Source organism: Actinomadura sp. 6N118 (genome assembly GCF_044326415.1).
GTDB lineage: Bacteria > Actinomycetota > Actinomycetes > Streptosporangiales > Streptosporangiaceae > Spirillospora.
Genome location: NZ_JBIRAZ010000027.1, coordinates 113,063 through 155,711 on the forward strand (window position 1 = coordinate 113,063; position 42,649 = coordinate 155,711).

Genomic DNA, 42,649 nt, shown 5'->3' on the forward strand with positions numbered 1-42,649 from the left:
GCTGTTCGGCGGCGGGCTGTCCACGTCCGCCGGGACGCTGCTCAGCCGCCGCCCGGTGCTGGAGCTGGACGCCGAGGGCGTGCGCCGCCCGGCCCGCTGGCCGCTGCCGCGCCGTGCCGACAAGGTGCTGCCGTGGTCGGAGATCCACGCGATGTGCGCCGTCCGCCGCGGCCTGGCGAACGCCAAGCGTGGCGAGCAGGACTACCTGGTCTTCCTGCCGTCCGCCGACCTGCTCGAAACCGCCCGTACGGCCGAACGGCCCCAGCTGGTCGCGCTGACCCTGCCGGACGTGCCGGCGACCGCGGAGGCCGTCCGGTGGTCCTTCGCCGTCGACGCGAGCTGGACCGCCTCGCTCAAGGAGATCGTCGCCGAGGCGCGCCGCCGCCACACGATCCCGGTCGTCGACCGCCGCAAGCAGTGATCAGCATCACCTGAGAGCAGCATCACCTGTGAGCTGCGTCATCACCGTGAGCAGGGTCACGCCGGGAGCGCGGCGGCGAAGACGGGATCGGTCGTCGGCTGCGGCGACCCGCCCTCCGGCTCGACGGTGATCCCGATACCGGCGGCCGCGCCGATGCCGTCCACGACGATCGGGCCGGACCCCGTGGCCGTCAGCCCGGCGGGGCGTGGCGCTCCGGCCCCGAGCAGCCAGAGCTCGTAGGTCCGCGACGGCGGCGCCGCCGGCAGTCCCGTCATGATCACGACGGCCCGGTCCGCCCGCCGGGAGATCACGACCGTGCCCCTGCCGCCGGTCCGGACAGCCGCGGTGACCGTACGCGCGTCGGATGCCGTCAGGACCGACTCCACCTGGCGCTGCCGGGCCTCAGCCCGGTCAAGGCGGTCCTCGGCGCGGACGGTGACCACGCCTAGGGCCACCGCTACCAGCAGGCATGCGGCGGCCGCCACCGCGAGAAGCCGCGGCGGGAGCGCAGGGCCGCCGCGCCACCGGGCCGCGCGGGGCCGCTCCTGGCGCGTCCGGGAGATCGCGGTGAGCACCCGATCTCGCAACTCGGGCGGCGCGGTCCGGGCGGCGGCGGTGCCCAGGCGGGCGGCCGTCGCACGCAGGCCGCGCATCTCCCGGTCGCATGCGTCGCATTCACCGAGGTGCGCTTCGAACCGCCGCCTCTCGATTTCCGAAAGGGCGTCGAGCGCGTAGGCACCGGCAAGGGCGTGGATCGTTTCGGAAGCCTGTGTCACCGATTCACCCCCAAGTAGTCGTACCTGCCGCCCGTTGACCACTATTCGGCGCCGGAGGCGTCACGGATCGGTCGGCGGCGGATACTTTGTGTTCTTGGTTTCGGTCGGCTCTTGATTTCGGTCGGCTCAGCCCTTGCCGGTGACGCGGCCGTGCAGGACCAGCGCCCAGGCGAGGCAGCCCAGCGCGCCGGTGGAGGTCAGTGCCCGGACGATGTTCCACGTGACCCAGCGGCCCTCGAACGCGGTGCGGACGGCGGCCAGGTCCCCGATCTCGGCCGGGTCGCCCGCGGCCGCGAGCCTGTCGTTCAGCGGCACATTGATCGCGAAGGTGATGATCAACACGATCAGGTAGAGCACGAACCCGGCGATGATCCACGGCAGGGCCGGGCGGTCGTCGCCCTTCAGGTGCAACGCCGCCGCCAGTCCGGCGAACGCCAGCGCGCCCATGAAACAGATCATGAACCAGCCGTTGACGATCGCCACGTTCATCCGCTGCATCGAGTCGATGAACGTACGGTCGTTGACCTTGGCCAGCCCCGGCATGACCGCGTAGGAGAACGATGCGAAGAGCCCCGCCATGAGCCCCATCGTGACCACCGCGGCGACGAGCGAGCCGGTCTGCAGCACCTTGAACATGAGTTGGCTTCCTCTCAGAGACCCGACGGTTTCCTGTCGTGTCTCAAGCCAACAACCAGGCGGAACGCGGCGACATGTCTCAGAGGCGACCCCACATACGCAAGCGTCCAGCACGCTCAGCCCGGCAGGTGCGTCCAGCCCGGCAGGCGCCCCCAGGCCGGCAGGCGCCGTCAGGAGGTGGTGGGGGCCAGCCAGTTGAGGAGGAGGCGGGCACCGAAGCCGGTGGCGCCCTTGGTGAGCTCGGCGTCGTCACCCGTGGCGCGGCCGGGGCCCGCGACGTCCAGGTGCGCCCAGGTGCGGTCACCCACGAACTCGCGCAGGAAGAGCGCCGCCATGATCGCACCGCCGCCGAAGCCGCGCCGCTCGATGTTGGCCACGTCGGCCACGTCCGACTTGATCCCCTCGCGGTAGTCCTCGACCAGTGGCAGCCGCCACAGCGGCTCACCGGCGGCCGCACCGGCGGCGTCCAGCGCGGAGGCGAGCGCGTCGTCGTTCGCGAAGAGCGCCCCTGTCCGCAGGCCGAGCGCGACCTTGGCGGCCCCGGTGAGCGTGGCCACGTCGACGACCACGTCCGGGGCGAGCTCGGCGTCGGCGTACGCCAGGGCGTCGGCGAGGACCAGGCGCCCCTCGGCGTCGGTGTTGAGCACCTCGGAGGTCGTGCCGCCGAAGTGGGTGATCACGTCGCCGGGACGCATCGAGGAGCCGGAGGGCATGTTCTCCGCGGCCGCGATCAGTCCGGTGACCCTGGCGCGCACGCCCAGCGCGCGGAGGGCGCCCATGACCGCGATGACCACGCCACCGCCGGCCATGTCGGTCTTCATCGTCTTCATGTTGTCGTTGGGCTTGAGCGAGAGGCCGCCGCTGTCGAACGTGATCCCCTTGCCCACCAGCACGACGTGCCGTTCCGCACTTTCAGTACTGCCCTCGGTACCGCCCTCAGGACGGTGGCTCAACTCGATCAGGCGCGGCGGGCGGGGCGACCCCGCGCCGACCGCGATCAGCCCGCCGAAGCCGCCCTCGGCGAGCTCCTTCTCGCCGCGCAGGCGCACGGCGAGCCCGGCCTCGGCGGCGATCTCCGTGGCGCGTTCGGCGAGCCAGGAGGGGCCCTTGTCGGTCGCCGGGGTGTTGGCCAGGTCGCGGGCCAGCGCCGCCGCCCGGGCGACCACCGTGCCGCGTTCGACGGCCGCCGCGCCGGCCTCCGGGCCCGCCTCGGTCAAGATCGCGAGAGTGCCCAGCGGCGCCTTCTTCGGCGGCTGACCGATCTTGAACGTGTACGAGGCGAGCAGGGCGCCCTCGACGAAGGCCGCGAGATCACCCGAGGGGACTCCAGCGGCCAACGTCGCCCGGCCCCTGCCGCGGCGTGCGAGCGCGGCCCCCGCCTTGCGCAGGTCCGCGGGAGCGGCTTCGCCCACCCCGTACAGCAGCAGCTCCAGCACCCGGCCGCCCACCCGCACGGGGGCGGAGATGACCTCGCCAGGCTCGCCCTTAGCGCCGTTCAACGTCAGCAGCTCGTCCAAGGTGAACGGCAGGAAAGACGCGATTTCGGCGTCCGGCGCCGTCGGCCCCGAGCGCACCGGAACGGCCACCACCTCGGCCCCAAGACGCTCAGCCGCCCCGGACAAAGTGCCGCCGACGCTGCTGACTTTGGTCTCGATGGGCATGACCGGAGGCTCCCTTGTCTGTCTGACTGACGTTGTCTGTCTGACTGGCGTTTGTCTGACCGGCGCTATTTGACGGGCGCTATCTGATGGGCGCTGCCTGCCTGGCGCTGACTTTCGCGGGCTGTCGGATGCTGGTGAACACGGCGAGAGTCCCGGCGTCGCCGCCGGGACCTTCACCACAACTTGGGGCAGAGGCCCTAGCCCACGACTTCCTTGAGAGCGTCGCCGAGCTCCTTGGCCTCGTCTGCGGAGAGCTCCACGACAAGGCGTCCGCCGCCTTCCAGCGGGACCCGCATGACGATTCCGCGCCCCTCCTTGGTCACTTCGAGCGGACCGTCTCCTGTCCGCGGCTTCATCGCCGCCATGCGTGCATCCCCTTCCTGCCTAGGGCCGCGTGGGGCCTCCGGGCACCGTTGGCCGCGTGGCCGCCTGTCGCATCCGCGTCATCAGTAGTGGTCCATTATCTCGTCTTCCGGGCGCGAAGTGGTAACGATCAGCCTCCAGATCGAGAGACTGCAGCTATGAATGCTCGTTCGGCGCTGTTCGATCTCTATGGCGACCACCTTCGGGAGCGAGGTGGGCAGGCCCCGATAGCCGCACTCGTCCGGCTGCTGGCGGCTTTGGGGATCGCCGCTCCGGCTGTGCGCACCGCGGTGTCCCGGATGGTCCGCCAGGAGTGGCTGGAGCCGGTCCGGCTGCCGCCCGGCCCGGGGTACGCGCTGACCCCGCGCGCGGTGCGGCGGCTCGACGAGGCCGCGCACCGGATCTACCGCGACCTGGGCCCCTGGGACGGCCGCTGGCACCTGCTGGTGGTCGAACGGGTGCGCGAGCGGGCGCGGCGGGACCGGCTCGTGGCGGGGCTCGGCTACCTCGGCTATGCCCGGCTGTCCGAGACCACCTGGATCAGCCCGCGCGCGTCGAGCGAGCTGGATCCGCTCTTGAACGCCGAGTCCGTCCGGGCCGAACGATTCCTTTCCGCGTACGAGGGTGACGCGCACGGCCTGGTGGCCCGGGCCTGGGACCTGGACGGCCTGGCCCGCGCGTACGAACGGTGGCTGACCGACGCCCATGCCCTCCTGGCCCGTGACCAGGCGTTCTCCGACGAGCAGGCCTTCGCGATGCGGAGCCGGCTGGTCCACGAGTGGCGCAAGTTCCTCTTCCGGGATCCGGGGCTGCCGCCCGACGTCCTGCCCGAGGGCTGGCCCGGCACCCGAGCGGCGCGGTTCTTCGACGCCGAGGCCGCGCGCCTCTTGCCCGCGGCCTCCCGGTTCGTCGAAAGTTGCCTGAAGGACCCCATCCCGCGGGGCAACGAGGAGGACGACGATGTCTGAGACCGTGCTGTACGACCTCACCGAGGGTGTGGCAACAATCACACTCAACCGGCCGGACGCGATGAACTCGCTGACGGACGAGACGAAGTCGGCACTGCTCGCCGCCCTGGAACGCGCCGCCGCCGACACGGCCGTGCGCGCGGTGATCCTCACGGGGGCCGGCCGCGCCTTCTGTGCCGGTCAGGACCTGCGCGAGCACGGTGACAACCTGGCCTCCGGAAAGGGCCTGAACGACACCGTGCGCCGCCACTACAACCCGATCGTGCAGGCCATCGCGGAGATGCCCAAGCCTGTGGTGGCCGCCGTCAACGGCGTGGCGGCCGGTGCGGGCGCGTCCCTCGCATTGGCCTGCGACTTGGTGGTCTCCTCCGACAAGGCCTCGTTCACCACCGCGTTCACCGCGATCGGCCTGGCGCCCGACAGCGGCATGTCCTGGACCCTGCAGCGCCGCGTGGGCTGGACGAAGGCCGCCGAGCTGCTGCTCCTCGGGGACCGCGTGAAGGCCCCCGAAGCCCTCGAACTCGGCCTGGTCAACCGGGTGGTCCCGGCCGACGAGCTGGCCCCGGCCGCCGTCGAGCTCGCGCGCCGCCTCGCCGCAGGCCCGACCGTGTCGTACGGCGCCGTCAAGCAGGCCCTGCACCACGCGTCCACCAGCGACCTGGCCTCCTCCCTGGAGAAGGAGGCGGAGCTGCAGGACCTCTGCGAGAAGACCAAGGACCACCACGCCGCCACCGAGGCGTTCCTGTCCAAGCAGCAGCCGACCTTCGAAGGCAGCTAAGCCCGCAAACCCGGCCAAGCCCGCGCACCCGGCTGTGCCCGCGCACCCGGCTGTGCCCGCGAACCGGGGCTATGCCCGCGCACCCGCAGACCCGGCTATCCGGCTGCCCGGCTACCCGGCGCCCGCCATTGCCCCTCCCGGATGGTCGCCACGCAGGTAGAGCAACACGGCACGGACGCGGCGGTGGTCGTCGGGAGCGGGCGGGAGATCGAGTTTGGCCAGGATCGAGCCCACGTGCTTGATCACAGCCGCCTCGGAGACGACGAGGCGCCGGGCGATCGCGCCGTTCGACCGGCCCTCGGCCATCAGCTCCAGCACCTCGCGTTCGCGCTCGGTGAGGCGTTCGAGCGGCGAGTGCTCGCGGCGCCGGGAGAGCAGGCGCCGGACCACCTCGGGGTCGATGACGGTGCCTCCGGCGGCGACGCGGTCGAGGGCGTCGATGAACTCGGTCACCTCGCCCACCCGGTCCTTGAGCAGGTAGCCCACGCCGCCACCGGTCTGGAGGAGTTCGGAGGCGTACGACTGCTCCACGTACTGCGACAGGACGAGGATCGGCAGCTCCGGCCGTTCGGCCCGCAGCGCGAGCGCCGCCCGCAGCCCCTCGTCGCGGAACCCGGGCGGCATGCGCACGTCGGTGACCACGATGTCGGGCAGTTGCTCGGCCACCGCCGCCGCCAGCCCGGGCGCGTCGCCCACGGCGGCGACGACCTCGTGGTCGAACCGGCCGAGGATCTGGCTCAGGCCCTCGCGCAGCAGCACCGAGTCCTCGGCGATCACAACTCGCATGGGATCTCCACCCGCAGGATCGTAGGGCCGCCGGCCGGGCTGGACAGCCGCAGCGTGCCGTCGTAGACGGCCACCCGGTCGGCCAGCCCCTGGAGCCCGCTGCCCTCGCCGGGCCGGGCGCCGCCCTTGCCGTCGTCCCGTACCTCCACCACCAGCAGCCGGTTCTGGTGCCTGGCCAGCACGCGGGCCCGCTCCGCCCCGCTGTGCTTGACCACGTTAGCCAGGGCCTCGGCGATCACGAAGTAGGCGGCGGACTCCACCCCCTCGTCCGGCCGTCCGGGCAGCTCGACGTCCACGTCCACCGGCACCGGCGCCCCCTCCGCCAGCGACTCCACGGCCGCCCTCAGCCCCCGGTCCGTGAGCACCGACGGATGGATGCCCCGGACCAGGTCGCGCAGCTCGGCCAGCGCGGCCCGCGCGTCCTGCTGGGCCTTGTCGATCAGCTCCGAGGGCGTCTCCAGCCGGGCCAGGCCCAGCGTCATGATCAGCCCGGTGAGGCGCTGCTGCGCGCCGTCGTGCAGATCCCGCTCGATCCGGCGCCGTTCGGCCTCGAACGCGTCCGCCATCCGGGCCCGGGACGCCCGTACCGCGACCAGTTCGTCCTCGACCGGCCGCACGAGCAGCACCCGCGCCAGTGCTGCCCTGGCCCCGGCCAGAGCCGCCATCACGTACAACCCGACCACGAACATCGCCACGCCGGCGGCGACGGTCACCCACGCCTCCTCAGGCCGGTCGACGGTCCCGTACGGCCCGTACTGCAGCTGATCACTATGGGCCACCAGATAGGCCGACCCGGCCTGCACCGTCGACCCCACGATGATCACGAACGGCACCACCACGTCCACCACGCCGAGCAGCGCGAACAACAGCGCGAACCCGAACTCCCGCCACGTCGCGGCCTCCCGCAGCCGGAGCCGCAGCCACGGCCGCCATCCCGGCGTGGCCGGTTCGCGGTGCGGGGACGGCGCGGGCCGCGCGTCCAGCAAGCGCAGCCTCCGCCGTTCGACCGCCGCCAGCCCGATTGCCGTCAGCGGTACGAACAGCAACAACCCGAGGCCGACCACCAGCGGCGCCAGCAGCACGCCCGCGGCCCCGAGGACCAGCACCACCGTCAGCCACCCGACCGCGATCACCGGCCCGGTCGCCAGGTAGGCGATCGAACGCCACGGCCACGACGACAGCAGGAACCGCAGCGGGTTCCGTGCCATGGCGCGCCAGACGGTCATGCCCTGACCGTAGGCGACGCGCGGGAAAGCAGGCCGCGGAGCCTGTCGTACGAGCGGTCCCAGCTCCATTCGGCCTCCGCCCAGGCCCGCCCGCGCTCGCCCATCCGGCGGCCCTCGCCCGTCCGGCCGCGCTCGCCCATCCGGCCGTCCTCGGCCGTGAGCAGCTCAATCAGCCGGGCGGCGATCTCGGTGACCGACCCGCCGTCCACCACGTAGCCGGTCTCACCGTCCCGTACCGCCTCCGGCGCGCCGCCGGAGTCGCCCGCGAGCACCGGCAGCCCGGAGGCCGCCGCCTCAAGGAACACGATGCCGAGCCCCTCGGTTTCCAGGCCGAGCCGCCGGTTGCGGCACGGCATCGCGAAGACGTCAGCGGCCGCGTAGAAGGGCGGCAGCTCGTCGTGCGGAAGCCCGCCCGCGAAGACGACCGCGTCGTCCGCGGCCAAGCCCCGCAGCCAGAAGTCCTGCGGCCCGGACCCCACGATCAGGAGCGTCGCATCCGGGACCGCCCGGCGGACGCGAGACATGGCCCGGATCAGCTGATCTTGTCCCTTGCGTGGAACGAGCCGGGACACGCTGAGGACCATGGGCCGATCGCCCAGCCCGTAGCGCTCGCGTATGACCGTTCCGTCAACGCCCGGGTGGAAGTTCGTGCTGTCCACACCCGGGACCAGCCGGGCGGTATGGGCGCGCGGGCCGAGCGCAGGGGCGATACGGGCATGCGTGTATTCAGTGAGATACGTGACCGTTCCTACCTGCTCCCCGATCCTGCGGAGGACCTGACGGGCGCCCGGGACACTCGCCCACCACACCTCGTGCCCATGCGTGGTGGCGACCGACGGCAACCCGCCAAGCCGCCCGGCGAGGAGCCCGAGCGGTGCGGCCGCGCCGAACCACACACTGTCGCAGCCGTACTCGGCGATCAGCCTGCGCGCGGTGCGCGCGACGGCCCTGGTCGGGAGCAGCGTCCGGGAACGATCACGGACCACAGGGAACGGAAGGCCCCGGTCGAACGCCTCCGCGCCGGGCTCTGTCGACGTGTAGACGACCACGTCCCCGGCCGGGAACCGGCGCGCCAGCTCGTACACGAACGTCTCGATGCCGCCGCGCCGGGGCGGGAAGTCGTTGGTGATGATCAGGCAGCGAGGCACAGCTCCGCCTCCTTCCGGCGCTCGTTCAGGTAGGCCCAGCAGACGAGCACGGCCGGGTAGACGAGGTAGCCCCAGCGGGTCGCAGGCATGAGCGCGGTCGCGAGCAGCAGGCCCAGGGCGAGCCGGTAAGCCGCAGCCTTGAGGTCGCCGGGCGGCCGGACGATCAGCGAGACGCCCATGCCCAGCGCGGCCAGCCCCAGGGCCACCACGGCCGCCGCGTGCCCGTACGCGCCGCTCTCAGCGAGCAGATGCCCGGGCAGCGGGCTGTCGGCGGGCGACTCCACGCCGGCGAGCCCGAGGGGGAACGCGACGACGTTCTCGAACATCCCTGCCGGATCCACCAACGCCGGTACCCCGACCCCGATCGCGATGACCCCCGCGACCACCACCCCGTACAGCCGCACCCCGTATCGCCGCACGCCGCGCCACCGCACCCCGTACCACCTCACGCCGCTCCACAGCGCCCCGCGCCGCCGGACCGCGATCAAGGCCAGGCAGACCAGAGCGGCGGGCCAGGCGGTGGCCTTGAGCGTCGCGGCGAGCCCCATGGCGAGGCCCGCAAGCCCCGGACGATCCCGTACCGCGAGCGCGAACCCCACGCACACCAGGCCGATCACCGGCAGATCGTCACCGCCGACGACCAAGGGCAACGCCACCAGCGGCGAGGCCGCGAGGATCCGGCCGTGCCGCCCCAGCAGCGCGAGGAACACTCCGCCGAACACCAGCCGGGCGTCAATGCCCGTGATCGCCGACGGCAGACCGAGCAGCGCCATGCCGGGGAGGTAGGGGTTGTACGCCTCGTATGAGCCGCCTGCCAGCTCACCCGGGCTCAGGTAGGGCGTGCCATGAGCAAGCAGATGCTCCCCGGAACGCTGGACGACCGCCACCTCCGGCTGCCCAAGCCCGGCGAGCACGAGAACGGCGAGAGGCAGCACCACGGCACCGCCCAACGCCAGCCAGACTGCCGCCCGCGTTCGCCAGAAGACCGCCGCGAGGCCGTACGCAGAAGCCGCGAAGAGTCCCCACACCCGATGCGGGCCGAGATGAGTGACTGCCGCCGTCACGGCAGCGAAGATCGCGAAGCCTCCGTAGAGGAGAGGCTCCGCGCGGGCGGTGACGGCGCGCGGGAGGGCCGGTGGGATGGCCGGTGGACGGGTCAGCGTGGTCATGCCGTCCAGGCAACCGGCCGCGCGAACCTAGATCATTAGACCTGCCCGCCGTCTTGGGGTATGGCCAGCTCTACCCCGGAGCTCCACCGCCCTGGAGTCGCCCCTGGTCAGCGGCGCTCGACGGTGACGCCACCCTCCCGTTCCAGCACATCGAGTACCTCGTCGAGAGAGGGGTCGGGAGGTTCGCCCGGCGTCCAGGCGCGGCGCGCGACCTCGAAGTCGTTCCAGGCCAAGGTGAACCTGCCTGCCGTGCCGTACCCGCCGCACAAGCAGTCGGACAGCGAGTCCAGGCCGATCCCGTAGTAGCCGCCCGGACCGTTGACCGCCTCACCCATCGCGCAGAAGAAGCCCGCGCTCTCGGTCACGAAGGTGCCGTCGAGCTCGAACGTCGCGCCGTCAGGCCGGTCAGTCTCGTCGGAACGCACATGCCGCCGCAACGCCACCTGCGTCCAGGCGCGACGTCCCCACCGGCCGTATGACGCCCAGAGATTCAGCGACGTCGGCCCCCCTGACCGATGCACCTCCCAGATCTCCTCTTCCTCCGGCAGCGGCGGATGCCCGCCCATGAACGCCGACACGAACAGGCCCTCCGGCACGAACTTGGCGTGGCTGACGAAGAAGAGATAGCGCCCGAGCACCGACTCGTCCCGTCCGAGGACCTCCAACTCGGTGACGTCCTGCGTCTCCGCGTCCGGGCGCGGGAGCACGCGAGGCAGGAAGTCTCCCGGCTCGTAGGAACGAACGAGAATGTCGACGCGGCGCCGCCCGTCCTCCTCGTAGGTGCTCTCGAAGAAGCCCGTCATCTCGTCGAACGAGCACAGCACCCCGTCGTCGTCCTCGGTCTCGGCGATCAGCCGATAGCGCGCCATGCCGTATCCCCCAAAACCGTCATCCCCCCACAACCGTCATCCCCCAAGCCGTCTGGGCACTCTGCCGCCCTCCGGGTACCACGGTCCCGGGAAGAGCTGGGGAGACCCGTAGTCGTGTTCGAGCGCGTAACCCAGTTTGCCGTCCGGCAGTTCGAGGATCCGGTGATTGGTGCCCGGGACGTCCCACTCCTTGGCGCCCTGCCACTTTGCCCTGTTCTGCGGGCCCAGCTCACGGCCTGCAAACTCCTTCTGGTCACCGACGTTCTTCCCCTGGGGGATCCGGCCCGCGGCCTGGTCCGAGTGGGTGTAGCGGCGAGGCGTGGGCTCGCCCAGCGGTGACGGGATCCCGTTGCGCTCGGCGGCGCGCTGGGCCTTGATCTTTTCGTACTCCTGGCCGATCCTCCTGGTGTCGCGGCGGTTCATCGGGTTGGGGTCGGACAGCCGGTACGGGGCGAGCCCGAGCGGGTCGACGAAATTGGCCGGGTTGTCGACGTAGGCGTGCGGGTTGAGCTGCGGCGCCATGCCCAACGGATCAGGTGAGACATAACGGCCCGTCGCGGGGTCGTAGTAACGCTGGTAGTTGTAATGAAGCCCGGACTCCTCGTCGAAGTACTGGCCTGGGAACCGGAACGGGCATCGCGCGGTGCCGCCGTTGCCTTCTCCACCCGCCGGATCGGCGCCCCAGAGCGTGGCGCGGCGGTGCGAAGCAAGCGACCCATCGGGCCCGACCAGCTCCACGGGCGTGCCGACGAGGTCGCCGACGATCGCGTAGAACTGCTCGTCCACCCACTCCTGCGAGCCCGGGGTCGTGGTCCGTTCGATCTGCGCGAGCGGCCGGTAGGTGCCCGGTTCGTATTCCCAGGTCGTGGCGCGGGTGATGAAGCCCGTCTGGCCGGCGGGCCGGACACGGTGCACCTGCTCGACCAGGTTGGGGCCATGCCAGGCGTAGGCATAGCTCTCGTCGACACCGCTCCCGTCGGCACCGGCGTCCGCGCCCACGTGCTGCTTGCCGATCCGGCGTCCCAGCGGGTCGTAGTGGTAGTACCAGCGGGAGCCGTCCGGGACTTCGACGCCGACCAGCCGGTCTTCGGCGTCCCACTGGAAACGCCAGAGCCGCCGCTGACCGGACAGCGTGACCTGCTCGCGCAGTGTCAGCCGGCCCTGCGCGTCGTACTCGAACCGGACACGCCCGGCCCGGCGCAGCAGCGTGCCCGTGACCTCGCGCGGGCCCGCCGCGCCGTCCTGCCCGGCCGGCCACTCAGCCGAGGTGATGTTGTCGAGCGCGTCATAGCCGTACCGCTCGCCCCAGTCGCGGCCACCCACCGCGTCGCGCCCGCCCACCGCGTCGCGGCCGCGCACCGCGGTGATCCGGCCGCGCGGATCAAGCTCGTAGGCACGATCCCCGGCGAGCCGGTCGGCGACACCGGTGACGGCGCCGTCCGGCCGGTAGCTGAAGGAACGATGCTGGAGCAGCCGTGCCCGGCCCTGATCGGCGGGCCCGGGCGCGGCCCAGATCGTCTGTGTGGCGAGCTGATCGGAGTCGTCCCACTGCTGCGACAGGATCGCGCCCGCGCCGATCCGGCGTTCGACCTCCCGCCCCAGATCGTCATGAACGAACCGCACCGTCTGCGTGTGACGGCTCAGCATGCTGTCGAGCCTGGCCGGCAGGCCGCGCGGGTCGTACGCCCAGGCACTGCGGACTCCGGTCGGCGTCGTGCGTGCCACAGTACGGCCGGCGCTGTCCCGGGCGACCTCAACGCGCGCGCCGTTGCAGACCTCGGCGACGACCCGTCCCGCCGGGTCACGTTCCAGGACCAGGTCGGCGGCGCCGCCCGTCGCGCGGACCAGCCGCCCCATGATGTCGTAGCCGTACGTCGTGACCTGCTCGCCGGAGCGCTTTTCGACCATGGCGCCGAACCCGTCGCGGACGAACGTCGTCTCCTGCCCGGCGCCGTTCGTGCGGGACTCCAGATTGCCCGCCGCGTCGTAGACGTAGCGCACCGTACGGCCGTCGAAGTCCGTCTCGGTCCGCAGCCGGCCGGCCGCGTCGTAGTCGTAGACCCAGGTGAGGCCTTCGGGCGTGCCGACCCGGACGAGCCGCAGCTCACCGTCGTAGGTGAGCGTGAACCGCGCTCCGTCCGGGCGGATCGTCGCGGTCGGGACGTCGAACGGCCCGTACTCGGTGCGTTCCACCCGGCCCGTGCCGTCGGCGTACGCGATCGTGTTGCCCTCGGCGTCGTGCGTCCACCGTTCCTCGACCCCGCCGGAGACCGTCCTGGACTCCAGCAGTCCCTCCACCGTCCAGCCCAGCGTCGTGGAGCCCGTCCGGTCGGTGATCCGCGCCGGCCGTCCCAGCGGGTCGTACGCGTACTGGACGGTCGTGCCCGCCGAGTCGGTGATCGAGGTAGGCCGCCCTGCCGCGTCGTTCGCCGCCTGGTACATCAGGTCGCCCGTGGGACCGGTGATCGTCGTCAAGCCGCCCCGGTCGTCGTAGGCGTACGCGGTGACGGTGCCCGCCGGGTCGGTGAGGCGCGTCATGTTGCCGCGCCCGTCGTACTCCATGGCCCAGAACGTGTCGTCCGGCTGCCTGACCAGGACGGGCTGGCCGAGCGTGTCGTACTCGGCCGTCGTACGCCGCCCGTCCGGGAACGTCACAGACGTGACGTTGCCGATGTCGTCGTAGGTGTAGCGCAAGGTGTTGCCGAGGGCGTCCGTCCGGGAGAGCACCTGGTCGAACGCGTCCCTCTCCGTCCGGACGGAATGACCGAGCGCGTCGGTCTCCTCCACGACCTGCCCGGCCTCGTTGTAGCGGTACGTCGTCGCCTTGCCCACGCCGTCGGTGAGGATCGTGCGGCGCTCGTCCGGCCGGTAGTCGAGCGTCGCGTCGAGGTGACCGCCGGTGCCCTGCCCTCGTACGGCACGGCCCTGCTCGTCGTAGGTGTAGCGGTACCAGAAGCCGTTGCGATCTTCCCAGCCGGTGAGCCGGGCATGCTCGTCATAGGTCAGCCGCAGCGGCCGTCCGGACGAGTTGAAGACCTCGGCGAGGTTGCCCGCCGCGTCATAGCCGTACCGGACGAGGAGAGTGCCGTCCGCCAGGCGCAGCGCGGTGACACGTCCCTCCTCGGTCTCGACGGTGACGTGATAGCCGGCGCTGTGTTTGATCTCGCTGAGAACGCCGTCCTCGTACTCCAGGTCGACGCGGTTGCCGTTGCGGTCGGTGACGGCCGTCAAGGGCAGGCGCGACCAGCCGTAACGTTCACCCGGCGGCGGAAAGTGCAACGTGCGGCCCGCCAGCGGATCGGTGAGCGTGTAGCCGCCCTCCGACGTCAGAACGAGGTGGTGCCTGGCACCCGCGACCGGCTGGAACTGCACGTTCGGCACCGTGGCAGCCGGAAAACGCAGGACCGTCGCGTCGGCCGCGAGGAAGTGCACGCCCTGGGCGTCGATCTCCACCGCCTGGTCGAGCGACGACGCCCACGTACGCCCGAACAGACGCCCGGCGCCGTACGTGGACACATGCGTGCGCGTGACGTTGAACGGCAGGACGGCGTCGAACGCCGCGTCCAGCTGGGTGAGCAGGACCTCGCCCGTGACGACGTTGATCGGGTCACGCGATGTGGAGGAGTTGTCCGGGGTGCGCGCCCGCGACTGGTCACTGCCCTGCCGCCGCGACCCGCCGTCACGCCCGCGCCCGTTGCCGCCCCGGCCGCCGGTGCCCGGGGCTCCGCTGCCGCCGCCGCGCCGCCCGCCCGAAGAAGGGAACAGATCCCCGGCGACCTTCTTGAAGATTCCCCCGCCGGCCGCTCCGGCGCCACCACCGCGACGACGTCTGCCCACAGGGATCCTCCGCAGATATGGCCGGAAACCGCTGAGAATAACAAGATCTACCGATAGGCACCGCGACGGTGGCAATCCACCAGATGGTCGTCGACCAGCCCGCAGGCCTGCATGAGCGCGTAGGCGGTCGTGGGCCCCACAAACCGGAAGCCGTTCTTCTTCAGCTCCTTGGCCAGGGCCTTCGAGCCCGCCGTGGTCGCCGGCACATCCTCGGTGGACTTCGGCGCCGGAGCATCCGGATCGGCGAACCGCCAGACGGTCGCCGCCAGGCCCCCCGCCAGCTCCAGCCCGGCCCGCGCGTTCGCGATCGCCGCCTCGATCTTGGCCCGGTTGCGCACGATCGCCACATCCGCCAGCAGCCGTGCGACGTCGTCCGGCCCATAGGCGGCGACCTTCGCCATGTCGAAGCCGGAGAACGCGGCGCGGAATCCCTCCCGCTTACGCAGGATCGTCAACCACGAAAGCCCCGACTGGAATGCCTCCAGGCAGAGCCGCTCGTACAACCCCTGGTCGTCGGTGACCGGCCGCCCCCACTCCTCATCGTGATAGGCGACATAGTCCGGAGCCGACAGGCCCCACGGGCAACGCGCGAGCCCGTCCGCGCCCAGGATCGCAGTGCTCATCCGCCCGTTCTACCGTCCGCCTCCGACAAACCAGCCAGCCTCCGCAACCCGAGCCGCATGAAAGCCCGCGTCACCGGCCCGATGACCAGCCATCCGATCCGCCCGAGCACCCCGAGCGGAAGGTCGATGCGCTCGACCCAGAGCACCCGGCTCCCCACCCCGAGCGGTGTCACCTCGAACCAGGCGTCGCCCCGCACCACCTTCCCGGTGTGCCGGACCACCACCCGCCGTCCCGGGGACCACTCGGTGATGACCATGGTGTCGAGGAACCCGACAGGCCCGATGCCCGTCCATCCCTTCAGCGTGGCGCCGACCTCGTGTCCACCCTCGGCCTGCGTGAACGGCATCCACTCCCCGTGCCGGGGCCAGTCGGTCAGCACCCCGAACACCGTGTCGGCAGGCATCGCCGCGTACGCCTCCGCATGGACCGCGACTCTCATGAACGCTCATCCGGGCGCACGACCGCAGCCCCGTTCGACTCATGATCGTCGAACAGCTCCGCCTCGAAGAGCTCATCCTCCTCGAACGAGGGCTCCTCCCTGTTCACCGGCCGCTCCCCGGGATAAGCCGCCTCCGCCTTGGCCCAAACCGACGCCTCCCCACCAGCAGGCGGCTGGTCATAGCCGGGCGACCGTTCCGGCGCGGCCGGCTCGCCAGAGTCGGGCAGTGACCCCGATTCAGGTGGCGTCGCTATGAAGCCGGGCGACTGCTCCGGCGTGTCGCTAGAACCGGACAGTGACCCCGGCCCAGGCGCCTCCGCAGCGGAGGATGCATTGCTGGCGAGCTCCGCGTCGCCAGGCTGATCGTCGTCAGGTGGTGTGGCGACCGGCGTCGGGCCATCGGCAGGCGGCTGCTCTGGCGCGGGTGCTTCCACAACGGAGGATGCGTTCGCAGCGGGCGGCTCTGCGTCGTCAGGCGGCGGCCCTGGCAGGTCCGGGGACGAAGGCGCATCGGTGGCGGTCGGCGGGATCTTGTCGGCGGGCTGCTCAGGCTCGGGCGGCTCCGTGAGCGGCTCATCCCACACTCCCCGCTCAGCATCAGCGAGCGGCGCCCCTGCCACCGGCTCGTTAAAGCCCGGCAGAGGCTCTGATGCAGACACATTCCCCAAGGAAGGCACATCGGGGGGCGACGGCTCCGTGGGGAAGGTCACATCAGCGGCAGTCGGCGGCTCCGCGGCTGGCGGCGGGTCATCGGTGAGCGGCTGGTCATCGGTGGGCGGCTGGTCATCGGTGGGCGGCTCGGTGTATCCGGGCGATGACCATGACGCAGACGCTCCCTCGAATGAACCCGCATCGGAAGGCTGCGGCTCTGCCGCTGGCGATTCCGAGGAGAAAGGCGCGTCAGCGGCAGTCGGCAGCTCCGCGATCGGCGGGTCGTCGGTGGGCGGCTGTTCTGGCGCATCCGTGGAGGGCGGCGCGTCGGCGGCGGGCTGTGGCTGGGTGTCGGCGGGCAGGCTTGGCTGGGTGGACTCGACGGGCGGCTCGGGGGCGAGGCCTAGGCGGTGGTGGAGGTCGGCCAGCTGCTGCTCTAGGGCGGCTGTGCGGCTTTCGCGTTCGGCCAGGGAGTAGGCGAGGCGGCGCAGGGCTTCGTCTGTGGCGCCGACCTGGTAGCCCCAGAGGCCGCGCGGGAGGTGGAGCAAGGCCACGTCGGTGCCCGTGAGGGCGCGGCCGGGGAACGGGAGCGGGGGGTGGTCGGGGTGGGTCGCGGCCAGCTCGCCGCCTCTGCCCATGGCAAGCACGACGACGGCGCCCAGCACGGCCAGGCCGGCCAGGACGAGGACCACAACCACGATCATGCTCCGATCTGTCTACACCTTTCCATGAACGATCGTGCCATGTCCTGGACGGTGAAGGCGCATGACCACGGACTACGCCCCCCCGCGATCAGTGACCGCGGGGGGACGATCCGTCAGCGGTGCAGCTGGTGCCAGGGACCGGTGATCGCAAAGGTCACGCCCGGGGACTGGCGGTTGGCGTAGAGGGTGCGGCCGTCCGGGGAGAACGTGACCCCGGCGAACTCACTGTCGTTGAGGGCGTTGCGGCCGAACGCGAACGGCTCGCCCTTGCGGGTGGTGCCGATGAGGAACTGCTCGCCGTCGCCGTCCTCCGCGAGGATCACGCCGCCGCCGTACGGGGAGACGGTGATGTTGTCGGGGCCGTCGAACTTGCCGCCCGGCTTGAAGACCAGCTCGAGCTCGATCGTGTTCTGGTGCGGGTCGTACTTCCAGACCTGGCCCGCGTGGTCGGCGGCGGCACCGTCGGACTTACGGGAGTAGCTCGCGACGAAGTAGGCCTTGCCGTGGCCCCACCAGGCGCCTTCGAGCTTCTGGCTGCGGGTGATGGTCTCGAACTGCTTGCGGGTGGACGTGGCGGCCGCTGAGGGGTCGGGCACCTTGACCCAGCGGCAATGGAACGTGGTGCCGGGCTCCTGGACCGCGGAAAGATCGGGCAGGTCCCGGACGTTCATCGCCTCCAGGCGGCCGCCCTCCAGGTAGGAGTGGTATTCGCCGCGGTGAGCACGCGGCCGGAACCGGTAGAAGAGCCCGAACGGCTTGCTGGCGTCCTCGGTCAGGTAGGCCGTGTGGGTGTGCGGGTCGATGGCGACGGCCTCGTGGGCGAACCGGCCCATGCCGGTGATCGGGACGGGCTTGGTGCGCCGGCCGCGGGGGTCCACCTCGAAGACCCAGCCGTGCGACTTGGTCTGCGCGGCGAAACCCTCGGTCTCCTCGCAGGTCAGCCAGGTCCCCCAGGGGGTGCGTCCGCCGGCGCAGTTGGTGGCGGTGCCGGCGAGGCTGATCTGCTGGTCGACCAGGTTGCCGTGCCGGTCCACCTCCAGCGTGGTGGTGCCGCCGAACGCGGCCGGGTCGTACACCAGCTCCGCGGGCGCGACCGCCTTCACGCCGCTGGCGGTCTGCTCATGGTTGCGGACCAGGCGGAGCGTGTCGTGGCGCCGGCCGGGGTAGGTCGCCATGCCGTCGTGCTTGCCCGGCACCTTGGCGCCGTCCGTGATCAGGTCGCCCTCGGCGGAGAGCGTCGTGTAGGAGAAGCCCTCCGGCAGGTCGAGGATCCCCTTCGGGTCGGGGAGCAGCGGGCCGTAGCCGGAGGCCTCGGCTCCCGCGGACGTCTGGAAGACCGATTCGAGACTGCCGGCCAGGGCGATGGACAGCGCGCCTGCCGCGCCGCCCTTCATCACCCCGCGACGGGACACGGACATGGGGACTCCTTCACGTTGAGGGGATCACGCCGGAGCCTGGCCGCGTCCCCTGAACGCGAAGTGAACCGCCGGAGGTCGGATGACAAACCCCCAGCACACAGCTCAGATTTCGGCCTCCGCGTAGTCCTCGGGGGTGGGCTCGATGCGGGGTTGGGGGCGTTCCAGCAAGTCGAACGCCTCGTCCACGGAGCCCGTCCAGCCGATGGCGTCGAAGATCTTCGCGCGGGCGAAGCCCTGGTCCATGAGGCCCGTCATGAGCTCGCGCAGCGGGTCGTACACGCCGTACGGGTCGAGGATCACGACGGGCTTCTCGTGCATGGCGAGCACCCGCGCGGTCCAGACCTCGAACAGTTCCTCCAGCGTGCCGATCCCGCCGGGGAGGATGAGGAACGCGTCGCTGCGCCGGTCCATCTCGCCCTTGCGGGTGCGCATGTCGGGCGTGACGATCAGCTCGTCGTTGTCCTCGTCGGAGATCTCGACGCTGACCAGCCCTTCGGGGATGACGCCGACCGTGCGGGCGCCGCCGGCCCGGGCGGCCTTGGCCACCGCGCCCATGCACGAGACCTGGGCGCCGCCGCTGACCAGGGTGTGGCCACGGCCGGCCAGTTCCTCGCCCACGTGGGTGGCCAGGTCCAGGTACTTCGCGTCGATCCGGCTGCTGGACGCGCAGAACACGCAGACCGCGAGCCCCATCAGGTGCCGTTCCGCCCTTCGGCCACCGCCTCCTGGACGGCCTGTTCCTCCTCGCGCCGCCGCGCGTGCTTCTCGTGCGCCTCGACGATCACCCGGACGACCTCCTCGGGGTCGTCGGTCAGGTGGAAGAGGTCGAGGTCGGCGGCCGAGATCTTCCCCGAGGACAGCAGCGAGGTCTTGACCCACTCCACCAGGCCGCCCCAGAACTCGGTGCCGACCAGCACGATCGGGAACCGCGTGACCTTCTTGGTCTGCACGAGCGTGATCGCCTCGAAGAGCTCGTCGAGGGTGCCGAAGCCCCCCGGCAGCACCACGAAGGCCTGCGAGTACTTCACGAACATCGTCTTGCGGACGAAGAAGTAGCGGAACTCCAGCGAGATGTCGCAGTGGGGGTTGATGCCCTGCTCGAACGGCAGCTCGATACCCAGCCCGACCGACAGGCCGCCGTTCTCGTCGGCGCCCTTGTTGCCGGCCTCCATGATCCCCGGACCGCCGCCGGTGATCACCGCGTAGCCCTCGTCCACCAACCGCGCGCCGACCCGTTCGGCGAGCTTGTACTCCTCGGAGTCGGGCTTGGTGCGGGCGCTGCCGAAGATGCTGACCGCCTTGGGCAGCTCGGCCAGCAGGCCGAAGCCCTCCACGAACTCCGCCTGGATTCGCAGCACCCGCCATGGGTCGGCGTGGACCCAGTCCGAGGGCCCGCGGTCGTCGAGCAACCGCTGGTCGGTGGTGGTCTGCGGTACGGCCCTTCCCCGCAACATCGCGGGCCCCTGGCGCCGGCTCCGGGGACTCAACTCGGAAGTCATGACCTCACCGTAGCCAAGGCCCAGGGCGATCTCCCACGATTAACCTGATCGACCCCGCGATGGCCACGACCGTTCCCGGCCGTCCTACCGTGTGCCCACCCGTGCGCTTGGGGCCGGGTGTGACGCGGGAGATGGTTGCGGCGCTGATGTTTGCGTGAGCATTGAAACCCACGTTGGGAACGACGACGCGACCCGGCGGTTCGACGAACCCGCGCCAGCGCCTGTGACCACGGTCACCATCGCACCGGCTCTCCCGGAGCCCTCGGGACCCGTCTTCGTCGACGGCAGCGGACGCCGGGCCCTGACCGTCCGCGGCATCGGCGCCCTCGCCGGCATCGCGCTGATCGCATATCTCGCCGTGGTGGGTGTGAACCTGGCCACGGGCGCCGAGGTGCCGTTCACCCCGTGGCCCTCCGGAAACACGGCGACCGACGCCGACAAGCGCGGGCCGGACGGCAAGTCGCGAACCCGCGACCAGTCCCCCCGGCGAGTCGGCCCCGGGACGGGGACGGCGAACGGCGGCACCCAGAACCAGGTCCCAGGCAACGGCGTCCCGTCGATCGGTGGCCTGCCGTCGAACGGAGCACCCGCGCCCGGCAACCCGTCCACGGCGCCCCAGCCGTCCACCACCTCCAATCCCCAGGTGCCGCCGACCGCCGGGCCCACGCCGCCGCCCGCCGCCACGCCGACTCCCCTCCCCACGTCGACCCGGCCCGGCAATTCGCAGGCCTCACCCCCGGCTAACGGCAAGAAGAAGAAAGAACAGAGCGGCTAAAACTGGTGAAGAACCGCGAACCCAAGGGTCACTGGATCCTGCTGTTGCTCAGCGGAGTGGCCCTCGCCATCGCTCTGCTCGTGAACGGTTTCGCCAGCGGCCAGATGGGCGAGGGCAACGGTGGCCCCGGCGAGACCGCCGGTGAGCCACCGGCTGCGGCCACCCGCGCCGGTTCGGTGCTCAACCTGACGAACGGCGAGCTCCGCAGCGCCCGTCCTCTCCCCCGCAGGATCGCCCTGACGTTCGACGACGGACCTGACCCGGAGTGGACGCCGAAGCTGCTCGACGTGCTGCGCAAGCACAACGCCCACGCCACGTTCTTCGCCATCGGCGCGAACATCTCCAAGAACCCCGGACTGGCCCGGCGCATGATCCGTGAGGGCCACGAGATCGGCAACCACACCTACACCCACATCGACATGGGCTCCGCCCCCGCCTGGCGCGTCAAGCTGGAGCTGGACCTCACCCAGCGGGCCCTTGCCGGGGCCACCGGCCGGAGCACCAGCCTCGTCCGCCAGCCCTACTCCTCCACGCCGTCCGGGCTCACCGGCCCGCAGTGGCGGGCCGCCCAGGCCGCCGCCGAGCAGGGCTACCTGACCGTGCTCACCGACCGGGACACCGAGGACTGGGGCCGCCCCGGCATCGACAAAATCGTCGAACGCGCCGCCGGGACAGGCACCGGGGCGGGCGCCGGAGCCAGAGCCGGCGCGATCGTCATGCTGCACGACTCGGGCGGCGACCGCACCGAGACCGTCCAGGGCGTCGAGGCGATCCTGACGCGGCTGGCGGGCCAGGGATACCAGTTCACCACCGTCTCCGAGGCGATCGGGCTGCAGCCGGGGAACACCCCCGCCGCCGCCGACGAGAAGGTGATCGGCAAGGCCCTGGTCTGGGGCCAGCTCGGCTCGTCCTGGATCATCGGCGGTCTGGCGCTGCTGTTCGCCGTGGCGGCCGTGCTCACCGCGCTGCGGCTGGCCATCCTGCTGATCTTCGCCCGGGTGCACGTCGGGCGGGTCCGGCGGCTACGGAGGCGCCGTACGCGGCGCGACCAGCCCGCGTTCACCCCTCCAGTGTCGGTGATCGTGCCCGCCTACAACGAGGAGGTGGGCATCGAGGCGACGATCCGTTCCCTCCTCGATACCGACTACCGGGCGCCGATCGAAGTGATCGTGGTCAACGACGGCTCCACCGACCGCACCGCCGAGATCGCCGGGTCCCTCACCTACATCCCCGGCGTCCGCCTCATCCGCAAGCCCAACGGCGGCAAGCCGAGCGCACTCAACGCCGGCATCGCGATCGCCCAGGCCGAGGTCGTGGTGCTGGTGGACGGCGACACCGTCTTCCAGCGCGACACCATCGGCAACCTCGTCGCCCCCATGGTCAATCCGCAGGTCGGCGCGGTGAGCGGCAACACCAAGGTCGCCAACCGCGGTGGGATCATCGGGCGCTGGCAGCACATCGAGTACGTGATCGGGTTCAATCTCGACCGGCGGATGTTCGACGTCCTGCAGTGCATGCCGACCATCCCGGGCGCGATCGGTGCGTTCCGGCGCCGGGCGCTCGCCTCGGTCGGCGGCGTCTCCGACGACACCCTCGCCGAGGACACCGACCTCACGATGGCGATCTGCCGCGAGGGCTGGCGGGTCGTGTACGAGGAGTCCGCCTTGGCGTGGACGGAGGCGCCCGCCTCGATCCGCCAGCTCTGGCGCCAGCGCTACCGCTGGTGCTACGGAACGTTGCAGGCGATGTGGAAGCACCGCGGCTCGCTGTTCCAGGGTGGCCGTTCGGGGCATTTCGGCCGCCGCTGCCTGCCCTACCTGACCGTCTTCCAGGTGGCGCTGCCGCTCTTCGCCCCCGCCGTGGACATCTTCACGCTCTACGGCCTCTACTTCCTGGACCCGGGCAAGCTCGCGCTCTCATGGCTGTTCTTCACTCTGCTCCAGACGCTGGCCGGGGCCTACGCGCTGCGCCTGGACGGCGAGCCGCTCCGCACATTGTGGGTGCTCCCGCTCCAGCAGATCGTCTACCGGCAGCTGATGTACCTGGTGACCATCCAGTCGATGGTCACAGCCGTCGCGGGTGCCCGGCTCCGCTGGCAGACCATCCGCCGGACAGGAACGTTCTCCACTCCGCCAGAAACAGCGCCACAGATCCGCTGACCGGCAGGCGCCCGGCCGCATAGGGCGGGAGGCAGCCGGTTCGCCGCCGGTCGGCAGACCACGCCTCAGGGCGTGAGGACGGGCTCGGGCTCCGGCGCGGTGGGCTTCGCCGTCCGGCGCGGCAGGAGCACGAGAGCGAGCAGCGCGCCCAGCGCGGCGATTCCGGCGCTGGCCAGCATCCCGGCTTGGAAGCCCTCGTTGAGGGCCACCGACGGAACGCGTTCACCGGAGGCGAAAGCGTCCTCGGTGACGGCGGTGGACACCGCCACCGCGACGGCCAGCCCCAGCGCGCCGCCGACCTGCTGGGTCGTGTTGATCAGTCCCGAGGCCAGGCCGGACTCGGCGGCCGACGCTCCCGCCGTCGCCGCGATCGTCGTGGCGACGAACACGATGCCGCCGCCGACACCCATCACGACCGCCGGGCCGAACACGTCGGCCAGGTAGTCGCCGTCCGGGGCGGGCATCCGGGCGAACCACAGAAGTCCCGCCGCCGCGACCAGGAGTCCCGCCACCAGCGGCACGCGATAGCCCAGCCGGGTGACCAGCTGCGAGCCGATCCCGGCGCCCGTGCCCATCGCGATCGCGACCGGCAGCTGCCCGAGCCCGGCCTTGATCGGCCCGTACCCCATCACCTGCTGCAGATAGAGCGTCATCACGAAGAACATCGGGAAGATCGACATGGTCATCGCCACCGCGACGAGGTTGGCACCGCGCAGTTCCCGGTTCCGGAAGATCCTCAACGGTACGAGCGGATGCTTCACCCGTGCCTCGACGACGAAGAACGCGACGATGAGCGCGAGCGCCACCCCGCCCAGCCCGTACGTCTGGGCCGAGGACCACCCGGCGTCGTTCGCGTCGACCAGCGTGTAGACCAGCAACGCCACGCCTCCGGTGGCCGAGACGGCGCCGAGGAGATCGAAGCCGCGCACGCCGCGGTCGCGGGCCTCCGGCAGCAGCAGCGGGGCGAGGCCGATGGCGACGGCGCCGATCGGCACGTTCACGTACAGCACGGCCTCCCAGCCGAACCAGTCGGTGAGCAGTCCGCCGAGGATCGCCCCCGCCGCGCCACCTGCTCCCGCGACGGCGCCGAAGAGCCCGAGCGCCCGGTTGCGTTCGGGCCCGGGCTCGAACAGCGTCATGATCAGCGACAGCGCGGCCGGGGCGACCAGGGCGGCGCCGAGCCCCTGGACGGCGCGCGCCACGACCAGCGCCATCGAGGTCGGCGCCAGGCCACCGGCGAGCGAGGCGGCCGTGAAGAGGGCCAGGCCGACGACGAACATCCGGCGGCGCCCGGCGAGGTCGGCGATCCGGCCGCCGAACAGCAGGAACCCGCCGAACGTGAGCGTGTAGGCGTTGGCGACCCAGGACAGGTCGGCCTGGTCGAAGTGCAGGTCCTTGCCGATGGCCGGAAGCGCGACGTTCACGATCGAGGCATCGAGGACGAGCACGAACTGGACGGTGACGAGCAGGGCGAGCGCAAGCCCACGGTGGTTTCGATGGACGTCCGGTGGCATGGACGGCTCCTAACTGGAAGTTGAATTCCGGTTCCACTTAACGCGGCCGAAGAATACGGAATCTGGATTCCGATTGTCAACTCGTGGTTGACTGGAGCCGATGACTGATTCGCCCAACCCGGCCGTCAAGGTGACGGCCGGCGCCCCCACCTCACCGGGCCCCCCTGCGGCCCGTCCGCTGCGCGCCGACGCCCGCCGCAACCGGCAGCGCGTCCTGGACGCCGCGCGGGAGGCCTTTCTGGAGCACGGCACCGAGGCCCAGATGGAGGACATCGCCAGGAGCGCCGGGGTCGGAGTCGGCACCGTTTACCGCCACTTCCCCACCAAGCAGGCCCTGGTGGACGAGCTCACCAACGAGTGGATGGCCGAGGGAGCCGTCAACGCGGCGGAGGCGCTCACCCTCCCGGACGCCTGGGAGGGCCTGGCCATGTTCGTCCGCCGGAGCGCCGAGATCATGGTGCGCAACCGCGGGCTGCGCGAGGTGTTCGGCGACATCGGCAAGCTGCTCGACAACGGCACGGGCATCGAGAACCACGAGCTCCGCACCAACGTGACCAAGCTGCTCGACCGCGCCCACAAGGCAGGCGCGCTCCGCGCCGACATCGGCTACTCGCAGTTCCAGGCCCTGATGTGCGGCCTGGCCATGGCGACGACCCGGGCCGTCCCCGGCGAACACCACGTCTACGCGGACGTCATCCTCAAGGGCCTGAAGGCCTAAAGGCCCACCCAACCCTCCGGTTCGCCATGCCCGCCCGGCTGGCGGGCATCAGCCGGTCAGCCGGTCAGCCGGTCAGCCGGTCAGCTGGTCAGCCGGTCAGCCGGTCAGCCGGTCAGCCGGTCTGGTGGTGAGCTGGTCAGCTGGTCAGCCAGGCGCGCATGCGGCGCTCGCAGTCGGCGATCAAGGGGATCTCGACGAACTCGTCCTTCGTGTGGGCCAGCGTCGGCTCGCCGGGCCCGTAGTTGACCGCGGGCACGCCCAGTTCGGAGAAGCGCGCCACGTCCGTCCACCCCAGCTTGGCGCGGACCTCCGCCCCGGTCGCCGCCACGAACGCCGCGGCCGCCGGGTGCGTCAGTCCCGGCCGCGCCGCCGATGACCCGTCGGTGACCTTGACCTCGAAGCCCTCGAACAACTCCCGCAGGTACGCCTCGGCACCGTCCAGCGTCTTGTCGGGCGCGAACCGGTAGTTGACGGTGACCACGCACTCGTCGGGGATCACGTTCCCCGCGACCCCGCCCCGGATGAAGACGGCGTTGAGCCCCTCGCGGTATTCCAGCCCGTCCACGACAGGCTGCGTCGGCTCGTACGAACGCAGCACGTCCAGGATCTCGGCGGCCGTGTGGATGGCGTTCGACCCCATCCACGCCCGCGCGCTGTGTGCCCGCGCCCCGCGCGCGGTGACCTCGACCCGGATCGTGCCCTGGCAGCCGCCCTCGATCAGCGCCGCGGTCGGCTCCATCAGCACCGCGAAGTCCCCGGCGAGCAACTCGGGACGGGCCTCGGCCAGCCGCCTGAGCCCGTTCCGCTCCGCTTCGATCTCCTCGCAGTCGTAGAAGAGGTACGTGACGTCGCGGGTCGGCTCGATGACGGTGGCGGCCAGCTTCAACGCCACCGCGACGCCGCTCTTCATGTCGGTCGTCCCGCACCCGTAGAGCCTGCCGCCCTCCACCCGCGAGGGCAGATTGCCGTTGAGCGGCACGGTGTCGAGGTGCCCGGCCAGGACGACGCGTTCGGCCCGGTCCAGTGCGGTACGGGCGATCACGTTCTCACCGACGCGATCCACGTACAGATGCGGCAACGCGCGCAGCGCCTCCTCCACCGCGTCGGCGAGTTCCTTCTCGTTCCCGCTCACCGACTCGATGTCGACGATCGCCGCCGTCAGGTCCGCCACGTCCAAAGAGAGGTCAAGCCGCATGACCGCCAACCCTACCGGCGGCATGAGAAGGGCGCCCGGTGCCAGCCGGCTCCGGGCGCCCTTCGCGCTCGCGCGAGATCAGGTGTTGATGCCGTGATCGCGAAGGATGTCGTTGAGCTCGGCCTTGTTGTGCCGCTGGCCCTCTTCCAGGCGCTTGAGGATCAGCACGGCGGGCATGCCGAACGTGCCGCCCTTGAACTCCTTGAGCCGGGTGCCGCCGACCGCCACACACCAGTCGGGGATGCGGCCGCGGCTGATCTCCTCGCCGGTCTCGACGTCGATCACCGGCATCGAGGCCGACAGGTTGGTGCCGGAGCCGACCACCGCGCCCTTGCCGACCCGGGCACCCTCGACGATCATCGACCGGCTGCCGATCATGGCCTCGTCCTCGACGATGACCGGGACGGCGTTCGGGGGCTCCAGGACGCCGCCGATGCCGACGCCGCCCGACAGGTGCACGTTCTTGCCGACCTGCGCGCACGAGCCGACCGTCGCCCACGTGTCGACCATCGTGCCGCTGTCGACGTACGCGCCGATGTTGGTGAACGAGGGCATCAGCACCACGCCGGGCGCCAGGTAGGAGCCCCAGCGGGCGATCGCGCCCGGGACCACGCGCACGCCCTCCAGGCGGCTCTTGAGCGGGATGCGGTCGTGGTACGCGAAGTCGCCCACCTGCGAACGCACCATGCCCAGCACCTTGAAGCTCATCAGGATCGCGCGCTTGGCACGCTCGTCGACGACGACCTGGCCGGACGCCGGGTCGATGAGGGCGACGCGGGCCTCGCCGGCGTCGAGCTGGTCGACGGCCGCGACGATCGCCGTGCGCGCCTCGGTGTCATCCGGGCTGAGCTCGGCGCGCTGCTCCCACAGCTCGTCGATGGCGGCGGAGATCGGGCTGGTGAACGATTCGGTCATGGCCCATGAGCTTACTGGGGCCCAACTCCCGGTACCGTCGTCGCGTGGCTGTATGGGATCACCGACGGGCGCGGGTGACGGGGATCACGCTCGCCCTCCTGCTCGTGCTCGGCGTGGCCGGGTACGCGATTTTCGCGCGTGTCCGGCCCTACCTGCACGGGTCCAACTGCGAAGTGCGAACGGCGGCGGGCAAGATGCCGCTCGACCTCGAGCAGGGGGCGAACGCGGCGACGATCGCCGCGGTGGCCTACCGCAAGAAACTGCCCGAGCGGGCAGCGGTGATCGCGTACGCGACCGTGATCCAGGAGTCGCACATCCGCAACCTGCCCGGCGGCGACCGCGACTCGGTCGGCATGTTCCAGCAACGCCCGTCGCAAGGTTGGGGTCCTCCGCACAAGCTGCGCGATCCGGTGACGTCCACGAGCAAGTTCTTCGACGCGCTGGTCAAGGTGAAGGACTACCTCGACCGCGACCTCCACGACGCCGCGCAGAAGGTGCAGCGCAGCGCGGACGGCACCGCCTACGCCCAGCACGAGCCGGAGGGCAAGCTGTTGGCACAGGCGTTCACCGGCCGTACGCCGGCGTCGGTGCGGTGCTGGTTCGCGCCGGACAAGAAGACCACGCCGCGGCGGGCGGAGGCGATCCGGGAGCTGCGCCGCGCGTTCGGCAGCCGCCTCCAGGTCGAGAACCCGGCGGCCAGCGTGAGCGCCACCGAGCCGACCAAGCCCCCAGCCGAGTCCGACGCGGTCCGGGTGAGCAGCACGCGGACGGGCTGGTCGGTCGCCTCGTGGGCGGTGACCCACGCGCAGGTCTACGGGCTCACCGAGGTCAGGCACGGCGGCAAGGGCTGGACGGCCGACGACGGCCACGACGGCTGGACCGACGACAGCGGCGCCCCCACCGACCGCGTGATCATCAAATAGCGAGTGTGATCATCAAGTAGCGCGAGCGGTGGCCGCGAGCGGTGGCCCCACGGCCCCAGCCCCGGCTTCCGGCGAGCTCAGCTCCCAGCGGTCTCAGCTCCCGGCGGGCGCACCTGCCGGCGGGCTCACCTGCCGGGGGCTCAGCTCCCGGCGGTCTCAGCTGCCGATGTTGAGGAGGCCTGCGCCGACCACGCCGCGGCCGAACGGGCGGGCCAGTTCGGCCAGCCGCTCGCAGCCGTCCTCGCCGAGGGCGGTGTAGGCGGGCAGGGCGAGGGTGTCGGTGAGGTCCTCGATGCGCTGGCGGAGGGCCTTGCCCTCGGCGCTCAGCGTGTCGCCGTCGAGGAGGCCGCGCTCACGCAGCCGTTCCTCGGTGGCGTCCCACTCCTCCTCCGGCCAGGCCCTGCTGATCTTGAGGAACGCGGGCGGGACGTCGCCACTGGCGGCGTGCAGGATGAGGGCCTCCAACCCGCTCACTCCCTCGCTGGCCAGCGCCGCGATGTGCCCGTCGCCGCGGAACTCGCGGAGCAGGGTCTGGGCGTGCCACAGCTGGTCGATCGGCTCGTCCGGCCACGGCAGGGTGACATGGGCGGCGAACAGCGGGCGGCCGTGGAGGTGCTGGGTGGCCGCCTCGGCGGCGCGCCGGGCGAGGGCGAGGGTCTCGTCCAGCCCGGGCAGCTCGTGGATCCGGGCGCGGCGCAGTGCCTCACCTGCGGCCCGGTGCCTGGCGTCGAGGATCTGCTCGGGCGTCACCACATCCCATGCGGCGGGCAGCGACTTCCGCACGAGGTCGGGGTTGAAGTTGTAGAACGTGGCGATTACCAGCTCGGCTGATGCGCGCCCGAAGACCGCGCCGCGCGAGGCGAAGTAGCCCGCCATGCCCTTGAGGCCGAGCTCGGCGTAGCGCCGGCCGCCCTCCGGCACGAAGTAGATCATGCTGTGCACCGGCTCCAGCCGCCGCCATGCCTGCCGAGCCGCCTGCCGCGCCGCTGCCTGCATTTACGCGCTCCTCACAAGATACCGACCGGTCGGTACTAGAACCTAATTCTAGTCAGTCGGTCGCGTCAATCCCGCCCCTGCCCGCCTTTCGACTGTCCTGACCTTGGCCGCCTTGCCCGCCTTGATCGCCTTGACCTTGACGCAACGTCAACGTTTCTAATGAAGGCATGAAGATCGGCGAACTTGCCGCCCTGGTCGGGGTGTCCACCCGGACCGTCCGGCACTACCACCACCTGGGGCTCCTGCCCGAGCCCGAGCGGCTGTCCAACGGCTACCGCGAATACCGCCTCCGGGACGCCGTGCTCCTCGCTCGCGTCCGGCGGCTGGCCGAGCTCGGCCTGGCGCTCGACGAGATCCGCGATGTCCTGGCCGACGACCAGGGCAAGGAACTGCGCGAGGTCCTGCTGGAGCTCGACGCCGATCTGGCCGGCCAGCAGGAGGCGATCCGGCTGCGGCGGGAACGGCTCGCCGCGCTCCTCGCCGAGGCCGACCTGCATCCCGACTCGGCGGTGTCGCCCGCGATGGCGTCGGTGCTGCGCGGCCTCCCCGCCGGCGGCTCGAAGTTCGCCGACTTCGACCGGGAGATGCTGGCACTCGTCGACACGACTGCCGGCCCAGATGAACGGGAGGCGTTCGCCGAGCTGCTGCGGCCGCTCACCACGCCCGAGGCGCTGGCCCGCGGCGAAGCCATCTACGCGCGCATGGACGAGCTGGCGGAGGCCGCCCCGGACGACCCGCGCGTCGCCGAACTCGCTGCCGAGATCGCCGACCACCTCCCCGAGGAGATGAAGGCGCTGATGCTCGCGAGCGTGGACGGGCAGCCGAACGACGTCAACGAGAACGGCCAATGGCTCTCCGAGATGTCCCTCACCCTGTCCCCCGCACAGGCAGAGGTCTTCCACGTGCTCATGACGATGTTGCGCTCATGATGAAAGAAGGAGAGAAGTTGATGTTGAGGGTCGCCCGTGCCGTTCTGTACGCCGTGCTCCCCGCCGAAGTGGTGTTCGTGGTCCTGCTCGTGTCCGGCGTCCCGCTTCCCCGTTCCGTGGCCCTGGCGACCGAGGCGATCATCACCGCGGTGCTCCTTCTGGAGGGCGCGGTGGCCTGCTGGCTGTACCGGTCGGCGCGCCGGAGCGGCGCGGACCGCCGCGGCGCTCTCAGCTCCGTACTGGACCAACTGGTGCCCGCGAAGGTGCGGAGGCTGATGGGGTTCGACACGAGGGGGCTGGTGAGCCTTGTCCTGTGGCTCGGGCGGCGCCGCCACGGGGTACCGCCCGGCGCCACCGCCGTCTCGTACTCCGGAGCCCAGACGGCCACGATGATGATGTTCTTGTTCGCGATGGTGGTCGAGCTGGTCGGCGTCGAGATCATGCTCCGGGCGTTCGGCGCGCCGGCGGTGGTGCGCAACGTCTTCCTCGCGATCGACGCCTACTCGATCCTGGCCGTGCTCGCCGTCATCGCCGCCTGCATCACCCGCCCCCACGTCATCACGGCCGACGAGGTGCGCGTCCGCTACGGCGCGTTCTTCGACCTGCGCATCCCCCGCGAGCAGATCGCCACGGTACGGGGCGTCCGCAACTACAACGAGGACCGCCTGATCAACGTCGAGGACGACCGGCTCGGCATCGCGGTGGCCTCCCAGACCAACATCGTCCTGGAACTGACCGAGCCGATCACCGCCATCCGCCCGTTCGGCCGGCCCGCCGAGGTACGGACGATCCGGATCTTCGCCGACACGCCCGCCACCGCGCTGGACGCGTTCGCTCCGCGTACCGAGCCCGCCGTCGGAATCTGACGTCGGAGTGTGGCGCCAGAGTCTGACGTCGCAACTTGGGCAGCTTGGCGCCGGCGAACGATCAGGTCCTGATCGGGGCGGCGGCGAAGACGGAGTCGAATCGCTTGCACCAGATGACCACGCTCTTGTACTGGCTGAGGTCCACTCCGGCCGCGATGGAGTAGTTCGAGCTGCCCTTGTTGCCCTTGAGGGTGCCGAGGTTTCGGTAGTCCGGGCTCAGGCTCTGCTGGGTCTCGTGTCCGCCCTTGGAGAGCACGACCTTGAGGTCAGGGCCGTTGGAGGTGTCGAGGTCTTCCAGCCGCAGCGCGTAGGAGCCGTCGGCGTGCTTGTAGACCTTGACCTTGCCGGTCGTGGTCCCGTGCGAGATCGACTGCCAGCTTGAGGTGCTGAAGACCTCCCGCGTCTGCGCTGTCGCCTCCTGAGCCGCACCGGACGCGGCTCCACTGGACGCGGGCGCACCGGACGTGGGGGCGCCCGAGACCGGCGGGGCGGCGGCGGGTGGCGCGGCCTCGTCGGCGGTCTGGTCGACCCACAACTTCCACGGCTGGAACGCGGCGAGTGCGAGTGCGGCCACCAACCCCATGGCCAGGACGCCGGAGGCGGTGATCAGTTTGTGACTGAAGAGGAAGTTCTTAATGTTCTTCATGCCGGGTACAACGCCGCCTGGCCGCCGAAGGAGGCCCGATTTCTTCTTACGTACCGCTTACGGCATTAGTTAGGGAGCTTTCTTTACGAAAACCCTGAAGCCGTTTATCGTCTCGATCAGACCGGCGCGGGATCCGGGGGCGACCGCGCAGAGCCTGCCCCTGGAGGCGTCCATGCTGGCCACAAACAAGCAGCCGGTCACAAACACGCAGCCGGTCAGAAGCGCGCGGCCGGTCAGAAGCGCGCTGCTGGTCAGAAGCGCGCGGCCGGGCAGGGGCGCGCGAGCCACGTTCCACCAGTACGGCTCCATCCTCGTGACGACGCTGGCGCTGCTCCTCATGGTCGGGGCGTGCGCGACCGGCGACGACACTCGTACGGCCACCGTCGGCTCGACCAAGCTCACCTCCGGCTGGGCACTGCGCTCGGCCACCGGCCTGGCCGACACCGGCGGCGCCATCTCCCGGGTCGGCTACGGCACGGTCGGCTGGCACCCGGTCACGCTCCCCTCCACCGTGCTGGCCGGGCTTGTGGACAACCGCGTCTACCAGAACGTCTACTTCGGCCAGAACCTCAAGAAGGTGCCCGACCTCACGACGCAGAAGTGGTGGTTCCGAGGCGAGTTCAAGGCGGCCGCCTCCGCCCCCGGCCAGGCGTACTGGCTCCGTTTCAAGGGGATCAGCTACCGCGCGGAGATCTGGCTGAACGGGACGCGCCTCGACGCGAACGCCGTCGGCACGCTGACCCACCACGAGTACGACGTCGGCAAGCTGATCCGGCCAGGCGAGGCCAACGCCCTCGCGATCCTCGTGACACCGCCCGCGCACGCCTGCAAGGACCTGTCGATCTGCACGGTCGATTGGAACCACGAGGCACCCGACATGAACGCGGGCGTTTGGGGCGACACGATCCTGGAGACGACCGGACCGGTCGCCCTGCGCGACCCGTACGTCCGGACCGTCCTGCCCCTGCCCGCCACAGACTCAGCCGACCTGACCGTCTACGCGGACGCGGTGAACGCGACCCGGGCCCCCGTGACGGCCAAGGTCGGCGGAACGATCAGCAAGGCCGGCCACCCGTCGATCACGTTCGACCAGACGGTCACACTCGCCGCCGGTGAACGGCGCGAGATCGCGTTCAAGCCCCTCCGCGTGACGAAACCGGCCCTCTGGTGGCCGCACCAGTACGGCAAGCCCGACCTCTATCACCTGAAGCTCCGCGCGGATATCGACAAAGTGACATCGGACGTCAAGGAGATCGACTTCGGTATCCGGCAGTTCACCGACTACCGCAAGTCCGTCAACGGCACCTCATGGGCGGCCTACAAGGTCAACGGCAAGAACGTGCTCTTCCGTGGCGGCGGCTACGTGTGGGACCTGCTCCAGCGCTGGGACACCAAGACCAACGCGACCCACGTCCAGTACGTCAAGGACATGGGTCTGAACACGATCCGCCTGGAGGGCACCCTCGGCAACGAGGAGCTCTACGACCTGGCCGACCGTAACGGGATCATGCTCATGCCCGGCTTCGTCTGCTGCAGCGCCTGGCAGAAGGATGACAAGTGGACCGCCGAGCAGACCGAAGTGGCGATGGCGTCCCTGGACAGCCAGATGCGTGCACTTCGCCACCACGCGAGCCCGTTCATGTGGAACTACGGCAGCGACGAGCCGCCGAAGCCGGCTCACCTCGCCGCGTACAAGAACATCGCCGCGAAGCTGCACTGGCAGAACCCGACGGTGGACAACGTCGCCACCTGGTCGAACCCTGACGCGGGCATGAAGATGGACGGCCCCTACGTCTGGGAGCCACCGGTCCTGTGGTGGGACACCACCCGTGTCGGCAGCGCGTTCGGCACCACCGGCGAAGAGGGCACGCAGGCACCGCCGCCGCTGGAGAGCGTGCAGAAGTTCCTAGCGCCGTCCGACCAGTGGCCTCTGGCTGACGCCTGGAACTTCCATGCCGGACGCCCGTCGACCCCCTTCGACACGACCACGCATTACGACAAGGCGATCGACAACCGCTACGGCAAGGCGACCAGCGCGGCCGACTACGCCCGCAAAGCCGAACTCCAGAACTACGAGAACACCAGGGCCTTCTTCGAGGCCTGGAGCGCCCACAAGTACGCCAAGTCGTTCGGGACGATCTTCTGGATGCTCAACAACTCCTGGCCGTCGGTCCAGTGGAATCTGTACGACTACTTCTTCAAGCCCGGCGGCGGCTATTTCGGCACCAAGAAGGCCACCGAGCCCGTGCACATCGCCTACGACTACAACACCGGCAAGGTCTACGTCGTCAACTCGACTCTCGCGTCACGCGCCGGCCTCAATGCGACCGCGACCTTCTACACCATCCCCGACCTGACGCAGAAGCACAGCACGACCAAATCCGTCACCGCGCCCGCGAACGCCTCGTCCGAAATCATGAAGCTCCCGGCGGTCGGCGGCCTGTCGTCCACCTACTTCATCCGTCTCCAGCTGAAGGACTCCTCCGGCGCGAGCGTCAGCGACAACCTCTACTGGAACTCGACCAGGCCCGACGAACTCGGCCCCAAGTCCGACTGGCACCACACCGAGGTCAAGACGTACGCGGACTTCAGCGGGCTCAACAGTCTGCCCGCCAACTCCGGCGTCGCCGCCTCCGCCACGCGAACCACCGCGAACGGACAAGAGACGGCCACCATCAAGCTGACCAACACCAACCCGAAGAACCTCGCATTCTTCGTCCGCCCCGAAATCACCGCAGGCGCCGACGGCAATGAAGTCTTGCCGATTACCTACTCCGACAACTACGTCTCGCTCTGGCCTGGCGAATCCACCACCATCACCGCCACCTACGCCACCCGTGACCTGGGCGGCAAGCCACCCCACCTCCGAATACGCGGCTACAACGTCCCTACAAAGTCGACCCCGATCCCCTGACCCTCGTCAGGCCGTTTTCAGGAGGCGGGTGCGGAAGAGATCCAAAACCTGGTCTAGGGCGACGCGGGTGGGCTCGTTGGGTGCATCGATGAGGTGCTCGGTCAGGACGGAGTGACGTTTCGTGTAGGCGTCCGGGTTGGCGCAGGCGTCGTCGAGCTCGACAGCCACGAAGGCGTCGCCGAGCTCGCGGCGCAGGAAGTCGAACCGGCTGCCCGGTGCCAGCGTGTCGCCCTCGAAGCGGAGCCCCAGGACGGTCAGGCCGTTGGCGCACCTGCCCTTGACCTTCGCCAGGTCCTCAGGCGAGATGTCGATGGCCTCACGCTGCCGGCGAGTGATGGGGAGCGGCAGCGAAGGCTGGGACAGGACCGGGGCGAGCAGGCGATCGTCGGTGGCCATGGCGAGCGCGAAGCCTCCGGTGAAGCACATGCCGACCGCGCCGACTCCGGGGCCGCCGCACCGTTCGTGCTCGCTGGCCGCGAGGGCGCGGAGCCAGTCGATCACCGGCGAGGTCTTGCCGGTGGCCATGACCGTGAACTCCCTGCTGATGCAGATCGGCACCAGCGAGGAGGACACGTACGACGCCGTCCCCCGCCAGCCGTGCGCTTTGGGGTGCGGGTCGCGTCCCGGGCGCCCGAACAGGTGCGGCAAGACGGCAGTGCAGCCGATGCCGGCGACCATGCGGCCGAACTCCGCCACCTTCGGGGTGATGCCGGGCATCTCCGCTATCACGATCACCGCCGGGCCGGTGCCCTGCCGGTAGACCGTCCGGGTCTTGCCCTGGTGCGTGAACGTGGCGGTCTCGAAATCGTGCAGGTCGTCATCGGCCATGGGGCCACCTCCGGGGGTCAGGTTGCTTTGAATTCCACCATGTAAGGCACTACTGACAGCCTGGGCCCCTGCCCTGAACTATGGTGATCGAATGCCGGACTCATCGCCGCGTCGGCTGCCCCGGGGGCGGTACGCGCTGTCTCGCGAAGAGGTCGAACGCATCCAGCGGACGCGGCTGTGCACCGCGATGGCTGAGGCGATGACCGAGAAGGGCTACGTGGGCACCTCCGTCGAGGACGTGCTCAAGCGGGCCGTGGTGTCCCGGCAGAGTTTCTACCAGCTGTTCGACTCCAAGCTCGACTGCTTCATGACCGCCTTCGCCGGGGCCGGCGACCTTCTGCTGCGGCGGGTGCTGGAGTCGGTCGGCGTGGACGAGGCCACCGGACAGGCGCGTCTGGAGGGCAGCCCGCTGGAGCGCTTCGAGCGGGCGGTCACCGCGTACCTGGACGTCCTGGCGGCCGAGCTGCCGTTCGCGCGGCTGTTCCTGGTGGAGGTGTACGCGGCCGGGCCAGACGCCATCCGGCGGCGGAGCGAGGTGCAAGTCACGCTCACCAACGCGCTTGCCGACCTCCTGGAGGTGACCGACGACGCCGGCCGCTTCACCTGCCAGATGATCATCGCGGCGGTCAGCGCCATGGTGACCCCGCTGGTGGCCGCAGGCGATGTGGACGGGCTGCGCGCCGTCGGGCCGCCGGTGATCGATCATGTCCGCCGGCTGTGGGAGTCCGGCACGTTCGGAACGCCCCAGGCCGCCGGAGGCGAAACTCAGACCGCCGGAGGGTCGCCGGGCAGTTAAGAAATTCGTCCGTGTTCATCGGAAACTGAGTCCGTTCAAGCGGCCACCACGGAGTAGGCAAGGGCGATCGCAATGGCCACGCCGTACGCGATCGTGGCGAGGCGGACGGCGCGGAGACGGCGCATCTCGTTCCAGCCGATGAACGCCAGGAGCCAGGCGAGCGCTGGCAAGACCAGCACGCCGTGCAGGCTCACTCCGTGTGCGAGCTTGAGAAACCCGGTGACGGCGTAGGCGGTCTCCTGGCTGCCGGTGTTGGCCTCGATCACGCCCCGGGCGATCATGGCGGCTCCGGTGGCCAGCCCGATCATGAGTGTCACGAATCCGGCCCGCAGCGCCAGCCGCATGTCACCGGAGACCCCCACGTTGGGCCGGAAAGCGATCACGGCCATGATGCCGAGCACGACGATGAGCACGCCACCGCCCGCCGCGAGCACCGTCGAGACCGCCGAGTCGAACGCCGTCTCCCGGTTGATGTGCGACGGCACACCCCGCCAGGCCTGCAGGGTGATGCCGCCGACCTCCACGAAGCAGTCCGCTGCGAAGACCCCAAGCAGAACGTTCCGGAGCCGTTCACCGAGCGGCAGGTACGAGGCGACCCAGGTGACGGTGATCAGCGTCAGCCCGAACGACAACCCGAACGTGGCCGGCTTCCGCCAGGAGACCGGCCCTTCCCAGGGTCCGCCGTCCACGACGAACACCGCCAGATGGAAGAGCCCCGCCGCGATGAGCAAGGCACCAAGCGCATAACAAACCCGCTCCACCCGCCGCCCGTGCGCTGCCACCATCCCGAAGCCCCAATCCGCTCGTGAACAGCTTCATCGTGGGGCGAGGAAGGCAAGCGCCGCGTCCTCCAGGGGGAGGCTTCGCGCCTACTCCGAACCGCGTAGATCAGGTCTTGGTGGCGCCGATGGCGGCGGTGATGGCAGGCCAGCTCCTGACGAGTTCGCGCTTCCAGTACGCCCACTTGTGCGTTCCGGGGCCGTACAGGTTGGCCGTGATGGGGACGCCCGCCGCTTTCGCGGCGTTCACGAATCTGGTGGCCATATACCCGGAGAACTGTTCACCGACCCTCCCGGCGTGCAAGGGGTCCATGCCGGGGTCGTCGTACGGCCCGACGCGGCCGTCGCCCGAGGAGACGTAGACGCCGACGCCCTTGAGCCGGGACACCATCACGGCGCCGTCGTGCGCCCTCCAGTTGGCGCGGGCGGCCACCGGGTCGCCCCAGATGTCGTCGCCGGCGGCCGCGTTCAACTGCATGAAAACAGTTGGCATACCGGGCGCGGTGATGTTGAGCGCGCCGCTGTAGGACGCCGCGTACTTGAACATGCCCGGATGGCGTTCGGCATAGGTGATGGCGCCCTGCCCGCCGGATGACAGGCCGATCGCGGCACGGGACGACCCGGCGTGGAAGTTGCGCTCCATCAAGGGGATGACTTCCCTGATGTGGAAGTTCTCCCACTGCGGGATGCCGCCCTTGCCGTCGTTCCACCAGTTGGTGTACGAGCCGTTCGAGCCGCCCTCAGGCATGACGACCATCACGTCGTGGCCGGCGGCGACCTGCCGGATGTTGGAGTCCTTGGTCCAGGACGTGTAGCGGTTGTTGCCGCCGTGGTAGGCGTACACAACAGGCCACGTCCTCGTGGTCTTGGACTTCCACGACTTGGGGAACAGAACGCGGGTCTTCACCTCCGCCCCAAGCACCGGCGTGGCGATCGTGACGTCATAAAGAGACGTACCGACCTTCTCCAGCTTGGTGATCTTCGCCCCGTCATCGGCCGGTTTGAAGCCCGGCAGTCCCTTGGACTTGGGCATCCGCGGCTTGGACCCACGCCTGTCACCGCGCAGGTCCGGGTCGTTCGGCGACGGCCTCTCGTTACCCGTGCTGAACGGGTTGCTCGGCGGCTTTCGCGTCCGCGGCGTGTTCGGCGGAGGCGAGGCCATCGACTCCGGCCCCGGCAGGAAGTTGCCCGGGATCGACGAGGGCGTCGGCGTGCCGGCCGCAGCCTGGGGGCGCTCTTCACTACGGCCCATCCCGGTCTGCGCAATCGCGATCATGCTGCCGGACAGCGTGACGGCGATCGCGACGGCCGAAGCGATCGCGATCTTCTTGTCGATCGAGCGTCTCTTGATGCTCGCGACCGGCCTGTTGGTGCGCTTCTCCACGGCTCCCCAGCCCCCCGTGCTCCACGCAACATGCGTTCGGAACGAATCTTCGAAGAGAAGTTAGTGTTCCATCCGCCACAAACGCAGGCAACGACAACAAACACGACATCAGGTCACGATTACCACTCGATTCCGCCGAGCATTACCTCCGGGGTAATCGCTCCATGACAGCCCAGGGTGGGAGTGTCGCCCACATGGAACGGGCAATGGAGTTGGCGGCAGGCGGCCGCGTGGCGTGGGGAGCGCTGGCCCTGGCAGCGCCGGGCCTCAACCTGAAGCTGGCAGGCATGAGCGGCCGGGACGCACCCGAGCTGCGATACCTGATCCGGGTCTTCGGAAGCAGGGCCATCGCGCTAGGCCTGGGCTACCTCGCAAGCGATCCGGCAGCACGCCAACGCTGGCGGAAGCTCTGCCTGATGGTGGACGCCTGCGACACCGCCGCCGGAATCGCCCACCTGGTCCGTGGCGATGTCCCCCGCGCATCAGCAGCCGGCCTAACCGCCATCACCGGCGCCTACACAGCCCTGGACATCCTGGCGCTCCGCCCTACACCCCCAGAGACCGCCCAATGATCTCCTTCATGATCTCCGTCGTTCCGCCAAAAATGGTTTGGATGCGGACGTCCTGGTAGGCCTTGGCGATCGGGTACTCGTTCATGTAGCCGTAGCCGCCGTGGAGCTGGACACAGCGGTCGACCACGGTCTTGAGCATCTCGGTGGTCCAATACTTGGCCATCGAGGCCTCTTCGGCGCTGAGCTCGCCCTTGATCTCCTTGGCGATGCACTGGTCGACGAACGCGCGGCTGACGGTGATCTCGGTCTTCATCTCCGCCAGCGTGAAGCGGTTGTGCTGGAACTTGCCGATCGCCCGGCCGAACGCCTCGCGGGTCTTACAGTACTCCAGCGTCGTCTCGAACGCCTGCTCTGCGCCTGACACGGCCGAAACCGCGATGCACAGCCGTTCGCGGGCGAGGTTCTGCATCAGGTAGATGAAGCCCATGCCCTCCTCACCGAGGAGGTTCTTCGCGGGGATCCGTACGTTGTCGAAGAAGAGCTCGGCGGTGTCCTGGGCGTGCATGCCGACCTTGTCGAGGTTGCGGCCGCGTTCGAAGCCCTCCATCCCCCGTTCGACCATAAGGAGGCTGACGCCGCGCGCCCCCGCTCCCGGATCGGTCTTGGCGGCCACGATCACCAGGTCGGACAGGATGCCGTTGGTGATGAACGTCTTGGAGCCGTTCAGGATGTAGTCGTCGCCGTCCTTGACCGCCGTGGTCTTCATGCCCTGCAGGTCGGAACCCGCCGCCGGCTCGGTCATGGCGATCGCCGTGATCAGCTCGCCCGAGCAGTACCCCGGCAGCCACCGCTGCTTCTGCTCGTCGTTCAGCAACTGGACGAGGTAGCCGCCGACCACATCGTTGTGGACCGCGAAGCCGGGCCCGCTGGCCATCGCCCGGGCAAGCTCCTCGTTGAAGATCGTGTAGTAGCGGTAGTCGTCATTGCCGCCACCGCCGTACTCCTCAGGCATCTCGATGCCCAGCAGGCCCTGCCGCCCGGCCGCGAGCCACACGTCCCGGGAGACGATCTCGTCCTTCTCCCACTGCGCGTGGTACGGCGCGATCTCCTTCGCGATGAAGGACCGCACCATGTCACGGAAGGCCTCATGCTCCTCGGTGAAGATCTCTCGCGCCATGCGGTCCCCTCGTAAGTGCTTGCTGATACAGGATTAATGTAACACTGGCACTGTCACATGAGGAAAGAGGTGCGATGGAGCTCACCATCGACGAACTGGCCGCCCGCGCCGGAGTCAGCGTGCGCACCGTCCGCTTCTATGCCGGACGCGGTCTCCTGCCTCCACCCCGCCTGCGCGGTCGAACGGGGCTCTACGGCGCCGACCACCTGGCCCGCCTAGAGCTCGTCCGCGAACTGCAATCCCTCGGCCTCACGCTCGCCGCCATCGAGAGGCACCTCGAAAAGATCCCGCTCGACGCCCAGCCCGAAGACCTGGCCCTCCAGCGAGCGCTCCTCTCCCCCTGGGCCCCCGAGCAGTCCGAAGACCTCGACCGCCACGAACTCGACCGCCGCGCCGGCCGCCACCTCGACGACGAAGCCCTCAAGCGCCTCGAAGCCCTGGGCGTCGTCGAACTAACCGGCTCCACCTCCGTACGCGTGGTCAGCCCCGCGCTCCTCGGCATCAGCGCCGAGCTCGCCGAGTTGCCCATGCCACTCGACACTCTCATCGCGTCCCACGAGGCGGTGGAGCGCTACACCACCGCCCTGGCCGCCGAACTGCAAGGCGTCTTCCAGGACACCGTGGTCCGCCCGTACCGCGAACGCGGCCGTCCGCCCGAGGAACGCGAACAACTCCTCGAACTCGCCACCAAACTCAAGCCGCTGATGATCCAGTCACTGGTCACCTCGTTCCAGCGCGCCGTAGACAAGGCCATCCGCCGCACCGTCCCCTAAGCGCCGTCACCCGCTCTCGGCGCTACGGACCGACTTCGACCACCTTGACGGCACTTGCGCCAAGCCACAGCCAGCGGTGGGCCGCCGCCATGCCCGAGCTGGACCTGGCGTTCATGTGCTTAAGGACTGGCAAGCGCAGGCCAAATCCGACCCTGCAGAAGACGCCGGATTGGATCCCAGGCGCCGCCGTGACGCTGAACAAATGGCCAGCCAGCATCGTCTTGCGACGGCAAACGGGAGATGACCAGGCGCTGCCCAACTCGATCTGGAACAGCGCGCCGTCCAGCGCAATACCGCAGGCGTCTAGCCGCCGAGAATCGCCGTGATCGCCTTATCGATGCGCCGCCGCCGCGTCTCTGGGATTTTGGCCGCCTCGATCGCGAGCACGTGTTTGCGCCGGTGGCTGTAGGCGAGGCGGTCGAACGCCGCCCGCGCGGCCGGGTCGCCGTCCAGCGCCGCAGCGAAATCCGGCGGCTCGTTCACCACGCGCGGCTCGGTGTCGAGCCGGAGATCGACCTCGATCTCGTCGCCTTCGGCGATCCCGCTCGCCTTGCGGTTGGCGGCGCTGATGCCGATCAGGAGCTTGCCGCGCATGGCCGCCACCCGGCTGTGCCAGGTATGGCCGTTGATCGTGATGACGACCGGCGGTCGCTTGCCGGAGCCGAGGGCCTCGACGATCTCTGTCGGGACCTCGACTCCAGCGGCGTTGCCCTGCGGCGTAACCGTGGCCAGGAACTTCATCGGTGCTCTCCCTGCGTTCGGCCGCGCCCTCTCAGCCGAGTCAGGCATCCTGCAGGAGGCCGAACGGGTTGCCGTCGGCGTCCTTGAGGGTGGCGATCAGCCTGCCGCCTCCGACGTTCTTGACATCCGCGACGGTCTCCGCACCGGCGTCCAGGGCCGCCTGCATGCTGGCCTTGATGTCGTCCACGTGCCAATAGGCCACCGGACCCGTCATGCCGCTCTTGTGGCCGTTGGGGTCCAGGCCGATGTCCTGGCCCGCCACCTTGTAGCCCACGTAGTAGGGCTCGTCAGCGTACGGCTCGACGCCCGCGAGCCCGGTGTAGATCGCCTTGGCCGCGGCAAGGTCGGTAACCGGGTAGATGATCGTCTGGATGCCCTTGGACATGGTGCGCTCCCTCACTCAAATCGTGTGACTTCGGCCTGCTCGACCGCCGTCCGGCCGCTTCGTTCGGGCCGTGACATCACGCTATGAGCCCAGGTGAGGGGATGGCTTCTCCATTCGTGACCGGTCCCGTGAAGATCTTCCCCACGGACTTGGCCGCTGCCCTAGCCAAGGGTGACGCGAGACATGGGCTAGCCGTGCGGCCATACCCACTCCACGTTCGCAGGGCACGACCTCCTGACCATCCATCGCAACCGCGGAAGCGATCTCGACTCGGAGCCAGCACAGCTGACTCCGGTGCGCCGACAGCAGCGCGGCCCAAAGTACGGATTCAGGCCACCGAATGCTTCGCCTACACGACATCCGAAACATGCCCGGTGAAAACCCCGCAGGCCCTACGGCTGCCCGAACCCACGGCGTCATCAGGCCACGACCTCATCAGCTGCGTGTTACACCTCGGAGCAGCGGGCAAGACAGGACCCGCGGATGACCACCATTCACCATCATGACCCGCCAGCCACAGACACCCGCGCGGCGTACACCCAGAGCATCAGCGGACATCTGCAATGCACGGTTCGTTCGGCCTGAACGCCCCTCCCAGGCCCGCACCGAGCGGCCCGCTGATCCGGGGACTGTCCTGAATTTTGTGGGTGAGGCGGTGATCGTTGTCAGTTGAGGGTGATGCGGTCGCCGTAGTGCAGTGACAGTGCGTTCAATGCGGCCTTCCATCCGCGGGTTGTGCCGGTCACGTTGG

Annotated in this window: 40 protein-coding genes (1 of these 40 only partly in view); 13 read left to right on the forward strand and 27 right to left on the reverse strand. The window is 70.0% G+C overall.

The features are described from left to right. Nucleotides 1-421: the 3' portion of a hypothetical protein gene (locus tag ACH34W_RS46615; RefSeq protein WP_395967680.1), read on the forward strand. Its footprint begins 191 nt before the window's first position; the window shows 421 of its 612 coding nt (coding positions 192-612); its start codon lies off the left edge, out of view; it ends in the stop codon at nt 419-421. A 56-nt stretch (nt 422-477) separates the two neighbouring features. Here the strand turns inward: ACH34W_RS46615 and ACH34W_RS46620 are convergent, their stop codons facing one another. The 4 genes from ACH34W_RS46620 to ACH34W_RS46635 form a co-directional block, all read right to left on the reverse strand. Further along, entirely contained in the window at nt 478-1,197 is a 720-nt protein-coding gene (locus ACH34W_RS46620; protein WP_395967681.1) for an anti-sigma factor domain-containing protein, read from the reverse strand. 126 nt (nt 1,198-1,323) lie between these two features. Next, nucleotides 1,324-1,833 carry a DUF1772 domain-containing protein gene (locus ACH34W_RS46625; RefSeq protein WP_395967682.1) on the reverse strand — a complete coding sequence of 170 codons (510 nt, stop codon included), beginning with the start codon at nt 1,831-1,833 and terminating at the stop codon, nt 1,324-1,326. Nucleotides 1,834-2,003: 170 nt separating this feature from the next. Beyond that, nucleotides 2,004-3,494 (reverse strand): leucyl aminopeptidase family protein, encoded by a 1,491-nt coding sequence (locus ACH34W_RS46630; protein WP_395967683.1) that lies wholly within the window; start codon nt 3,492-3,494, stop codon nt 2,004-2,006. 197 nt (nt 3,495-3,691) lie between these two features. Further along, a complete protein-coding gene (locus tag ACH34W_RS46635; protein ID WP_151568744.1) occupies nt 3,692-3,859 on the reverse strand; it encodes a DUF3117 domain-containing protein in 168 nt (55 codons plus the stop codon). Between the two features lie 156 nt (nt 3,860-4,015). Between ACH34W_RS46635 and ACH34W_RS46640 the strand changes: the two genes are divergently transcribed. Then, entirely contained in the window at nt 4,016-4,825 is an 810-nt protein-coding gene (locus tag ACH34W_RS46640) for a PaaX family transcriptional regulator C-terminal domain-containing protein (RefSeq protein WP_395967684.1), read from the forward strand. Continuing rightward, nucleotides 4,818-5,603: an enoyl-CoA hydratase-related protein gene (locus ACH34W_RS46645; RefSeq protein WP_395967685.1), complete on the forward strand. Its 786-nt coding sequence runs from the start codon at nt 4,818-4,820 to the stop codon at nt 5,601-5,603. The genes ACH34W_RS46640 and ACH34W_RS46645 overlap by 8 nt, the downstream gene beginning before the upstream one ends. Nucleotides 5,604-5,714: 111 nt before the next feature. Here the strand turns inward: ACH34W_RS46645 and ACH34W_RS46650 are convergent, their stop codons facing one another. The 12 genes from ACH34W_RS46650 to ACH34W_RS46705 form a co-directional block, all read right to left on the reverse strand. Then, nucleotides 5,715-6,389 carry a response regulator gene (locus tag ACH34W_RS46650; protein WP_395967686.1) on the reverse strand — a complete coding sequence of 225 codons (675 nt, stop codon included), beginning with the start codon at nt 6,387-6,389 and terminating at the stop codon, nt 5,715-5,717. Continuing rightward, on the reverse strand, nt 6,377-7,615 hold the full coding sequence (locus ACH34W_RS46655; RefSeq protein WP_395967687.1) for a sensor histidine kinase: 1,239 nt from the start codon (nt 7,613-7,615) through the stop codon (nt 6,377-6,379). The genes ACH34W_RS46650 and ACH34W_RS46655 overlap by 13 nt, the downstream gene beginning before the upstream one ends. After that, nucleotides 7,612-8,763, reverse strand: coding sequence for a glycosyltransferase family 4 protein (locus ACH34W_RS46660; protein ID WP_395967688.1), 1,152 nt, complete (start codon nt 8,761-8,763; stop codon nt 7,612-7,614). Before ACH34W_RS46660 ends, ACH34W_RS46655 begins: the two co-directional genes overlap by 4 nt. Beyond that, entirely contained in the window at nt 8,748-9,932 is a 1,185-nt protein-coding gene (locus ACH34W_RS46665) for a hypothetical protein (RefSeq protein ID WP_395967689.1), read from the reverse strand. Before ACH34W_RS46665 ends, ACH34W_RS46660 begins: the two co-directional genes overlap by 16 nt. A gap of 107 nt (nt 9,933-10,039) precedes the next feature. Further along, nucleotides 10,040-10,801 (reverse strand): barstar family protein, encoded by a 762-nt coding sequence (locus ACH34W_RS46670; RefSeq protein ID WP_395967690.1) that lies wholly within the window; start codon nt 10,799-10,801, stop codon nt 10,040-10,042. Nucleotides 10,802-10,837: 36 nt separating this feature from the next. Then, nucleotides 10,838-14,638, reverse strand: coding sequence for an RHS repeat-associated core domain-containing protein (locus tag ACH34W_RS46675; RefSeq protein WP_395967691.1), 3,801 nt, complete (start codon nt 14,636-14,638; stop codon nt 10,838-10,840). A gap of 47 nt (nt 14,639-14,685) precedes the next feature. Then, a complete protein-coding gene (locus tag ACH34W_RS46680; protein WP_395967692.1) occupies nt 14,686-15,261 on the reverse strand; it encodes a DNA-3-methyladenine glycosylase I in 576 nt (191 codons plus the stop codon). Beyond that, nucleotides 15,258-15,701, reverse strand: coding sequence for an SRPBCC family protein (locus ACH34W_RS46685; protein ID WP_395967693.1), 444 nt, complete (start codon nt 15,699-15,701; stop codon nt 15,258-15,260). The genes ACH34W_RS46680 and ACH34W_RS46685 overlap by 4 nt, the downstream gene beginning before the upstream one ends. Then, the gene (locus tag ACH34W_RS46690; protein WP_395967694.1) at nt 15,698-17,056 is read right to left on the reverse strand and encodes a hypothetical protein; all 1,359 of its coding nucleotides are present in this window, start codon (nt 17,054-17,056) and stop codon (nt 15,698-15,700) included. The genes ACH34W_RS46685 and ACH34W_RS46690 overlap by 4 nt, the downstream gene beginning before the upstream one ends. 113 nt (nt 17,057-17,169) lie before the next feature. After that, nucleotides 17,170-18,474 carry an alkaline phosphatase PhoX gene (locus ACH34W_RS46695; protein WP_395967695.1) on the reverse strand — a complete coding sequence of 435 codons (1,305 nt, stop codon included), beginning with the start codon at nt 18,472-18,474 and terminating at the stop codon, nt 17,170-17,172. A gap of 102 nt (nt 18,475-18,576) precedes the next feature. Then, nucleotides 18,577-19,167 (reverse strand): TIGR00730 family Rossman fold protein, encoded by a 591-nt coding sequence (locus ACH34W_RS46700; RefSeq protein WP_395967696.1) that lies wholly within the window; start codon nt 19,165-19,167, stop codon nt 18,577-18,579. After that, entirely contained in the window at nt 19,167-19,973 is an 807-nt protein-coding gene (locus tag ACH34W_RS46705) for a TIGR00730 family Rossman fold protein (RefSeq protein WP_395967697.1), read from the reverse strand. Before ACH34W_RS46705 ends, ACH34W_RS46700 begins: the two co-directional genes overlap by 1 nt. 154 nt (nt 19,974-20,127) lie before the next feature. Between ACH34W_RS46705 and ACH34W_RS46710 the strand changes: the two genes are divergently transcribed. Continuing rightward, nucleotides 20,128-20,748, forward strand: coding sequence for a hypothetical protein (locus ACH34W_RS46710; protein WP_395967698.1), 621 nt, complete (start codon nt 20,128-20,130; stop codon nt 20,746-20,748). Between the two features lie 5 nt (nt 20,749-20,753). Beyond that, nucleotides 20,754-22,907 (forward strand): bifunctional polysaccharide deacetylase/glycosyltransferase family 2 protein, encoded by a 2,154-nt coding sequence (locus tag ACH34W_RS46715; protein ID WP_395967699.1) that lies wholly within the window; start codon nt 20,754-20,756, stop codon nt 22,905-22,907. Nucleotides 22,908-22,972: 65 nt separating this feature from the next. On the opposite strand, the gene ACH34W_RS46720 is transcribed toward ACH34W_RS46715, so the two are convergent. Then, nucleotides 22,973-24,421, reverse strand: coding sequence for an MFS transporter (locus ACH34W_RS46720; RefSeq protein ID WP_395967700.1), 1,449 nt, complete (start codon nt 24,419-24,421; stop codon nt 22,973-22,975). A 100-nt stretch (nt 24,422-24,521) separates the two neighbouring features. On the opposite strand from ACH34W_RS46720, the gene ACH34W_RS46725 reads away from it, so the two are divergent. Then, entirely contained in the window at nt 24,522-25,139 is a 618-nt protein-coding gene (locus tag ACH34W_RS46725) for a TetR/AcrR family transcriptional regulator (RefSeq protein WP_395967701.1), read from the forward strand. 136 nt (nt 25,140-25,275) lie between these two features. Here ACH34W_RS46725 and dapE read toward each other — a convergent pair whose 3' ends face one another. After that, nucleotides 25,276-26,334 carry a succinyl-diaminopimelate desuccinylase gene (dapE, locus tag ACH34W_RS46730; RefSeq protein WP_395967702.1) on the reverse strand — a complete coding sequence of 353 codons (1,059 nt, stop codon included), beginning with the start codon at nt 26,332-26,334 and terminating at the stop codon, nt 25,276-25,278. A 78-nt stretch (nt 26,335-26,412) separates the two neighbouring features. Beyond that, complete coding sequence (locus ACH34W_RS46735; protein ID WP_395967703.1) at nt 26,413-27,249, reverse strand: 2,3,4,5-tetrahydropyridine-2,6-dicarboxylate N-succinyltransferase; 837 nt, start codon at nt 27,247-27,249, stop codon at nt 26,413-26,415. Nucleotides 27,250-27,293: 44 nt separating this feature from the next. Between ACH34W_RS46735 and ACH34W_RS46740 the strand changes: the two genes are divergently transcribed. Further along, entirely contained in the window at nt 27,294-28,172 is an 879-nt protein-coding gene (locus tag ACH34W_RS46740; RefSeq protein ID WP_395967704.1) for a hypothetical protein, read from the forward strand. 156 nt (nt 28,173-28,328) lie between these two features. On the opposite strand, the gene ACH34W_RS46745 is transcribed toward ACH34W_RS46740, so the two are convergent. After that, nucleotides 28,329-29,168: a hypothetical protein gene (locus ACH34W_RS46745; protein ID WP_395967705.1), complete on the reverse strand. Its 840-nt coding sequence runs from the start codon at nt 29,166-29,168 to the stop codon at nt 28,329-28,331. A 167-nt stretch (nt 29,169-29,335) separates the two neighbouring features. Between ACH34W_RS46745 and ACH34W_RS46750 the strand changes: the two genes are divergently transcribed. Further along, nucleotides 29,336-30,097 carry a MerR family transcriptional regulator gene (locus tag ACH34W_RS46750; protein ID WP_395967706.1) on the forward strand — a complete coding sequence of 254 codons (762 nt, stop codon included), beginning with the start codon at nt 29,336-29,338 and terminating at the stop codon, nt 30,095-30,097. A 20-nt stretch (nt 30,098-30,117) separates the two neighbouring features. Then, a complete protein-coding gene (locus tag ACH34W_RS46755; RefSeq protein ID WP_395967707.1) occupies nt 30,118-30,963 on the forward strand; it encodes a hypothetical protein in 846 nt (281 codons plus the stop codon). Between the two features lie 61 nt (nt 30,964-31,024). Here ACH34W_RS46755 and ACH34W_RS46760 read toward each other — a convergent pair whose 3' ends face one another. Next, nucleotides 31,025-31,609 (reverse strand): DM13 domain-containing protein, encoded by a 585-nt coding sequence (locus ACH34W_RS46760; protein WP_395967708.1) that lies wholly within the window; start codon nt 31,607-31,609, stop codon nt 31,025-31,027. A 172-nt stretch (nt 31,610-31,781) separates the two neighbouring features. Between ACH34W_RS46760 and ACH34W_RS46765 the strand changes: the two genes are divergently transcribed. Continuing rightward, entirely contained in the window at nt 31,782-34,523 is a 2,742-nt protein-coding gene (locus tag ACH34W_RS46765; protein WP_395967709.1) for a glycosyl hydrolase 2 galactose-binding domain-containing protein, read from the forward strand. Between the two features lie 6 nt (nt 34,524-34,529). Here ACH34W_RS46765 and ACH34W_RS46770 read toward each other — a convergent pair whose 3' ends face one another. Next, nucleotides 34,530-35,351, reverse strand: a complete 822-nt coding sequence (locus ACH34W_RS46770) for a dienelactone hydrolase family protein (protein WP_395967710.1) — start codon at nt 35,349-35,351, stop codon at nt 34,530-34,532. Between the two features lie 91 nt (nt 35,352-35,442). Between ACH34W_RS46770 and ACH34W_RS46775 the strand changes: the two genes are divergently transcribed. Beyond that, a complete protein-coding gene (locus ACH34W_RS46775) occupies nt 35,443-36,147 on the forward strand; it encodes a TetR/AcrR family transcriptional regulator (RefSeq protein ID WP_395967711.1) in 705 nt (234 codons plus the stop codon). Nucleotides 36,148-36,182: 35 nt separating this feature from the next. Here ACH34W_RS46775 and ACH34W_RS46780 read toward each other — a convergent pair whose 3' ends face one another. Next, complete coding sequence (locus ACH34W_RS46780; protein ID WP_395967712.1) at nt 36,183-36,878, reverse strand: hypothetical protein; 696 nt, start codon at nt 36,876-36,878, stop codon at nt 36,183-36,185. Nucleotides 36,879-37,035: 157 nt separating this feature from the next. Continuing rightward, nucleotides 37,036-38,310 (reverse strand): alpha/beta hydrolase-fold protein, encoded by a 1,275-nt coding sequence (locus tag ACH34W_RS46785; protein WP_395967713.1) that lies wholly within the window; start codon nt 38,308-38,310, stop codon nt 37,036-37,038. 206 nt (nt 38,311-38,516) lie between these two features. On the opposite strand from ACH34W_RS46785, the gene ACH34W_RS46790 reads away from it, so the two are divergent. Next, complete coding sequence (locus tag ACH34W_RS46790) at nt 38,517-38,882, forward strand: hypothetical protein (RefSeq protein ID WP_395967714.1); 366 nt, start codon at nt 38,517-38,519, stop codon at nt 38,880-38,882. Here the strand turns inward: ACH34W_RS46790 and ACH34W_RS46795 are convergent. Further along, nucleotides 38,857-39,999, reverse strand: coding sequence for an acyl-CoA dehydrogenase family protein (locus ACH34W_RS46795; RefSeq protein ID WP_395967715.1), 1,143 nt, complete (start codon nt 39,997-39,999; stop codon nt 38,857-38,859). The two genes, ACH34W_RS46790 and ACH34W_RS46795, sit on opposite strands and share 26 nt — an antisense overlap. Before the next feature lie 74 nt (nt 40,000-40,073). Here ACH34W_RS46795 and ACH34W_RS46800 point away from each other — a divergent pair, with 74 nt between their 5' ends. Beyond that, the gene (locus tag ACH34W_RS46800) at nt 40,074-40,772 is read left to right on the forward strand and encodes a MerR family transcriptional regulator (protein ID WP_395967716.1); all 699 of its coding nucleotides are present in this window, start codon (nt 40,074-40,076) and stop codon (nt 40,770-40,772) included. A gap of 303 nt (nt 40,773-41,075) precedes the next feature. On the opposite strand, the gene ACH34W_RS46805 is transcribed toward ACH34W_RS46800, so the two are convergent. Beyond that, complete coding sequence (locus ACH34W_RS46805) at nt 41,076-41,513, reverse strand: YdeI/OmpD-associated family protein (protein WP_395967717.1); 438 nt, start codon at nt 41,511-41,513, stop codon at nt 41,076-41,078. Nucleotides 41,514-41,553: 40 nt separating this feature from the next. After that, entirely contained in the window at nt 41,554-41,898 is a 345-nt protein-coding gene (locus ACH34W_RS46810) for a VOC family protein (protein ID WP_395967718.1), read from the reverse strand. Nucleotides 41,899-42,649 lie beyond the last annotated feature (751 nt).

Coding starts and splice junctions, on each gene's coding strand:
- ACH34W_RS46690 (WP_395967694.1), bottom strand. CDS start 17,056: ATGATCGTGGTTGTGGTCCTCGTCCTGGCCGGCCTGGCCGTGCTGGGC.
- ACH34W_RS46755 (WP_395967707.1), top strand. CDS start 30,118: ATGTTGAGGGTCGCCCGTGCCGTTCTGTACGCCGTGCTCCCCGCCGAA.
- ACH34W_RS46725 (WP_395967701.1), top strand. CDS start 24,522: ATGACTGATTCGCCCAACCCGGCCGTCAAGGTGACGGCCGGCGCCCCC.
- ACH34W_RS46645 (WP_395967685.1), top strand. CDS start 4,818: ATGTCTGAGACCGTGCTGTACGACCTCACCGAGGGTGTGGCAACAATC.
- ACH34W_RS46630 (WP_395967683.1), bottom strand. CDS start 3,494: ATGCCCATCGAGACCAAAGTCAGCAGCGTCGGCGGCACTTTGTCCGGG.
- ACH34W_RS46720 (WP_395967700.1), bottom strand. CDS start 24,421: ATGCCACCGGACGTCCATCGAAACCACCGTGGGCTTGCGCTCGCCCTG.
- ACH34W_RS46800 (WP_395967716.1), top strand. CDS start 40,074: ATGGAGCTCACCATCGACGAACTGGCCGCCCGCGCCGGAGTCAGCGTG.
- ACH34W_RS46680 (WP_395967692.1), bottom strand. CDS start 15,261: ATGAGCACTGCGATCCTGGGCGCGGACGGGCTCGCGCGTTGCCCGTGG.
- ACH34W_RS46810 (WP_395967718.1), bottom strand. CDS start 41,898: ATGTCCAAGGGCATCCAGACGATCATCTACCCGGTTACCGACCTTGCC.
- ACH34W_RS46795 (WP_395967715.1), bottom strand. CDS start 39,999: ATGGCGCGAGAGATCTTCACCGAGGAGCATGAGGCCTTCCGTGACATG.
- ACH34W_RS46700 (WP_395967696.1), bottom strand. CDS start 19,167: ATGGGGCTCGCGGTCTGCGTGTTCTGCGCGTCCAGCAGCCGGATCGAC.
- ACH34W_RS46625 (WP_395967682.1), bottom strand. CDS start 1,833: ATGTTCAAGGTGCTGCAGACCGGCTCGCTCGTCGCCGCGGTGGTCACG.
- ACH34W_RS46775 (WP_395967711.1), top strand. CDS start 35,443: ATGCCGGACTCATCGCCGCGTCGGCTGCCCCGGGGGCGGTACGCGCTG.
- ACH34W_RS46760 (WP_395967708.1), bottom strand. CDS start 31,609: ATGAAGAACATTAAGAACTTCCTCTTCAGTCACAAACTGATCACCGCC.
- ACH34W_RS46750 (WP_395967706.1), top strand. CDS start 29,336: ATGAAGATCGGCGAACTTGCCGCCCTGGTCGGGGTGTCCACCCGGACC.
- ACH34W_RS46770 (WP_395967710.1), bottom strand. CDS start 35,351: ATGGCCGATGACGACCTGCACGATTTCGAGACCGCCACGTTCACGCAC.
- ACH34W_RS46705 (WP_395967697.1), bottom strand. CDS start 19,973: ATGACTTCCGAGTTGAGTCCCCGGAGCCGGCGCCAGGGGCCCGCGATG.
- ACH34W_RS46685 (WP_395967693.1), bottom strand. CDS start 15,701: ATGAGAGTCGCGGTCCATGCGGAGGCGTACGCGGCGATGCCTGCCGAC.
- ACH34W_RS46805 (WP_395967717.1), bottom strand. CDS start 41,513: ATGAAGTTCCTGGCCACGGTTACGCCGCAGGGCAACGCCGCTGGAGTC.
- ACH34W_RS46695 (WP_395967695.1), bottom strand. CDS start 18,474: ATGTCCGTGTCCCGTCGCGGGGTGATGAAGGGCGGCGCGGCAGGCGCG.
- ACH34W_RS46765 (WP_395967709.1), top strand. CDS start 31,782: ATGCTGGCCACAAACAAGCAGCCGGTCACAAACACGCAGCCGGTCAGA.
- ACH34W_RS46635 (WP_151568744.1), bottom strand. CDS start 3,859: ATGGCGGCGATGAAGCCGCGGACAGGAGACGGTCCGCTCGAAGTGACC.
- ACH34W_RS46735 (WP_395967703.1), bottom strand. CDS start 27,249: ATGACCGAATCGTTCACCAGCCCGATCTCCGCCGCCATCGACGAGCTG.
- dapE (WP_395967702.1), bottom strand. CDS start 26,334: ATGCGGCTTGACCTCTCTTTGGACGTGGCGGACCTGACGGCGGCGATC.
- ACH34W_RS46650 (WP_395967686.1), bottom strand. CDS start 6,389: ATGCGAGTTGTGATCGCCGAGGACTCGGTGCTGCTGCGCGAGGGCCTG.
- ACH34W_RS46665 (WP_395967689.1), bottom strand. CDS start 9,932: ATGACCACGCTGACCCGTCCACCGGCCATCCCACCGGCCCTCCCGCGC.
- ACH34W_RS46640 (WP_395967684.1), top strand. CDS start 4,016: ATGAATGCTCGTTCGGCGCTGTTCGATCTCTATGGCGACCACCTTCGG.
- ACH34W_RS46670 (WP_395967690.1), bottom strand. CDS start 10,801: ATGGCGCGCTATCGGCTGATCGCCGAGACCGAGGACGACGACGGGGTG.
- ACH34W_RS46790 (WP_395967714.1), top strand. CDS start 38,517: ATGGAGTTGGCGGCAGGCGGCCGCGTGGCGTGGGGAGCGCTGGCCCTG.
- ACH34W_RS46745 (WP_395967705.1), bottom strand. CDS start 29,168: ATGCAGGCAGCGGCGCGGCAGGCGGCTCGGCAGGCATGGCGGCGGCTG.
- ACH34W_RS46655 (WP_395967687.1), bottom strand. CDS start 7,615: ATGACCGTCTGGCGCGCCATGGCACGGAACCCGCTGCGGTTCCTGCTG.